Origin of the sequence: Bacillus cereus group sp. BfR-BA-01408 (assembly GCF_022663305.1) — a bacterium.
GTDB classification, from domain to species: Bacteria; Bacillota; Bacilli; order Bacillales; family Bacillaceae_G; genus Bacillus_A; species Bacillus_A pacificus.
This window is the reverse complement of record NZ_JAKUFF010000037.1, coordinates 1-43,190: the sequence shown is the minus strand read 5'-3', so window position 1 is coordinate 43,190 and position 43,190 is coordinate 1. Positions and strand designations below refer to the sequence as shown.

Genomic DNA, 43,190 nt, shown 5'->3' with positions numbered 1-43,190 from the left:
TTTTTCAAAGTTACAAAAAATGGATTGTTTAAAGTTGAAACAGAGAATCCAACTTTAATAGTTTTATTTCGACCTTTATCGCTAGAATCCTTTGCCCATTCTGGCGGTTCCATTGAACAACCAGCAGTAATGACCATAATACATGCAACGAGTATAAGTAACCATTTCTTCATGAACTGTCCCTCCATTATGCTTCTTTTCGGCGATCAATTAATACAGCTAGTAAGATTACAAGTCCTTTTACAACTTGTTGGAAGAAAGAAGATACACCTAATAAATTTAAACCGTTATTTAGTACTCCGATAATAAGTACACCGATGAATGTACCAACGATCCATCCTCTTCCCCCAGAAAGACTTGTTCCACCTAATACAACTGCTGCAATTGCATCTAATTCGTAAGAAGTACCTGCAGTCGGCTGTGCAGAATCTAATCGTGATGTTAAGACAATACCTGCAAGCGCTGCCAAAATTCCGGAAAGACCATAAATCATTACTTTAATTCTCGTAACATTAATACCTGATAGTGCTGCTGCTTCTTCATTTCCACCAATTGCAAATGTACGGCGACCAAATGTCGTTTTCTTCAAAATGAAGTACAGTACTGCAAAAGCGATCATCATTGTAACAGCTGGTACCGGAATACCGAGAAAATAACCGCGACCAAACATTTGGAACATTAAATGATCACCAAGTCCAGTGATCGGACGTCCGTCCATATAAACAAGCGTCAACCCGCGAAAAATAGTCATTGTTGCTAAAGTCGCAATAAATGGAGCTACTTTTCCCTTCGCTATGATGATACCGTTTACAATTCCCATTACAAGACCAGCTAATAATCCAACTGCCATCGCAAGGAACGGGTCCATGCCACTTGCCATCATTCCAGCAACAAGTGCACTTGATAATGCTAAAATAGAACCTACCGATAAGTCAATACCCCCTGTTAAAATTACAAAGGTCATTCCGAATGCAATAAGCGCATTAATCGATACTTGACGCAGTATATTAAATAAATTTGGAATTTCAATAAACGCTGGATTTAAAGCCGTAATTACTACAATAATTAGCGCTAGTCCAATTAAAGACCCAAGTTGTTGTAATACATTCCCCTTCTTAGCCATCCTTACTCTCCCCCTGTAGCTAGTGCCATAATAGACTCTTGTGATGCCTCATCTTTCTCTAAAATGCCGCCGACTTTTCCTTCATGAATAACAAGAACGCGATCACTCATCCCTAAAACTTCTGGAAGCTCAGATGATACCATAATAACTGCATCTCCTTGCTCGGTAAGCTTATTCATAATAGAGTAAATTTCTTTTTTTGCTCCAACATCAACACCCCTTGTTGGCTCATCTAAAATGAGTAACTGTGGGTGGATACCTAACCATTTTGCAATAACAACTTTTTGCTGATTTCCACCAGAAAGAGATTTCACCGCTTGTTCTCCACTAGATGCTTTCACATTAAGAAGTTTCATCATGTCCGCTGTAAACTGTTGTTCTAGTTCGTCGCTTAGAACACTTCCCTTTGAAAGACTTTCTAAATTTGGTAAAGCTAAATTTTCTCGAATTGAGAAATCTAGCACTAACCCTTCAGATTTTCTATCCTCTGTAATGAATGCGATTCTTTGTCTAATCGCATCTATCGGACTATCAATCTTTACTTCTTGCCCATTTATAAAAATTTGGCCAGAATCTAAAGGTTCGTATCCAAATATCGCTTTCATAATATCCGTACGGCAAGCTCCCATCAAGCCAGCTACACCAAGGATTTCACCTTTTCTCACTTGAAACGAAACATTTTCAAACTTCCCTTTTTTCGTTCCATTACGGATTTCAAAAATAACATCGCCAACTTGACTATTCCGTTCTGGGTAACGTTCACCAATGCTGCGCCCCACCATCATACTCACTACTTCATCAAACGATGTTTCCGGAATGGATCTCTTTCCGACGTATTCCCCATCACGTAAAATCGTAATGGTATCACATATTGAAAAAATTTCTTCCATTCGGTGTGAGATATACACGAACGAAACGCCTTCTTTACGTAATTTATTAATGACAGTAAACAACGTTTCAATTTCACGATCTGTTAATGCCGCTGTAGGCTCATCCATAATAATAACGCTCGCGTTTGTCATTAATGCTTTCGCAATTTCGATAATTTGCTGTTGTCCAACCGATAACTCTCCTGCCAACATAGCGCCTTTTACATGTAACCCTAGTTCCGCTAGTTGCTGCTGCGCAATCGCATTCATTTGACGTGTACGCAAAATCCCTGTCTTTCCATACATTAACTCTTTACCGAGAAACATATTTTCAGCTACTGTTAAATTCGATAATATGTTCAATTCTTGATGTATAAATGCAATACCGTACTCTTCAGCTTCTTTCGCATTTTTAAAGGTGTGCTCTTGCCCATCAATCGTGATTGTTCCACCATCTTTTTTGTATACACCTGTTAAAATCTTCATGAGCGTTGATTTACCCGCTCCATTTTCCCCCATCAATGCATGGACTTCTCCTGTTTCAATCATAAATTGTGCATTCTTCAAAACAGGATTGCCATTGAACGCCTTTGAAATATTTTTCATTTCAATACGCATTCCCATCACTTCCCTTTATTAAAAAATCACGCCTGCATGTAAAATTACATTGGCATAAGGCGTAGCCTCGCCTGTACGAATAATAGCTTTCGCTTTTTTCGTATGCTCTTTAAATTGTTCATGAGATACATATTCAAGCGCTGGCTCTACTAATTTCAGCTCAATCTCTTTATTTATTTCCGCATTATTGTTAATAACCTCTTCTGCTAACGTCACTTTTTCAATTGCCATATCATCCGCTACCACTTGCAATACATCTAAAAAGCTAGGTTTTCCAATTTCAACAGCTAAATCAATTCTTTTTACTCCGTCAGGAATTGGTAAACCGCAATCAGCAATTACAATCGTATCCGTATGCCCAAGTGAAGCAAGGATTGATGCAATCTCACTGTTTAATACGCCGTGCTTTTTCATCCGACAATCACCTGCACTTCACGTACTTTATCTCTCGTTGGCATACCGCCTTGCGCCCCAAGTTTCGTTACAGAAAGACCACCAGCAATATTCGCAAAACGAATTGCTTTTTGAAGTGTTTCTCCTTCAGAAAGCGCAACTGCTAATGCACCATTAAATGTATCACCAGCTCCAGTCGTATCTACTACATCAACAGCAATGCTAGGAACATGTACAATCTCCGTACCATTATGGAAACGTACACCGTTAGAACCTTCTGTCATCAATAGTTTGTTTGGATATTTAGCCAGTAACTCTTCAATTGGTGATGTGAAATCATCTAATACAATGCGGCACTCATGTTCATTTGGCGTAATATAAGTTGCCTTTTCTAAAATATCTTCTGATAACACTTGTGCTGGCGCTGGGTTTAACATAACCGGGATTTTGTGTTCCTCACAAATAGCCAATACATATTTTACTGTTTCAAGTGGAATCTCTAGTTGAAGCACAACCATATCTGCTTTTGTAAGAAGATCTTTTGAACGATTTACAACCGACTCATTGACAAGAGCATTCGCTCCTTGCACGACAACAATACTGTTATCCTCTTCTGCTAAAACGATATGAGCAATTCCTGTCGCCGTATCTGTAACCGGTACCACATAGTCGATAAAAACGCGTTCGTTCTCTAAATTTTTTCTAACTACAGTTCCATAATTATCGTCTCCTACCGCTCCAACCATCGCTACATTTGCGCCTAATCTCGCTGCAGCAACCGCCTGGTTAGCTCCTTTCCCTCCTGGAATTGTATGAAATGCTTCACCAATTACTGTTTCCCCTGCTTTCGGACGTTTTTTTGAAACGGCCACTAAGTCCATTGAAATACTACCTACTACTGCAATATTTGGCATCTATTTCATCTCCTTACTTCGTTGTATTTCGTTCTATAATTTCAATCGGTAAACGATAATGTTTCTCTTCTAATACGTTTCCTTCCATCTGATCTAACAGTAGTTCTGTTGCAATTTTCCCCATTTCGTAAATTGGCTGTGCAACAGTTGTAATAGATGGATACATCATCTCTGTTAAAGAAATTCCATCGAATCCGATAATTTGTAAATCATCCGGAATAGAAATCCCCTTTTGAAGCGCAGCCTTGACGATACCTATTGCAATTAAATCATTCCCAGCAACAATACCATCAATATGCGGATATTCTTCTAATAGTTCCACTGCTACACGCTCACTATTAGCTGGATCAAATGTACTCTCTGCAATCATATAAGAAAGATTATTTTGTGTAATAACGTCTACAAAGCCTTCAAAACGTTCATTCGCTGTGCTTACGTCACGCGGTCCACGAATATGCGCAATATGTTTACAGCCTTTATCTATTAATAGCTTTGTCGCTGCCTGACTTCCCGCATAGTTATCTGCATACACAGCAGGTATACGCTCATTAAACATACGGTCAATTGCAACGACTGGTACTGACAAATTCATGTAATTAACACTATTTTGTGGATTTGTTGCTACAATAAATCCGTCCACATTATTTTGCCTAAGTACATCAATATATTGCTTTTCTTTCTCTAAATTTTCATCAGAGTTACAAAGTACAACCGTATATCCCTGCTTATGAGCTACATCTTCTACGGCACGTGCAACTTCTGGAAAGAATGGATTCACGATATTTGGAACAACTAAGCCAATTAAACGAGATTTCTTATTATATAGTGAGCGTGCTACTGTACTAGGTTTATAATCTAGCATCTCAATCGCTCGTTCTACTTTCTTTAATGTATCTTCATGAACATATCCATTTTTATTTAACACTCTGGAAACGGTCGCAACAGATACTCCCGCTAATTTCGCAACGTCTTTAATCGTACTCATTCTTTTCCCTCTCCATTTCATGTAACCGTTTACAGAAAATAATATAACGTATTTCTAGAAATACGTCAATCATTTCTCACGAAAAAGCTTTTAAGGTTATACTCAAAAAAGCACCGCCATAAGGCGATGCTTTTTCATTACGAATATGATACAGTTTGTTCTTTTTCTTCTGTAGCTGGCTCTTTAGCATCTTTTTTACGATCTGACAGTTTAATCTTCTGTAAGAAAATTGTAAAGATAGCGCCTACTACGATAAATACTAATCCTGTTAAGAATACAGTATGAAGTGAGTCTACTAAAGAGTTTTTCAAAATCGGTACAATGCTGTTAGCGAACGCTTCTGGCATTTGTTTTAATGCCTCTGGACTAAATAACATTGAATATAAACCTTGTGGATCTGTATGAATCATATCTTTAAATTTCGTTACCATTTGTCCCGCTTCTTTCGGGAATGTATCTAATACAGGTACTAAATTCTTTGTTAATGTTGTACCTGAAGTGTTATTCATGATTGATCCTAAAATTGTAATACCAAATGTTCCGCCGATTTGACGGAAGAACTGACTTGATGATGTTACGACACCAAGATCTTTTTTCGGGAAGCTTTCTTGTAACGCTAATGTTAATGTCGGCATTACAAGACCCATTCCTAAACCGATAACCATCATATAAGAAGTAGCAGTCAATTTAGTTGTGTGCATATCCATCGTTGTTAATAACCAGAATCCTCCAGCCATTATAAGCATTCCTGTAATAATTTGTGGTTTTACACCAACTTTTAATACAAGTTGCCCGCCAATAATACTCATCACAATCATTGTAATCATCATTGGCGTCATAATTGTTCCTGATTCAGCTGCACTTACTCCTACAATTCCTTGCATGAAGAATGGTACGAACATAATCGCACCGAACATTCCAATACTCATAAAAAATCCAATCGCATTTAGTAATGTAAATGTACGATTTTTAAAGAAATGCATCGGTAAAATTGGTTCTTCTGCTTTCGTTTCAACAATAACAAAGCTAACGATACCAATTAAAGCTAATGCAAATAACCCGATAATTTGCCAAGAATCCCATGCGTAATCTTTTCCACCAAACGTTAATGCCAGTAATAAACTGACAACACCGAGAATCATCGTAAAGATCCCAGCAATATCAATTTTAATTGGTCCTGTTTGTTTATGTGATTTTAATCCCATTGCAATAAAGATTGTTGCTAAAATACCAACTGGCAAGTTAATGTAGAATACCCATCTCCAGTTCACTGCATCTACAATCCAACCACCCACTTGTGGTCCAATTACAGAAGCAAGACCGTATAACGCACCAAAAATACCTTGCCATTTCGCACGTTCTTTCCCCGTGAACATATCTCCGATAATAATCATAGCCATCGGCATCATAATACCGCCGCCAAGACCTTGAATACCACGGAAAATAATTAATTCTGTCATACCATTTGCCATACCACATAATGCTGAGCCAACCATAAAGATAACTAACCCTGTTATATATACGTTACGACGACCAAGCAAATCCGCTAATTTACCTGCAATTGGTACAACTGTTGTTGATGTTAACATATAAGCTGTTGTTAACCACGTCATTAAACTTAATCCGCCTAGTTCACCAACGATACGTGGCATTGCTGTACCAACGATTGTTCCATCTAAGGCAGCAAATAGCATCGCAATTACTAAACCGACTAACAACAACTTTCTATTTATATTGTCTTGTTGCTCCATGTAATCTCCTCAATTCCTCTTATTTTTTCTCTTTTTCCTCTTGTGTCCCGCAAATAATAGTTTCTAACTTCTCAAAAAGGCGTAACAAATCTTCTCTTTCTTGCAACTCTAAATGTGAGAAATATTTTGCAATGTGCTCATTACGAGCAGTCATCGCCTCTTCTACCCTAGCTTTCCCCTTTTTTGTTAACTCAATGACGACAACACGACGGTCATCTTTATCGTGATAACGCTCGACAAGCTCTTGGTCAATTAAGCGATCGATCATCACTGTAATTGCACTAGGCTTTACATACATTTTTTTCGCTAATTTTGTCGCCCTTGAAGCTCCATAATGATCTAAAATCTTTAAAATATAAAACTGCGGTGGTGTAAGTCCTGTTGCTTGCATTTGTTCTAATAACTCTGTCTGCATTTTCTTTCCAATCGAAAAAGCAAGAGCTTGAATTTTATCGATATGCGTCATATCATTTGGCATGTTATCCACCTCTTATTTAAGCACCAAAATATTTAATGTATTTAAATATTAATACCGCGAACAAAATCCGTCAACACTTTTTATTTATAAAAACGTTTACATTTTTGTCACAAAGTTGTATAATTTTCGTCGAAGTTAATATTGACAGTCACGGAGAATCGGAGTACACGGCTATGAATCATAAAAAAGGAAACTTTTTTATATTTCATGGCCTTTTTATATTCTCTCTGACTTACAACACTTCGAATTAAATTGGGGAGGATTTTCATTTTATGTTTTTCACACAATTCTTTAAACCTGCGCCCCACGTGGAACGCTTACCAGCTGATCGCGTTGATAGTGAATACCGTAAATTACGTTTACAAGTATTTTTAGGTATCTTCATCGGCTATGCAGGTTATTACTTTGTTCGAAAAAACTTTTCACTAGCAATGCCATACTTAATTGAACAAGGCTTTAGTAAAGGGGAGCTTGGGGTTATCCTTTCAGCAGTTTCTATCGCTTACGGATTAAGTAAATTTCTTATGGGTATCGTATCCGATCGTTGTAATCCTCGCTACTTTTTAGCAGCTGGGCTATTTTTATCAGGTATCATTAATATTGTTTTCGGCTCATTTTCTTTCATTACAACGAGCATTATACTTATGTTTGTACTTCAGTTTTTAAATGGATGGGTACAAGGGATGGGATGGCCTCCTTGTGGTCGTACAATGGTTCACTGGTTCTCTATTAGTGAACGTGGTACAAAAATGTCTATTTGGAACGTCGCTCATAATGTCGGTGGCGCACTTATGCCTTCCCTTGTAACATTAGGGTTATATTTCTTTGCAAATGATTGGAAAAGTATTTTTTACTTCCCAGGTATTCTTTCAATTTTAGTTGGTATTTATGTATTAATTACGATGAGAGATACACCTCAATCTTGTGGATTACCTTCTATTGAAGAACATACTGGAGAATATCCACCAGATGAAAAAGTACAAGATCGCGAACGCGAACTTTCGGTAAAAGAAATTTTATTTACATACGTACTAAACAATAAATTTTTATGGTACATCGCGATTGCGAACGTTTTCGTATATTTCGTACGTTACGGTGTTGTAGACTGGGCTCCTACTTATTTAGTAGAAGAAAAAAGCTTTACTCATAGTAGTTCACGTACAGCTTACGCTCTATATGAATGGGCTGGTATTCCAGGTACACTTCTTTGCGGCTGGATGAGTGATAAACTATTCAAAGGACGCCGCGCACCTGCTGGTATTTTATTTATGGTTGGTGTATTTATCGCCGTTCTTGTTTACTGGCTAAACCCTCCTGGTAATCCAATGGTTGATAGTATCGCACTTGTCGCAATTGGATTTTTAATTTACGGACCGGTTATGTTAATTGGTCTACACGCTCTTGACTTAGCACCAAAGAAAGCTGCTGGAACTGCAGCGGGCTTAACTGGCTTCTTCGGTTACTTAGGCGGAGCAGCTTTCGCTAGTGCTGCTATGGGCTTTATCGTCGATGCATTTGGATGGGATGGCGGATTCATCTTGTTACTTGCATCTTGTGTACTTGCAATGTTCTTCCTTGCTCTTACTTTAAAGACAGGATCTCCAAAACAAAAGCAAGCTTAAGCACTAATATTATTCTTACCAAAAAAAGAGAGACTGTTCTTTACAGAACATCTCTCTTTTTTCTACATATAATACTTTTTTCTTACAAAAGATTTATTTCCCTTCCTTATACATGTTAGCGTTTTCAAAACACTCCAACTACTTATATACATGCATCCAATCTCTATATAAAAAGATTTTTGAATATTTTCTCAACTTTCTCTTGTCAAACATTGTCAATTTATATTAAAATAACAACAACATACAAAATATTTAGTCTTTTCAGAAAGATGGAGGGATAGCCATGAAGAATCCACTTCTTCGCATTGAAAACTTACAGACTTCCTTTCGCATACAAGATCAATATCATGCCGCAGTTGATGATGTTTCGTTAACAGTCCATGAAAATGAAATTGTCGCGATAGTCGGTGAATCAGGTTGCGGAAAAAGTGCACTTGCCCTTTCCATTATGCGACTGCATAATGAAGCAAATACAAAATTACAAGGGCAGCTTAACTATAGAGATAAGGATTTACTAACGATGTCAGCCGCAGAGATGAATAAAGTACGCGGATCAAACATCGGCATGATTTTCCAAGAACCTCTTACAGCACTCGATCCTCTTATGACAGTTGGAAAACAAATTGAAGAAAACTTAGACTACCACACAAGCCTTTCAAAAGTTGAGAAGAAAGAACGCACCTTAGAACTACTTCATCAAGTTGGTATTCCAAAACCAGAACTTACATATAAACAATACCCACACGAATTATCTGGCGGAATGAGACAAAGAATTGTTATCGCAATTGCAATTGCTTGTAACCCAGCACTTATTATTGCAGATGAGCCAACAACGGCTCTTGATGTAACCATCCAAGCACAAATTTTAGACTTACTAAAATCTATTCAAGAACAAACGAAAATGGGCATCATTTTAATTACTCATGATTTAAGTGTTGTCGCAGAAACAGCCGATCGTATCGTCGTTATGTACGCTGGACAAGTTGTAGAAACAGGAAAAGTTGAAGAGATTTTTAATAACCCTCTTCACCCATATACTCGTTCTCTATTAAACTCCATTCCATCTGCATATGCTGAAAAGGAAAAATTACATGTTATTCAAGGCGTTGTACCGACATTAGCTAAGTTACCTCGCACAGGCTGTCGATTCCAGGCACGAATTCCATGGATTAGACCTGATCAACACGAGGAAAATCCAATTTTACATGAAGTAAAACCAGACCACTGGGTGCGTTGTACTTGCTACAAGCATTTTAACTTCCAAGATAAGAAAGGAGATGACGTAACTCATGGCACTGCTTAAAGTAGAAGATTTAAAAGTACACTTTCCAATTAAAGGTGGTGTTTTCGGTCGTACCTTAGATTACGTTCGTGCTGTTGATGGCGTAAGCTTCGAACTACAATCTGGCGAAACTTACGGAATCGTTGGGGAATCTGGGAGCGGTAAATCAACAACTGGAAAAGCAATTATGCACTTAACGAAAGCGACGGGCGGTAGTATTCATTTTAATAATAGAGATTTAACAAAATTAAGTCGCTCAGAACTAAGAGAACAACGAAAAGATATTCAGATGATTTTTCAAGATCCTTATTCATCCTTAAACCCGAAGAAACGTGTTATGGATATTATCGCTGAACCACTTCGAAATTTTGAGAAACTCTCACCTGATGAAGAGCGTAGAGCTGTTCAAGATTATCTTGATAAAGTTGGTCTAAATCCAGAGTCAATTTATAAATACCCACATGAATTTTCCGGTGGACAAAGACAGCGGATTGGTATTGCACGCGCACTTACACTAAAACCGAAGCTTATTATCGCGGATGAACCTGTATCTGCACTGGATGTTTCTGTACAAGCGCAAGTTTTAAACTTCTTACAAGATTTGCAATCCGAACTCGGACTAACATACTTATTTATCAGTCATGATTTAGGTGTAATTCGCCATATGTGTGACCGTATAGGTGTTATGTATCGTGGACGCATTGTGGAAGAAGCAACTAGTGCTGAAATTTATAACAATCCACAGCACATCTATACGAAGCGCCTAATATCAGCTATTCCTGATATTCGTCCAGAAAACCGCGAACAACAGCGTAAATTGCGTCGTGAAGTAAGCGCTGAGTACGAAAAATCATACGAAAATTATTTCAATGAAAATGGACGTGCTTACGATTTAAAACCAATCTCGCCAACTCACCGGGTGGCATTACCATAAGGGAGTGATAAAACATGTGGAAATTTATATTACGCCGGATTTTAGTTATGATACCGCAATTATTCGTATTAAGTGTACTCGTCTTTACACTTGCTAAAGCAATGCCAGGTGATGCATTAAGTGGCGCTGAACTAGCAAACCCAAAAGCCGATCCAAAAGTAATTGAAGAACAACGTGAGAAACTTGGGTTAAATGATCCTATTCCCACACAATATGTAAGGTGGATCTCAAATGCCGTACAAGGGGATTTCGGTATTTCTTACGCACATAAAATACAAGTAACAGACATTATTGGGGAACGCCTTGGTAATACAGTGCTGTTAGCTCTTCTAATTCTTATTCTTACTTATTTAATCGCCATTCCACTTGGCGTTATAAGTGGGCGTTGGAATGATACGTGGGCTGATCGACTCATTACACTCTATAACTTTTTAGGATTTGGTACACCCCTATTTATTTTCGGATTAGTAATGTTATTCTTATTCGGCTTTTTATACCCGATCTTCCCTACAAGTGGTAGCGTTGATCCACAAGTGGCAGCCGGATCATTTGATTATTATTTAAGTAAATTAAATCATATGATTTTACCAGCTTTATCTGGGGCATTAATTGGCACTGTAGGAACTGTACAATATTTACGAAGTGAAATTATTGATACGAAACATAAAGATTTTGTACGCACAGTAAAAGCAAAAGGTGTACCAGAATCTAAAGTATATTCCAGACATATTTTACGAAATTCATTTTTACCAATTGCGGCATTTTTAGGATATGAAATTACAGGTTTAGTTGGTGGCTCTATTATTCTAGAAAATATTTTCGGCTACCCAGGAATTGGACAACTATTTTTCCAATCTATTACTCAACGTGATTTCAGTGTCGTAACTGCTCTTGTATTATTTACTGGATTCGCAACGCTACTCGGGACTCTTCTTTCCGATATTATTCTAAGCATCGTTGATCCACGTATTCGTATTGATTAATGGAGGTGAAGAAACGTTATGTTAGCAAATCCTGAAAAACAAACTGAGGTCATTCATTACGAAAAGAGCCCTTCTGGTTTCTCCATTATGTGGCGAGAATTTCGTAAAGATAAACTAGCAATGTTTTCCCTATTCTTTTTAGCTTTAATATTAATAGCCGTTTACGCAACTTCATTTATTATGAAACAAGAAGATATCGTTCGAGTTGATCTGTTCGCCATTTATGATCCTCCTTCAGCTGAACATTGGCTAGGAACTGATTATGGTGGCCGTGATATTTTCGGACAATTAATTATTGGTACACGTAATTCCTTTACAGTTGGTTTAGCCATTACTCTTTTATCAACCCTTATCGGTCTTACTATGGGACTAATTGCTGGCTATTTTGGAGGAGTTGTTGATAACATCATCATGCGTTTTATCGACTTTATGATGATTTTACCATTCTTAATGATTGTTATCGTATTTATCTCACTTGTTCCAACTTTCAATATTACTACATTTATTCTCATAATGACCGCTTTCTTATGGGTCGGAAAAGCAAGGCTTATACGCTCTAAAGTATTAACTGAGAAAGAACTTGATTACGTATCTGCATCAAAAACTTTAGGAACACCAAATTGGAAGATTATCTTTCAGCAAATATTACCTAATTTGAGCTCTATTATTATCGTAAATATTACATTAAATCTTGCTGGTAACATCGGGATTGAATCTAGTTTGACTTACTTAGGTTTTGGTCTACCAGAAAGTACACCGAGTCTTGGTACACTTGTAAGTTATGCAACAAACCCAGATGTATTGCAAGAAAAATGGTGGATTTGGTTACCCGCATCAATCATGATTTTAGTGTTGATGCTGTGTATAAATTTTATTGGTCAAGCGTTAAAACGTGCGGCTGATGCGAGACAAAGAAAAGGATAAGGGGTGGAGAAGTTATGAACAAACCAAAACTGTACAAAGTATTAAGTACACTTGCTGCTTCAACATTATTACTATCTGCATGTGGGGGTGCTGATAGCGGTAGCAAAAAAGCAAATACGAAAAAAGTAGAAACAAATAAATTTAGTGCTGCTGTAAAAAATGATGGCAAAGAGATTAAAGACGGATCATTAACTTATGGACTCGTTTCAAATTCACCTTTCGCTGGTGTTTTAAGTAGAGTATTGTATGAAGTTGCTCCAGATTCAGAAATTATGGATTTCTTTGATGAACAATTATTAGCTACAGATAAAAACTGGGAAATTACAAATGATGGTGCTGCAACTTATACAATTTCTGAAGATAAAAAAACAATTACAATTAAGATTAAAGATAATGTAAAATGGCACGATGGTAACCCTTTAACAGCTGAGGATTTAGAATATTCTTACTTAATCATTGGTAATAGTAAATATACAGGTATTCGTTACGATACACAAATGCAAATGATTGAAGGTATGGAAGAATATCACGCTGGAAAAGCTGACAAAATTTCTGGTATTAAAGTAGTCGATCCAAAAACAATTTCCATTACTTATAAAGAAGTAAACCCTTCACTGAAAACTGGTATTTGGACATATCCTACACCTAAAAAATATTTAGGTGATGTACCAATTGAAAAACTGGCTGAATCTGATAAGATTCGTCAAAATCCAATTGGGTTCGGACCATTTAAAGTGAAGAAAATCGTCCCTGGTGAATCAGTTGAGTATGAGCGCTTCGATGATTATTGGGGTGGCAAACCTAAACTAAAAAATGTAACATTAAAAGTTGTAAATCCATCTATTGTTAGTGCATCTCTGAAAAAAGGTGATATTGATATTGCAGCAATTACTGCTGATCAATATCCGAACGTAAGTAAATTAAAAAACACACAACTAATTGGTAAAACTGATCTTGCTTATACTTATATCGGATTTAAGTTCGGACATATGGACAAAGCAAAGAATGAAGCTGTAATGGATAACGATAAGTTCAAAGACGTTCGTTTACGTCAAGCGATGGCTTATGCAATTGATAGAGAAAAATTAGGAGAAAAAGTATATCACGGACTTCGTGTTCCAGCTAACTCTCCAATTCCACCATCTATGCCAAAGTACCATAATAACAATGTTGGCGCATATAACTTAGATGTAGATAAAGCGAAAAAACTATTAGATGAAGCTGGCTATAAAGACAAAAATGGTGATGGATTCCGCGAGGATCCAAAAGGTAATGAATTTAAAATTAACTTCCTAGCTAGTAACGGTAGTGAAACAAGTGAACCACTTGCAAAATTCTATATTCAATCTTGGAAAGATATCGGCTTAAAAGTAGAACTTGTTGATGGACGCTTACATGAATTTAATGCTATGCGTGAAATGATTAAAAAAGATGATCCAAAGGTTGATATTTTCTCTGGTGCTTGGAACACTGGTTCTGATCCTGACCTTTCTGGTCTATGGGGTAAAAATGCTGGATTTAACTATCAACGCTGGGTAAATGATGAAAATACTAAATTATTAGACGCTGGATTATCAGAAAAAGCTACTGATGAAAAATATCGTAAAGAAGTATATGATAAATGGCAAAAATTAATTCATGACGAAGCACCGATGATTCCAATTCATTACACATTCGATTTAACAGGTGTTAATAAGCGCGTAAAAAATTATGATGTCAACACTGAAGTGAATCAAATAACTTCACATTGGAAAGACGTTACTGTAACAAGTGAGAAGCCAGAAGTAGAAAAATAATCATAAAAATAGCTCCCAGCATCTACATACATGCCAGGAGCTATTTTTTATTTACAATCCTTCTCTTACTATTTATAACAACCAATTCCTTCCCTACTCTAAAATTAAAAGATTTGATGAATTATCTTTATTACAACAGCTAACGTAACAGATGCAGCAAATCCCCCTAAACAAATAAGACCGACACCTTGGCTATATGATAAATTTTGAAGTGCTTTCATCTTTTTCATCCTCCCTATCTCCCCTTCGATATGTTTATTTTACCAATAGAATAATTTTCATAACATCGATTTTTCTGACAACAAACTTACAAATTTGTAAGTTAATATTTTCTAAAACTTATGTATCTATTATGTCCACACTCTTACCTTTTATACGTCAAAAAAGACCTCGAATTATATCAAGGTCTTGCTTACACTACAAAATATCTCACTCAATTTATTTGATAATCATCACCGGACATTTCACACGCTTTGCTATTTTATGACTGACACTACCAAGCACCATCTCTTGCAGTGTATTTAATCCTCTACTCCCAGCAATAACAAGATCTATATCTCCTGTATTTACATATTGAACAATCGTATCTCCTGGATCGCCATGTAATATCGTAATTTTATAAGAAATATTCTCTTTCTTTAATAAACCTTCAATCTCTTTTAATTTATCTTTTCGACTAGCCGTTATTGTTTCTAAATCTGTTTGACCTTGTATAATATCTGATTTTGCTGTTCTATTATCTACTACGTACACAACTTCAACATTTGCTTCTTCGCTACATTTCGCAATATATGTTGCATGTTCCGCTGCTCGAAGTGCATGTTCAGAACCGTCACATGCTAATATAATTTGTTTATACATATGCTGAATCCCCTTTTCGTTATCCTACTCGTATTATATAATAAAGCCCCCTAAAAAGGAGGCTTCTAACTAGCAATTCTTTTATTATAAGTAGCTAAATTAGTAACAAGTTTTGCACTACGTTCATTTAATCCCATTATACTTACTTTCACGCCACTTTGTTCATACTTCATAATAACTTTATCAATTGACGCCACTGCTGAATCATCCCATATGTGTGCGTGAGAAAAATTCAACTCAATTTCTTTTACATCTTCCTCAAATGAAAAATTATTGATAAGATCTGCCGTAGATGCGAAGAAAAGTTGGCCATGAATTTCGTATATTTTCTTATTTTCAATATATAAATGTTTCACGTGAATCTTTGCCATATTGAATGCAAATAAAACCGCACTAATTACTGTTCCGATAATTACACCTAATGCTAAATTATGTGTAATTAAGACCACCACAACTGTTACAATCATAACAAATGCATTTCCTTTTGGTACTTTATGAATCGTTGTTACAGAGTTCCAATCAAATGTTCCAATTGAAACCATAATCATAACTGCAACTAAAGCTGCCATCGGAATATAAACGACATAATCACCTAAAACAAATAGTAATATGATTAAAAATCCGCCCGCTACAAACGTCGATAATCGCCCGCGTCCACCTGATTTAATATTAATAACAGATTGTCCAATCATTGCACATCCTGCCATTCCTCCGAAGAAACCAGCAACAATGTTTGCAATCCCTTGTCCACGTGCTTCCTTATGCTTATTACTTTCCGTATGCGTCATATCATCTAAAACTGAAGCTGTTAATAATGACTCTAGTAAACCAATAATTGCAAGCATAACTGCGTACGGTAAAATAATCCCTAATGTCTCAAGTGTAAAAGGCACGTCAGGCATGCTAAAGAACGGTAATTCTTTCGGCAGACTTCCCATATCCCCGACTGTTTTTAACTGTAATCCGCTCATAAGTGCAATACTTGTCACAATGATAATTGAAATAAGTGTAGACGGTACAGCCGTCGTAATACGTGGAAATACATATATAATTGCAAGTCCTAATGCGACAAGTGCATACATTTGCCAAGTTGCATTTTTAAAATGTGGCAATTGCGCTGTAAAAACTAAAATTCCAAGTGAATTTAAAAAACCACTCATAACAGATTTCGGAACAAACTTCATAAATGAGCTCAGTTTGAATACACCGAAAATAATTTGGACAATCCCCGTTAATATTGTTGTAGCAAATAAATATTGCAAACCATGATCTTTAACAAGCGTTACCATTAACAATGCCATTGCACCTGTTGCAGCTGAAATCATTCCAGTTCTTCCGCCAACAAATGAAATGGTAACTGCAATACAAAAGGCTGCGTATAACCCAACGGTCGGATCCACGCCTGCAATAACAGAGAAAGCAATTGCTTCAGGGATTAACGCTAAAGCAACGACAATTCCTGATAGCACATCTCCTTTCACGTTGGAGAACCAGTCATTTTTTATCGTTTGAAACAAAATACCACTCCTCTACTCTTTTCTCATTTGATTTTCTCCATAAGAAAATCTAGCCGACTGCACGAAGGCTATTATATAACGAGTAGAGGATTTTTCGCTATGTAAAAGTTTCCTAAAAAAGACGCTATCTTCATAGCGTCTTCTCTCATTTCATTAATGTCCACCGTGCCCTTGACCACTTTCTTGCACAATCTCTAGCCTCTCATCCAATATACCTTGCGTTTCAAATGAAATATTTTCAGTATTTCCTAATAAGAATCCATGATTGTACGGGCCAAGTGTTGGGTCATCTTTAAACTTCGGTTGAATAGTAGCAAGGAAATCATACACTGGTTGTGAAGCTTTTCCTTCCTCTAATAAGATGACGGGGGCATGTTTACCCATATGTGAAAATGGTGCTCCTGCAACTGCTAAGTCTGGTGTTTTGTTTGAAACAAATGATACACCGTGTCCTGGTTTTGTGAACCCCCACCCAAATTTTGTTTTTTCATCTTTAAACTTTGCAAATGCAATAGAATTTTCTACTGGAGTCTCTCCACTAATACGCGTTACTTTCCCGTATTTGCTTAACTCTTTTTCTACTTCTTTTGAAATGATTTTTTCTGGTCCTAGTAAATATATATTTGCTTTATCTTTTCTCATCTTTAATGCCTCTATCGTCGCTTCTGGCACTTTATTCTTTTCTGTATAAAGTAATGGTTCTGGCATATGAGAAATCCAGTTTACAGCTGGTGTTGTATATAAACGCCCTTCTTCTTCAGACGAACCGATAATAACACTATTCGGATAACTACCTGTTATATCCGCATACTCTTTATCAACATCTTTAGCAAAGATAGCTGGATCCGTTTCCTTTATTTGCTTTACTTTATAATCTTTTAATTGCTCCAGTGCGGCTGCCCCTATATCCCCCATCACCATAATTTGTGTTCCATCTTTCGTTCCGAGCGGATTTAGCCGTTTTATTTCTTTTAACGTCATCTCGGGTACCTTTTCTTTTTCTATAAATAAAATCGGTCCGTTATTCGGATGATGAATAAGGTCTGCACTTGCAATACCTAATTGCCACTCGTTTACTGGTACTAAAATAACAGCGCCTGGCTGATTCTCTTTATGTGTTGCTGGCCATATCGTCTGCGAAGTTAATACTGCCATTTGAAGAGGATCATTTGTGTTTAATCTCGTTACATTTTTTAAACTTGTCGTTAATAAATCATTTGATGCACCTTGATTCATTTCTTTCGGTGCAGTTACCTCCTGATTCATTTTCATTTCCTTTTGCTCTGTTTTCTTCTCTTCTTTCGATTCATGGTTTTTATGATCCGTGTTCGTTTGTCCACATGCAGCAAGACCAACTGCTGTAACTATTGTTATCCCAAAGATTCGGGTCATCTTTTTCACTATACCGCCTCCGTATAAATCGTTTTCGAGCCAATATCATTACCTAAAATGGAATTTCAACTTTACAATAACAAGCAATTCTGAAGAAATTATGCAGACGCATTACAATCTGCACCATTTCTTCATGATTTTGCATTACAATTTAAGTAAAAATTATATATGGAGGGCTCTCTATGATTGATATACTGCTCGTAGACGATGAACCGCGAATGCTTGAATTATTAACGCTTTATCTTACTCCAATTGGATATAACTGCATATGTGCACAATCCGGAGAAGAAGCGATTTCACATATAGAAAATCAAAACTTTAAATTTATTTTACTCGATATTATGATGCCAAAGATGGACGGATGGGAAACGTGCAAAAAAATCCGCTCATTTAGTAACGTTCCTATCATTATGGTAACAGCTCGTGATCAAACTGTAGATCTCGTCCGAGGATTAAAAATCGGAGCGGATGATTACGTAACGAAACCTTTCCATGAGGAGGAACTTTTCGCAAGAATTGAAGCTGTTTTAAGGCGCACAAATGAACATAAACAAATCCAATATCACGGGATTATATGGGATGAAGCGAAGCACTCCGTTTCTGTCCATAATGAAGAACTTTTTCTTACTCCAATCGAATTCTCTTTACTCGGATTATTTTTACGTCATGTGAACTACGTATTAAGCCGAGATCAGCTCATTGAACGAATTTGGGGATTAAATACAAATACAGAAGATAGAACAGTCGATTCACATATTCGTAATTTGCGTGATAAATTACGAAAAGTAAATTTCCCTATTGATAATCATTTAAAAACTGTGTACGGAGTCGGATATCGATGGGTTGATACTTTAGATTAAGGAGCAAAACGATGAAGCGAATTTCTATTCAGCTCGGATTTTATTTTTTAATTGTTACACTTTTAATCGAAAGTGTTCTATTTGTCTTGCTTTATTATAGCCTTGTCAACAATAGAGTAAATGAAGAAATGACAGCTTTATTAAAGCGCGGAAATAGTCACAGAGATGTCCTTGAAAAGTATTTTGATAAGCAAACAATTTCCCATGTTGCGCTAATGGAATCCGAGGCCGAAACGACTGTTGTTATTACAAATGCAAATAAGGATGTACTAGCTAAATCCAACGAAATAAATACTACTATAAAAAGACATATTGAAAAGATGCAAACACGGACAGATCATGAAGGCGCAATTATAGAGAATCATTGGAAAACATCTAATTATATATGTACAGTTAGTCCCATTGTAATAGATGGAAAACATGAAGGCTATGTGTACATGTTTCTTGGGACAGAATCCATTGAAAAGATGGTGAATGGGCTAACAAGACAATTCATTATTGCTGGGATCATTACTTTTCTATTAACAGCCATCACCATCTTTCTATTATCACGTTTGTTAACAAAACCATTGTTACACATGAAACATGCCACTGAAAAAATGAGTAAAGGAGATTTATCCGTTTCATTAACAACTACTCGAAATGATGAAATTGGTGAACTAGCATCATCTATTCAAACACTCGCAAATGATTTACATTATATGAAAACAGAGCGAAGTGAATTTCTGGCAAGTGTTGCTCATGAATTACGAACACCTTTGACATACGTAAGAGGTTACGCTGACATTGCTTTAAAAGAAACCACATCTTCCAAGCAACGTTTGCGGTATTTATCTATTATAAAAGATGAGTCTGATTACATCACAAACTTAGTTCAAGATTTGTTTTCCCTTGCACAAATGGAACAACATAACTTTTCTATTCAAGTAAAGGAAGTGCATTTACACACCTTCCTGACTCGCATAGCTGAAAAAGTAAATGCCATATATAAAGAAAAACACATTAGAGTTTCTTTCTCTTGTCCTCCTACACTGCTAGTGAACTTAGATGAACAACGCTTCGAACAAGTTGTGGTGAACATTTTAAATAACGCTTATAGACATTCAAAAGAGTATTCTCTTATCCACATTTCTGTTACTGAAGAACATAAAAGTATTTCCATTACAATTGAAGATGAAGGTGAAGGTATTCCGCTTGAAGACCTCCCTCACATTTTCGACCGCTTTTATCGAGTTGATAAAGCGAGATCACGAGCTACAGGCGGAACTGGTTTAGGATTATCTATCGTGAAAGAAATTGTAGAGCTACACGGTGGGAATATTACTGTAATGAGTGAAGTCGACCACGGATCTTGCTTTATTATTTCATTGCCATCTATACAAAAACACGACTACCATCAGTAGTCGTGTTTCTTTATCATCTTACTTTATAATATAAATTTACAAATTGCCCAAAACGTTTCGTATCTGTTAAAGTTAAATGAATTTCCGGGTTCTTATCTTGGAATAACGGAACTCCCGAGCCTAATATATGCGGTGTAATCGTAACAACATATTCATCAATTAAATTATTCTTAAAGAATTCTCTTAGTAGACTTCCTCCACCAACCATCCATATTTTAGATCCTTCTTGCTCTTTCAACCTTTTTGTAAACTCCACTACATCTTCACTTACAAACTCCACGTATTCATTTGAACCTTTTTCTGAGTTAGAGAAAACATAACATTTTTTATCTACATACGGGAATGTTTCCATATGCTCTACTACATAATCGTACGTTCTTTTTCCCATGATTATCGTATCAATTGTTTCATACATTTCTGTATAACCGTTATCTCCATCTCCTTCTGTTTCCATTAACCACTGTAAATCATCATCTTCTTTGGCAATATATCCATCTAAGCTCGCCGCAATAAATAAAACAATTTCACGTGACATCTCTTTCCCTCCTTGCATCTCATCTTGATAACATATGATGTAAACAATATACTAACAATAAAACATGACAATTTATGTCATGTTAAAAAGAAAAAGGTGATACATTTGTCAAAAGCTAAACGCTTATTAGATATTCTTATATTTGCTTCTGCAAAAAAGACATTTACAGCGCAAGAAATAGCTGATGAATTTAATATTTCCGTTCGTACGGTTCATAGATACATTTTAGATTTGAGTGATATGGGGTTGCCCATTTACGCAGAACAAGGTCGTAACGGCGGCTATAAAGTATTAACGAATAGAGTCATTCCCCCTATTTTATTTACGGAAGAAGAAGCAGTCTCCATCTTTTTTGCATTTCAATCTTTAAGCTACTACCGAGACTTACCTTTTAATACAGAAATCAATTCCGTTACACACAAACTGTACAGCTCTCTACAACATGATGCGAAAGCGAAAGTTGATAAAATACGCTCTTATATTGCTTTCTGGAATCCGAAGAGAACAATTGATACACCTCTTTTAAATGAAGTGTTAACCGCGGCTATTGAAAATAAAGATTTACACTTTCAATACGAATCTAAATCGGGGATAAAAACAAAACATGTTCATCCTATCGGTGTATATGCTCATGACGGGCTATGGTACTTACCATCCTACGACTTCAGTAGAAAAAAAGTATTACTGTATCGCGTTGATCGTATTCTTTCTATATTATCAACAGAAGAAAGTGAAAGTACGTTCATGAATTTAGAAGAATGGTTTAACTCTAGCTCTAACGTCATAAACATTCCTACCCAGTTACATGTTTTATTAACGACAGAAGGTGTGCGCCAATGTAAAAGCGTGCCTTACCTTGAAGAATTCGTTGTAGTAAATGAGGACGGGACAGGATATATACATTCAACAATTGATAAAGGTGAAATTAATTTTATTACCCCTTTATTTTATAGGCTTGGAAAAGATGCACAAGTGTTAGAACCGATAGAATTGATAGATGGTTTACGTATACGTGCGAAAGAAATTTTACATATGTATGGAGACGAAAAAAGCTGCTAAATATAAGCAGCTTTTTAGTCTCTTTGTTACTATTGACGAATATCAATCCACCAACGATATTCCGCATTCATATTTTCAGTGCCACCATTCCCTCTGTAATGGAAAGCATCTAAAAAGATTGAATTTAGTTTATCCTCATCTACAAAATAACCTAAGTTAACCTTCACCGTTTGTCCAGATCGGATACTGCCAATATTATAAAAGCTTTTTCCGTCTCCGTGAGGTTCCAAGTAATCAACTTCACCCGTCATAATACGCGTTGCGTCCATTCCCTCTTCTTTAGCGTAGTTCCATGCATTCCCTTCAAATTTAAGCTGTTTTATAGATGGATGCATATAGATTTCTTCTGTCGACTTTTTACCAATATTTTTCACTAATGTTTCATGTCGTTTATTTTTCTGGTAACTATCAATCGCCTTGTTTTTCGCGACCCTCAAAATGTAGCGTTTAAGCTCTTCAGTGCTCAAGCTATAGAGCTTTGCCAGGTTCTTATAAAGAGTAATAAACGTCTCTTGAACCGCATCTTCAGCCTGTTGAATATTATTTAAAATAGAATACGCTACATAATAAATCTTTTGTTCATACAACTCATATAGCTCTTCCATCTTTTCATAATCGTTGTTTGTAACCTTCATATAATTCCTCCTCTCACTCTATATAACGAATGAGCCCCATACTTTGTGACACTGCAAAATCTTTTTATAGATAAAATTTAATAATAGAATAAACAAAAGCCCAATTTCTCTATTTTAACTGAGAAATTGGGCTTTTTAATATTAGAATTTTCCTGACCGCTACGCCTTTTCAATAAGCAGCATATGCTCTATCGCTTCTTTTAACAAATGCTTAATCTCTTCAAAATTATGATTGTGCTTTTCTCCCGATTGTACCGTATAAAATTCAGCAAACGAGCGCTCTTTATATCTTGGTACGACATGCATATGGTAATGTGTTAACTCATTAAATACTCCACCATTTTGACAAACTGTAACTCCATCTGGTTTATATAATGCCTTAATCGCTTTTGCAATAAGCTTAGAAGCATCCATAATGGATTTTGCTACAACATCATCTAATTCATCTACTTCTACAACATGCTGTTTTGGCACAATTAAAGTATGTCCTGGATAGAAAGGTGCATGATCTAAAAAGCATGTTACATAGTCATCTTCATATATTTTATATATAATTTCTTCTTCGTTGGCTAATTTACACCCTAAACATTCCATCATATTTCCCCCTTTATTAAAAACATAAAAACGTGAGAGCCGTATTCTCACGTTTTTATGTTTTATTTTATTAGTTCAATTGTTTCCGTAACCTTTATACTATCTTTTACAGATTGAACAATCGTGCAATTTTTCACTGCCAGTTGCAGTGCCTTATCCAACTGCTCTTCTGTAATGTTTTGCGCTTTAATTTTATAGTGCAAATGAACACTTTCAACTGGTTTTGATAAAGCTTCACTTCTACCAATTTCCGTTTCAATTGTAAACGTATCGTATGTAATACGTTTCTTTTCTAAAATTGTTCGAAAGACAATTGCACTGCATCCTGCGATAGAAGAAACGAGTAATTGTAACGGTGAATACCCGTTTTCTTTTCCAATCGCTAATTGACCATACGATAAATCTGCCTCAATATCATCTTGTTTGATGGTTAGTTTCATTTGTTGTCTCCACCTTCATCGGTTTCTGCCGTTTCTTATTTATATAATAATATATGTAGCAGAAAATGATAAATGGAATACCACAATATAACGCCATTCTTTGTTCTGGAATAAACGCTAAACTAATAACAACGATACTATTTGTAATTAAAGCTAAAATAGGAACGATTGGATATAACGGTGTTTTATATTTTAAGTCCTCTAACTTTCCTCCGCCTTTTATATACTGACTTCTAAAGCGAAGTTGCGACAGGGCAATAATAATCCAACTTGATACAGCTGATAAACCAGCTATAGATAATAAGTACATGTATACTGTATCTTCTGCAAGGAAGCTTGTTAATAAAGATAAAGCAGCTACAGCAATTGTTACAACTAGTGCTGTAATTGGAATACCACGCTTATTTACTTTCTGGAAAGACTTTGGTGCCATTCCTTCATTTGCAAGTGACCATAGTATACGCGTCGCTGCATATAATCCAGAGTTCGCTACAGATAATAACGCAGTAATAATAACGAAGTTCATAATATCAGCTGCATATGGAATACCGATTTTATCAAATACAACTACGAACGGACTTTCAATTACGCCAGCTTCTTTCCAAGAAATTAATCCTACTAAAATCGTCATTGTTAAAATGAAGAATAACATAATGCGCCATACTGTATTACGAATTGCACGTGGAATTGTTTTTTCAGGCTCTTCGCTTTCTCCCGCTGCAATCCCGATTAACTCTGTTCCTTGGAACGAGAAGTTCACTGTAATCATTGTAAGTAATACGGCAGCTAGTCCATTCGGGAATAACCCGCCTTCACTTACAAAGTTAGAGAAAAGAGGTGCTGCTTCTTTTCCGTCATATGATATAAACCCTAATAATGCACTACCACCAAGAACAACAAATGCAAGAATTGTAATTACTTTAATACTAGAAAACCAAAACTCTAATTCAGCATAACTTTTCGCCGAAATTGCGTTTGAAGCATATAAAATAACACCGAATACAAGGCACCATACCCAAACATCAACATTCGGAAACCATCTTTTCATCATTAAACCGATTGACGTTAATTCTAGTCCTACTGTTACTGCCCAGCCAAGCCAATATAGCCAACCGATCATAAAGCCCGTTCCTGGTCCAATAAACTTCGTCGCATACTTTTGGAAAGAACCTGAAACTGGCATTGCTACCGTTAACTCTCCAAGGCATAGCATTGTTAAATACATAATAAATCCGCCTACTAAATATGAAAGGATGGCTCCCCCTGGTCCAGCCTGATTAATGGTGTAACCTGAACCTAAGAAAAAACCAGTTCCGATTACACCACCTAGTGCGATCATAAATAAATGTCTACTCTTCATCGTACGATGTAATTTCTCATTCGTTTGTTGCTGCATCTAAATCCTCCCCCTACCAATACCCCTATATCTTGTTAAAATTTTCTGATAATAAAAATATACACGAAAGCGATTACATTTTCTATATAAAATTAAAACTTTTCTGATAAAATAATATAAAAAATCGAATTATTGCAAGATTTAGATTCTATTTAGAGGAAAATAAGGAGAAACAAGGAAAAAACTCTTACATATATTGTAAGAGTCAACGGAGTTCTAACCTTCTCGATAAAATTGATAAACTATAATTTACGATAAAATACATACAAGCTACTACTATAAACGTTGGAATCATATAATTTACATTTTGTCCGCTAATAATTTGAGCATTATGAATAAGCTCTGGCAGTGATATAACGACTGCTAGCGCTGTATCTTTCAGCAATGAAATAAACTGACTGACAAGCGGCGGAACCATTCTTCTTAATGCTTGTGGTAAAATAACATGCCAAAGCGCTTGAACATACGTTAATCCTGAAGATCTTGCGGCCTCAATCTGTCCTTTTTCAATCGATAATAGACCACTTCGAACAATTTCAGATATCATTGCTGCTTCAAATATTGTTAACGCAACAATTGTAGCTGTTATAATTTCTAATTTCAATCCTGCTTCTGGAAGTGCAAAATACGTGAAAAATATAATTAAAAGTAGTGGTAAGTTTCGAACCACTTCAACGAGAATTCCTAATATTTGTGAGACGACAGGGATTTTCATGTAGCGCAATATTCCTATTACACTACCAATAATAAAGCTAAGTACAATCGCTACGAGCGCTACCTCTAATGTGATGAGTAACCCTTTTAATAAAAAGAGAATATGATCACCTGTTATTGCTCCCTTAAAATCCATTTACACCGCCTCCTTTGCTAAGCGTTTTTCTAAATAACGCACTAACATACTGAGCGGAATTGTTAATATTAAATAAAACATCCCGACAAATATATAAACGTCGAACGTAACAAACGTCTTCGTTGAAATTAAATCTCCTTGATACATTAAATCCATACCAGCGATAATTCCGAGTATGGAAGAGTTTTTTACTAAATTGAGAAATTGATTTCCTAGAGGAGGGATTACGATTTTCATCGCTTGGGGTAAAACGACATGGTACATCGCTTGCGTGTAAGTCAATCCTGAAGAACGTGCTGCCTCCATTTGGCCTTTCGCGACTGATAAAATACCAGCGCGAATGACTTCCGCAATAAACGCTGCCGTATATACGGTAAGCGTAACTGTTCCTGCTACAAAACCATTTAAAGTAATTCCTATTACAGGTAAAGCGAAATAGAATATAAATGCAATTAATACGAGCGGAATATTTCTTACAAATTCTACAATAGCAGCTCCCAACCAATTTAAAATGCGAATCGGTGCAATACGCATTACCGCTAATATTATGCCTAAAATAAAACTGCCTATTAATGCGATTACACTAGACATCACTGTATATTTAAATCCTTCTAAATACATATCAATGTTATTCGTTAATATAGAAAAATCAGGCACATATTCTCCCCTCTTTCTTTACAAGAAGAGGATGAGTGCTCTCATCCTCTCGCTTTTACTATTTATCACTTTACTTCTCTGGTTTTTGCCCAATCCATTTCTCATATAATTTGTCATACTCTCCGCTTGCTTTCATGTCTTTAATTAAACTATTAATCTCTTTCGTTAAATCATCTGCACCTTTTTGCACTGCAATTCCGTACGGCTCATCCGTAAAAATTTTCCCGACAACTTCATAATTTGAATCTTGTTTTGCCATGCCGTAAAGAATTGCATTATCTGTTGTTAAAACATCACCTTTTCCTGCTTTTAACGCTGTAAATGCCTCACTATAATTTTCAAATTCTAATACAGTCGCTTCTGGTGATTTTTGGCGAATGTTATTTGTAGACGTTGAACCTTTTACTGCTAACACTTTTACGCCCTTTTTCACATCATCAATACTTTTAATATCGCTCCCTTTTTTCACGAGTAACGATTGCCCTGCTTTAAAATATACATCTGAAAAATCGACTTCTTTTTTACGTTCTTCTGTAATTGTCATTGTTGCAATAATTGCATCAATGTCACCGTTTTTCAGTAGTGGAATACGCGTTTTAGATGTTACCTCTTTCAACTCTAGTTTCTTTTCATCCCCAAGAATCTTTTTCGCAAGCGCCTTTGCAACATCAACATCAAATCCTTCTACCTGCCCTGTCGAAGGATTTTTCAATCCAAATAAGTTCGTATCATTCTTCACCCCAACTACTAACTTCCCTCGCTTCTTAATTTGTTCAACAGCACCGCCTTGCTTCGTGTTCGTTTCTTTCGCCTCATCTTTTTTACTTCCGCATCCAGCAACGACAAGTACGAATAGACATGAAAATACGATTAACGTAAACAACTTTTTCATTTTAAGCATAAAACTCCTCCTTTAATGGTTTAACACTCGGCTTAAAAATAGCCGCGCTCTTTCTTGTTCAGGACTTGCAAAAAATTGCGCCGGTGTTGTATCCTCAATGATTTTGCCATCATCCATAAATAAAATCCGATCGGCTACCTCCCGCGCGAATCCCATCTCATGCGTGACAACAACCATCGTCATCCCTTCTTTAGCTAACGTTTTCATAACATCCAATACTTCCCCGATCATCTCCGGATCAAGAGCAGACGTAGGCTCATCGAATAGCATAATTTCCGGCTGCATCGCAAGCCCTCTAGCAATTGCCACCCGTTGCTGTTGTCCTCCAGATAATTGATGTGGATACACGTTAGCCTTCTCTGGAATTCCTACTTTCTCTAAATAAAACATCGCTGTTTGTTCTGCTTCCTCTTTTGAAATTTTATTTACTTTAATAGGTGCTAATGTAATATTTTGAAGAACTGTTTTATGTGGATATAAATAAAAATGTTGAAAGACCATTCCGATATTTCGGCGTAATTCATTCATATCTGTTTTTGCATTGTGTACCTCCGTATTTTGTACAATTAACTCTCCATCCGTAATGGACTCTAACTGGTTTATACACCGAAGTAATGTACTTTTTCCTGATCCTGAAGGCCCAACAACTACTACCACTTCACCTTTTTTCACTTGCACATTAATATCTTTTAAAACTTGAAAGGTGCCATAATATTTATTTACGTTCCGAAACTCTATCAACATACTCACCCCTTCCCCTAACAAAGCATGTACATTCTTTTTATATTCAAAAATAGGCAAAAAAATAACTTCCAGCCTCATTTTGTCCATAAAAAAAGCAAAGGAATTTCCCCTTTGCTTTTTCATTTCTATTCCATTACGATACTTCTTCTTTCTTATCTTTTCCATATTCATGCTCCCAGAAATCAGCATTTTTAATTCCTAATGGCCCTGGATCGAATACTGGATCTTTTCCTTCTTTTTTCTGCTTTTCATAATCCTTTAATGCAACTAATGCAGGTTTTTGTAATAGTAAAATCGCAATGATATTTACCCATGCCATAATTCCTACACCGATATCGCCTAAAGCCCAAGCCGTTGCTGCTGTTTTTATACAACCGTAGAATACAGCTCCTAAAAATACAAACTTTAGTACCATAGACAGCCAAGGGCGGTCTTTATCACGATTTAAGTACGCGATATTCGTTTCTGCAATGTAGTAATACGCCATAATTGTTGTAAATGCAAAGAATAGTAATGAGATTGCAACGAAACCGTTTCCAAATCCAGGGAAAACAGATTCTACCGCTGCCTGTGTATATCCCGGCCCTGGCTGAGCACCATTTAATTTATTTACGATAAAGTTTTTTCCGCTTGCATCAAATACGTTATACATGCCTGTAATAATCATCATAAACGCTGTTGCTGAACAAACAAATAATGTATCAATGTAAACGGAAAATGCTTGCACTAAACCTTGCTTAGCTGGATGTGATACTTCAGCTGCTGCCGCTGCATGTGGCCCTGTTCCTTGCCCTGCTTCATTAGAATAAATACCACGTTTTACTCCCCAAGAAATTGCTAAACCGATAATACCACCAAATGCTGCTTCTAATGCAAAAGCGCTTCTTATAATTAACATAAATGCTTCTGGCAATTTTTCAATATTCATAGCGACAATAACACAAGCTACTAAAATATACCCAACAGCCATAAACGGTACGACAACTTGCGCTACGTTAACAATTCGTTTTACTCCACCGAAGATGATAAGAGCTAATACAACAACTAATAAAGCCCCTGATAGAGTAGTATTAATTCCAAAAGCTGTCTCTAAACTTACAGCAATACTATTTGCTTGCACACCCGGTAATAAAAGCCCCGTTGCAAGAATTGTCGCTGCAACAAATACTAGAGCATACCATTTCACACCTAAACCTTTTTCAATGTAATAAGCAGGTCCACCGCGAAACTGTCCCTGATGCTTTGTCTTATAGATTTGTGCTAATGTAGATTCTACATAAGCTGATCCTGCTCCTAAAAAGGCTACTGCCCACATCCAAAATACAGCTCCTGGTCCGCCGAAGGCAACCGCCGTTGCTACCCCAGCTATATTCCCTGTTCCAACGCGTCCAGATAACGAAAGTGCTAACGCTTGGAATGAAGAAACACCCGCCTCTGATTTTTCTCCTTTAAATGTCAGCTTCACCATTTCTCCTACATGCCTTACTTGTAAAAACCTCGTTCGAATTGAAAAATATAAACCTGCTCCTAAACATAAATAAACAAGTGCTGGACTCCAAACAATATTATTTAACCAATTTACGAAAGCTTCCAATATTCCCCCTCCTTTTTATCAAGAATATTCAGAATATATAAAAATTATAAATGTATACCGAATCTATGACAATATTATTTTAATAAAATAAACATATTTTTGTATAAAAAAACAAAGTATATATTTGTTTTATATACTTTGTTTTGAACAGAATGTATTATATATTCACAATTGCTTCTTTTTTTATAATTCTTTCGTATAGCTCTTCTGATAATTTCAAGAAGTTATCAGGCATATCTTTCCCTTTAAACTTCTTTTGAATCGTGCCATATAAACCTATATCGCGTAAACGTAAAAATAACGGCAATGATTCATACCAACTATCCGCTAGCTTATGTTCATATTCGTATCCTTTTCTTAACACTTGTAATTGTTTACGAGCAAAATCGGTCTTCTCTTCCGCTGTCCACGGTGTAAATAGAACAGAGTAATAAAGAACCATCGCTAAATCGTGTATAAAGTAATTATAAGCCGCATCATCAAAATCAAAGATTGTTAGCTCTTTACCATCATAATGAAAATTTCCTGGATGAATATCCCCATGCATAAGGCCGAACGTTTCTCTTTCAATTGGAAGAGCCTTTATCTCATCCATTAATACCGCAGCGATCTTTTTCACTTGATCATCTTCTAATTCATTAACAACCCCACTCTCATCTTCTTCCCACGTATCACGATGATCCGTTTTAGGATAGTTCATTGTTAGACGATGCAGTTGTCCAATCGCTTTTCCCCATGATTCAAAGAGAGGCTCGCCCCAATAAAGCGATTCTTCTCCTTTTACTTGCTCCCCTTTTGCATATGTAAATAAGGAAGCGAAAAAGAAAGTCCCATCCTCTGCTCTGATTTCTTCTACAAGATTTTGAGATGCTGAATAAAGGGGTCCTGCTACCTTTGCCCCATTCTCCGCAACATATCGTAAAAAATCTAGTTCAGCTTCGACTTCTTTTTTAGAACGATGAGAAGAGTGGGTTAAACGCAATACGTAATCTTTGCCACGATCACCCTTTGCCTTAAAAATATAATTTTCAAAATCTCCAAGTGGCTTTTCTTCCACTGTTACATGAAATGTCTTTGCTGCTCTTGCTAAAATTTCTTTTGTAAAAACTCGTTCTACTGCTATTTCCATATGTATCCCTCCTATATATCTTCTTAATTCGACACAAATGTGAGAAGTACTGCTATGAAATTGAATAATGCGTGGACAATCATAGCCGATAAAATAGAATTTGTTTTCTCATATAATCCAAGCATAAATTTCTCACAAAAAACAAAAATTAACAGAAGCAACTTTATTCTAAAGAGGTGGAAATTATGACAGAGCAAAAAGAACAACAAGAGAGTACGGATCAAAAGCATATGTTTCCATCACTTCCGGAAAACATTAATTATATCGAAAATAAGCTCTGTCATTCAGACGATATAAAAAAATTGGATCTCCCTTTTCAAAACGGAAAAGGAGCAATCCTATATATCGAATCTTTAGCAGACCCACATCTAATTCATCAATTAGCCCTTGAGCCTTTATTGACGCGGTCAGATTTAGCTTTAGATAAAGCTTTTTCTACATTAAATATGAAAAAGGAAACGAATTTAAATTATGGCGTGCAGCTCTTATTACAAGGCAAATCATTATATTTTCATGAACAAGTCGACAGTTTTTGTATTTTCGAAACAGCTTTATCTTTAAAGAGAGATATAGCAGAGCCTGATAATGAAGGGATTGTACGTGGACCACATACTGGTTTTGTAGAGGATCTAGCAACTAATTTAACCTCTATTCGTAAACTCATTAAGAGTCCAAATCTAGTTGTTAAGTATTTTACAATCGGTGAAGAAATGCACACGAAAGTGGCAATTGCTTATATGCAAAATATAGCGAATGACGATTTAGTTACAGAAGTGAAAAGAAGATTAGAAACGATTAAGACAGATGCACTTATGCCTCCAGGATATATACAAGAATTTATAGAGGATACGTCTTTCTCACCATTTCCGCAGCAATTAAATACAGAGCGTCCAGATAGAGTTGCAGCAAATTTAATGGAAGGACGAGTTGCTATTTTATCTGATGGAGATCCAACAGCGCTTATCGTTCCTGTTACGTTATTTGCCTTCTATCAATCACCAGACGATTATAATAACCGCTGGATTGTCGGTTCTTTCGTCCGAATGATTCGCTTAGTGAGTTTTTTGATTGCTTTTCTCTTACCAGCTATATATATCGCAACCGTAGCCTTTCATCCTGATGTATTGCCGCTTGAACTTGTGTATACAATTAAAGCTTCATTAGAGAAAGTACCGCTCCCTCCTATTTTTGAAGCTCTCTTGATGGAATTGATTTTCGAATTATTACGGGAAGCTGGTATTCGCTTACCAAGCCGAGTTGGCCAAACAATCGGTATTGTAGGTGGTTTAGTAATTGGTGATGCAATTGTAAAAGCTGGACTCGTTTCTTACACAATGATTATCGTTGTAGCTTTAACTGCAATCTCATCTTTTCTCGTTCCATCAAACGATATGAGTTCAGCAGTTCGAATTCTTCGTTTTCCACTAATGATTCTTGCTGCCATATTCGGATATTTAGGAATATCATTCGGTCTCATTATAACTTTCGTTCACCTATGTCAGCTTCATTCTTTTCATACACCATATCTTTCTCCTGTTGCACCAATGCGGATTAAAGATATGAAAGATTCTTTTGTAAGACTACCAATTTGGTCATTTTGGGAACGACCACATGATCCAAAACCGAAAAAAATGCAACGCCAACACGTAACGAGAGAGGATGAGAATGGTGACAAACACGCAAAGTAAAATTTCACTTGTTCAATTTACCTTTTTCGTTATTCAATGCCAAATCGGAGTGGGGATACTTTCTCTACCTAACCGTCTTCACCCGATAGCAAAAGGTGGTGGATGGATTTCTGCACTCATCGCCGGGCTTGCGATTCAACTTATTATTTTACTTATGTGGTTTTTATTAAGAAGATTTCCCGATGCAACTATGTATGACATTTCTTCTATAATGTTTGGTAATAAATTCGGAAAACTATTAGGTTTTTTATATGTTCTTTATTTTACGCTTATCGGTATGACAGTTATGTTAAATGCTTGTAATGTCATTAAAGTATGGGTTTTACAAGCAACTCCATGGTCTGCAATTCTCATACTATGTACAATAGCTTGCTGTTATATAGCTTATAACACGTTTAAAGTCATCGTACGATTTTATGTCATGGCCTCTATTCTCATTATTCCAATGGCTCTTTTAATTGCCCTAGGACTCACGCGAGCTGATTTTTCTTATATTTTTCCTATTACAGAAGCCGGATGGTGGAATATTATTCAAGCATCAAAGGAAACAATTACAGCTATGTATGGTTTTGAAATTATTCTTATCGCTTTCCCAAAAGTAAATGGGAATCCTGTGGCACGACTAAAAGCAATTTCTATCGCGAATGGATTTGTAACTCTTTTTTATACTTTTACTGTTTGGATTTGCTTTATCGTATTTAGTCCGAAACAAGTTGAGCTTATTCCTGAACCAGTTGCTTACTTATTACGCTCTTTACACATCGGAATTATAGACCGGACTGATTTACTCTTCATACCAATTTGGATGATAACTGTTGCTGCTTCTATTGCTAGTTATTATTGTGCTGCTTCTATCGGAATCGGACATATATTCAACCTTACTAATCATAAAAAGGCTGTTCCAATCGTTGGTATTATTGCTTTTAGTGTAGCCTTGTTTATAGATACCCCAGAAGAATTAAAAGTACTTGCGCAATTTACTGATAAATTTACCTATATTTTCATTTTAATCTTACCTTTTCTATTTCTTCTTTATTCCTTATTCAGAAATAAGAAAGGAGAACAATATGTTCAAAAAAAGAGTTAAATTACTTTTTATATTATGTACGAGTTCCCTCCTTTCTGGCTGTTGGGATCAAGAACCATTAAGAGAAGCAAGGTTAGCTTATAGTATTGGATCTGATATTACGGAAGAGAATAAACTCCAGCAAACAATTGAGCTCGTAAAAAGTTCAAGTGGAGAGCAATCTTCATTTGAGAATGAAATACATTCAGCAACGGGGCATAACATAAGGGATACAAGTGATGCTCTAAAAAAAAATGTGACTGGAAATATTCGCTATTTCAAATATGGTGTTCAATTACTAGGAACCAAAATTTTAAAAAAAGGGATACTACCCTATTTAGATGTCAGTTTTCGGGATCCAACAAACCCAACTGCTTTAGTAAAACTTATTGCAGTAGATGGTGAAACATCCAAGATACTGGAAAAAAAGAAGGTCGGAAATTTGTTAATTGGAGATTTTCTAAAGAAAAAAGTGAAAAGCTTAGAAGATATGAGTGTGTTTCCAAAAGAAACTTTGGAGACAGCCGCTACAAAAATGTTAGACCCCGGTAAAGACTTTACCCTCCCTTCTATAAAAATAAAAGGAAAAGAAGTTATTACAGACGGGTTGGCTTTATTTAATAAAGACAAATTAACTGGGCATTTACCTTTGAAACAATCTGTTTTATTCGTTTTATTAACTGGAAAAATGGGAACAAGCGCACGTATAACTCAAAAACTTACTAGTGATGAATCGAAGAAGACATCCGATTATTTAACAATGGAAATTAGCAATAGAAAACTAAAACGAGACTTAAAAATAACAACAGATAAAAAAGGAAATGTGTATGCTCACATTAAGCTTCAATTAAAAGTTATAGCTCTTGAAGCTCCGAGAGATAATCTTTACAAAATGGATGAAAGAAAAAAACTAAATAAGGAACTATCCAAACAGCTCACGAAAGAAGCGAAAAAAATAACGAAAAAGTTACAAAAGGCAAATTGTGATGCTTTCGGAATTGGTAGACATCTTATCGCTTATCATCCTGACCTATGGAAGAAAAAAAATTGGAATAAAGATTATGCAAAAGTAAAATTTAAGCCTGAGGTAGAAGTAAGCATTTTGTATAGTGGTGTCTTAAAATAAAAAGTTGTATGCCACGCAGGCATACAACTTTTTATTTCGTATATCGATATACAATTGATTCATATGGTCTTAAGTCAAGGTTTGTAATATCCTTGCTGGAATCTTTATAATTCGACAGTAATACTTCTTGTTTCATTCCATCCAATTGAACGTGCGCTGGTACAGAGTACGTTATTTCCTCTCCATAGAAGTTATTGATAACAAGTAGCACTTCACTTTCTGTAGTACGAGTATATGCCCAAATTTTAGGATCATTTTCATCCAAAATAGCATATTCTCCTTCTGTAATTACATCATACGTTTTTCGAAGTTCGATTAACTTTTTATAATGATAAAATACAGACTCTTTATCTTCTAGTGCCTTCTCTACATTTATTTCTTTATAGTTTTCAGCCACTGAAATCCAAGGTGTACTTGTTGTAAAGCCACTGTTCATCTCTTCATTCCACTGCATTGGAGTACGGGAGTTGTCACGAGATTTTTGTTTTAAAATCCCGATAATCTCTTCTTTTGATAATCCTTCTTCCAGCTTTATATCGTATATATTTAACGATTCTACATCGCGATATTGCTCAATAGACTCGAATTTAGGATTCGTCATACCGATTTCTTCACCTTGATAAATGTAAGGTGTGCCCTGCAACATATGCATAGCTGTCGCTAACATTTTCGCAGATTCATTTCGGTACTCCTTATCATCACCAAAGCGTGACACAATACGAGGCTGGTCATGATTACACCAGAATAACGCATTCCATCCCCTGCCCTTTTGCATTTCAATTTGCCAATTAGACATAATCTCTTTTAATTTAATAAAATCAAAATCAGCCTTCGTCCACTTATCACCATTCGGATAATCAACTTTTAAATGATGGAAACTAAACGTCATACTTAATTCATTACGCTCAGGGTTTGAATATTTAATACAATTATCAATTGTCGTAGATGACATTTCTCCAACTGTAATTACATCTTTCCCTTCAAAAACATTTCGGTTCATTTCTTGTAAATATTCATGCACACGTGGGCCATCTGTATAATATTTACGGCCATCGCTTGTCGCTGTACTTCCGTCATCATTTAAGAATTGTTGATCTTTTGAAATTAAATTAATAACATCTAATCGGAATCCAGTTACCCCTTTATCAAGCCAAAAGCGCATCATATCATATACTTCTTCACGAAGTTTTTCATTTTCCCAGTTTAAATCCGCTTGTGTCTCATCAAATAGATGTAAATAATATTGCTCTGTCTTCTCATCATATTTCCAAGCAGATCCACCAAACTTAGATTGCCAATTATTTTTTTCATCACGCCAAATGTAATAATTTCGATATGGACTATTTTTATCTTCCTTCGCTTCCTTAAACCACTTATGCTCCGTCGAACTATGATTTACAACGATATCAAGCATAATTTCAATATTACGTGCTTTCGCCTCTTCTAAAAGCTCTTCAAACTCTTCCATCGTTCCGTAAGATGGATCAATACGGTAGTAATCACTTACATCGTATCCATTATCATTTTGTGGTGATTGGTATATCGGTGTTAACCAAATATAATCTACTCCGAGTTCTTTTAAATAATCTAGTTTCTCTGTAACCCCTTTTATATCACCGGTTTCTTTATTGTAATAGCTATTAAAGCTCTTCGGATAAATTTGATAAACTACACTTTTATGCCAATCCTTCATGTTTAACTTCCTCCTACTTCTGTTTTACTCGCTTTGCAAATAACCACGTTAACGTAAATGGGATTACAACTGCGATAATCATTCCGACAATAAACATTGGAATCGATTTCGGAATGATAGAAATAAATGCGGGTAATCCGCCAATTCCGATAGCCGGTGCTAATACACCATTTAACGTAATAAATATTGCTGCCACAGCCGATCCTATAATTGCGGCATAGAATGGGAATTTATTTCGTAAGTTTACACCAAACATAGCTGGCTCTGTAATACCGAAATATGCTGAGATTGCTGATGTAGATGCCATACTTTTATCATTTTGATTTTTAGAAATCCAGAACATCGCAAGTGCCGCACTACCTTGCGCAATGTTAGAAAGAGCAATCATTGGCCAAATGAATGTACCTCCGTGTTGTGCAATTAATTGTAAGTCGATAGCAATAAACATATGATGCATACCTGTAATTACAAGCGGTGCATATAATGCTCCAAACAATACTGCTCCAACTACTGGTACTGTTTCATATACACCTACTAATCCAGCTGTTAATAAATCTCCAATATGACGTGTAACTGGACCAATAATCCCTAATGCTAACACACCTGTTACGACAATCGTTGTAATTGGTACAACTAACAATTGAATTGCATTTGGTACATGTTTCTTTAAGAAGATTTCCACTTTACTTAATACAAATGCTGCTACTAAGACCGGTAGGATTTGACCTTGATACCCTACTTTTTCAATTTGAAATAATCCTAAAATATCGAAGTACTCAATCTTTTGTCCATCTAAACCAGTTGCTGCTTTTCCGTAATCCCACGCGTTTAATAATGCTGGATGCACAAGCATTAATCCCATAACAATTCCTAATATCGGACTACCACCAAAACGCTTCGTTGCTGACCAACCGACAAGTGCTGGTAAGAATACGAAAGCTGTATTCGCCATCATATTAATTAAATCCCAAAGCCCACTTAAGTTTGGATACACATCTAATAAATTTTTACCTTCAAAAAATAAGTCCTTCGCCCCTAATAGGTTGTTAATTCCCATTAGTAAACCAGCTGTTACGATTGCTGGTAATATCGGCATAAATACATCTGAAAATACTTTTACAAACTTTTGAGCTGGATTTAGCTTTTGGTTTCCAGAATCTTTTACATCAGCTACTGTCGCTTCCTTCATACCTGCAAGCGTTATCAATTCAGCATATACTCGATCAACATCTCCTGGACCGATTACAATTTGAAATACCCCAGCGTTATGAAACGCTCCCTTCACTAATGAAACAGACTGCAATTTATCGTTATCTATTTTACTTTCATCCTTTAAAGCGATACGGAGTCTCGTTACACAGTGCGCAGCTTGTTCAATATTGTCTTTCCCGCCAATATACTGCAACACTTCCTCTGCTGTTTTACGATAGTCTTTCCCCATATTCCCGTCCCTCTTTTCTTTTTTTGATACCGTTTACAATTACATATTAACTCGTATATATAAGTTAGTCAATACTCGTATATACGAGTTTGTCATTTTTTTATAAAAAAAGAGATGAAACGTTATTACGTTCCATCTCCTTATTTTCTCCGCGCCACATCCGAAAAATGAAAAATATCTAAGCGGTGGCGGGATTCTGTATATTCGAACTGACTTCCATCATACAAATGCGTAAAGTTTTTCACGACAACAACATAGTCTGTTCCATTTAAATCTAAATACTTTCTATCGTCCTCTGTACATGGTTGCACTTCAATTACTCTCTGTGAATAACTAATATGAAGACCTAGTTCTTTCTCAATATATTTATAAATGGATTGCGCTGCAATTTCACTCGTTAATCCAGGAATATATTCCGATACAAAATGATTAATATCCAAAATTACTTTTTCTCCATCAATATTTCGTACGCGTTTAATATGATCTATGTCTGTTTTCTCTTTCACATTTAATAGCTTTGCAACCTCTTTTGTTGCTTTTACTTTCTCCATTTCTACGACTTCTGTAATACAATGACGTCCTAAACGTTCATTTTCTTCTTGGAAACTTACAATACCACCAAAGTTGAATTCAATGTTTTTTCGCTTTAAAACAAAAACACCTTTTCCGTGTATTTTTTGAACATATCCACGTTCTTGTAATAAATCTACAGCTTTTCTTACAGTACCGCGGCTCGCTTCATATTGCTTCATTAATTCAGTTTCTGATGGGATTTTGCATCCCTCTTTTAATTGCCTATTATCAATAGAATTACTGATTTCTGTATAAATTTGTTCATACTTACTCATCATCTACAATAGCCCCTTGTCACCTTCTAGTTCTATATGTATTATACCATGCTACACTCTTCTGCCAATCTCTCACTTATTTTCCAGCATAGGAAAAATAAAGGTAAATATTTAATCTCTAAAACGTATTTTTATAAAAATTTTTATATTTTTCTTTTCATTCAAAAAAACATGTAGTATACTAACTTCAAAATCAGAGGAGAAAGGGAGCAAAGAACTATGCTTACTTATACAACAATTGTAGTTACATTTGCACAAAAACATCATCATCATACGTAACCCTTGAAACCTAGCGGAAAAATTACGCGTAGGTACAAGGGTTATTCCCGTTGTACCTACGTTAGGCGAAGAGCCATGTAGGTATTTTTTATCTACATGGCTCTTTTTTTATTGCCAAAAAGCTAGTAAAAAATGATGTTTAAGCAAATCTTACTACAAAGGAGTTAACAAAAATGGAAACGAAAAAATGGGGATTATGGGTTTTAACAGCTTTTGTTATCGGGAATATGGTTGGCGGTGGCGTATTTATGCTCCCAGCGAATTTAGCACAAGTATCAGGTCCAATGGGTTCTACACTTGCATGGAGTATTACAGGACTTGGCGTATTTATGATTGCACTCGTATTTGGAAATTTAGCAATCCGAAAACCAGAATTAAAAGCGGGACCACAAAGCTATGCTCAAGCGATGTTCCCTTCAAAAAAAGCGGGTAAAGTTGCAGGCTATAGTATGGCATGGGGATATTGGGCTGCGAACTGGGCTGCAACAGCATCTGTTATTATTTCCTTTGCTGGATATTTATCAACATTCTTTCCAGTTTTACAAAGTAAGCAAATTCTCTTTTCAACGAACGGATTTTCACTAGAACTTGGAAAAGGATTAACGTTCCTCGTATGCAGCCTTATGTTATGGGGAATTCAATATATTCTTTCTCAAAATATTGATCGTGCTGGAAATATGAATCTTCTTGCTACTATTGCAAAAATTATTGGATTTACAATGTTTATTGTAATCACATTATTCATTTTCAATGCCTCTAATTTCGGAGATGGGCAAACATTTATGAATGAAGCAGGACAATCCATTTCTTTAGGTGGACAAATCAATTCAGCTGCTATTGCAACACTTTGGGCGTTCATCGGTATTGAATCGGCTGTCATGCTTTCTAATCGTGCAAAATCTCAGCGCGATGTAAAAAAAGCTACGATTTTCGGATTAATTATCGCTCTTCTTATTTACATGTCAATTACTCTGCTTACAATGGGCGCTCTCCCGCAAGATGCTTTAAAAGAGTCTCAAAAACCATTAGTAGACGCATTAAATTTAGCAATTGGCAATAAAGGTGCCTATATCATGGCTCTACTTGCACTTGTATCTTTATTTGGATCTACAGTGGGCTGGATTGTTGTTAGTTCAGAAGTACCTTACCAGGCTGCAAAGAACGGACTTTTCCCTAAGCTTTTCGCGAAAACGAATAAAAAGGGTAGTCCTTCAAAATCATTATTGATTACAAATGTAATGACGCAGATTTTCTTGTTCTCAACGATTTCTGGTACCGTATCAGAAGCTTATAATTTCGCTATCGTTGTAGCAACATTAGCTTATTTAATTCCATACCTTGTTTCTACGCTGTACCAATTCAAATTAGTTATTACAGGAGAAACGTATGATATAATGCCTGGCTCTCGAATAAAGGACGGCATCATTACTACATTAGCATTCATATATTCTATTTGGGTTATCAAAACGGGAACTGCTGATTTAAAAACGTTCTTCTTAGGAATCGGATTGTTCGTATTAGGTCTGATTCTCTATCCAATACTAATGAAAAACTCACAAAAAATGAATTAAAAAAGAGAAGCTACGCTTCTCTTTTTTATATGAAATCTGTAGTTAACTTTTCTTTTAACTCTCCTACAGATAAAGGTTTCGCATAATAAAATCCTTGCACATAATCACAACCCATAGATTGTAATAAACTTTCTTGCTCTACTGTCTCTACCCCTTCAGCAACTACTGCTAAATGTAAGCTATGGGCAATTTCAATAACGGATTTTACAATCGTTCGCTCTGGCTGTGCATGATCATAATGAAATTCACGAATAAAATTACGATCAATTTTTACTATATCCAGCGGTAGTTGTTTTAAATAATATAAGGAAGAATAACCCGTTCCGAAATCATCTAAAGCAATTAAAATCCCCATATTTCTTAATTCTTGTAATGTAGCAATAATATAATCAAAATGACGAACAGCAGTACTTTCCGTTATTTCTAAAATTAAACGATTCGGAGGAAATCCAGTTCTCTTTAAAATGCTACGTACAGACAAAATAAAACGTTTCTGCATTAATTGTTGTATAGATAAATTCACAGATAACTTTAATCCTTCTTGATAATTTGGTAATGTTTTAAATAAGCGACATGACTTTTCTAATACCCAATCTCCTAATTTTATAATAAGTCCTGATTCTTCAGCTATAGGGATAAATTCACTTGGGGAAATAGGCCCTTCTTCTGTCGTACAACGTACTAAAGCCTCGATACCAGTATATTTCTTCGTTTTCAAATCAATAATAGGCTGCAACGCCACCTCTAACTCTTCATCACGAATTGCCTTTTGCAAAGCAAATTCAATTTTCATTCTACGATTTATTTTCGCACGTAACTCATCGGTAAAGAAACAAGCGGCATTTCTACCTTGTTCTTTCGCACTGTACATAGCTAGATCCGAATTTTTCAATAGTGTTTCCACATCTTGTCCATCTTGCGGATATGAGCACAGTCCTAGACTTGCTGAAATGTATACTTCATGACCTTCAAGCATAAATGGTGCCTGAAAGCATGACAACACAGATGTCGCTAGTTGCCTCATCTCATCTTGTGTATGATTTTTTGTTAACAACACAAATTCGTCGCCACCCAGCCTAGCCAGAACATCTTTCTCTCCTAGCACATAATGCAACCGTGAAGCAACTTCGCTTAAAAGTAAATCTCCTATCATATGACCTAGCGTATCGTTTACTAATTTAAAACGATCCAAATCAAAATAAATCATACCAAACTCTTTTTTATCTGCAATTAATTCGTTAACAGTCGTTATTAATTGTAAACGGTTCGGTAAACTCGTTAAAGCATCATGATACGCAAGTTCTCTATAACGACTTTCGCTTAACCGTAACCTCTGTTCTGCTTCTTTCCTACTACTAATATCATTTCGGATCGCAATAAATTGATATGGCTCTCCTTTTTCATTTAAAAATGGAACAATTGTTGTTTTAACCCAATAATATGTACCATCTTTTGCTTGATTCCGAATCTCACCTCTCCATACTTTTCCGCTCAAAATACGCTTCCATAGCATTTGAAAAAATGTTTTTGGGTGATATCCTGAATTTAAAATACGATGATCTTTCCCTATTAACTCTTCTCGTGTATATTTGGAGATTTCACAAAACTTATCATTTACATATGTAATAAGACCCTTTCGGTCTGTAATCGCAACAATTGAAGACTCATCTAATGCTAACTTTAAATCTCGCAATGAAGATTCATATAATGCATGACCTCTTTGTTCTAGCATGCGCATCTCTCCTTGCTTCCTATCTGACTAAAACACAACTTGTTTCTTTTCATAGAAATAGAGATATTTCATTTCCTAATAATCGCCCTTTACATACATCATGTTTTGAAATATGCCGATTAAAATAACATAATATTATTTGTAATAAAAAGCAATATAATACCTTTTCAATTATACGTAGTAGTTTCTTATAGCTAACTCTATACAACTCTTCAAGAACATATATATAAAGTGAAACTTTAATCAGTGGGGGGGTGATCTCCGCCTAACTTCCTTGTTTCCGCTGAATTTTGAGGTGGGGGTCTTACTGCCCTTTAATGCGGGATAAATTAAAATTATTATATATGTTTTTTGAATTATAATAACAAAATATTAACATATTTTCACCTTAATTTTGGAAGTATTTTATAAATAAATACCGTATTAAACCAAAAAAGAGGATAGCCTCTTTTTTGGTTTAATACGGATATGGTGTTTGTTGATACCCCGGATATGGTGTTGGATATG

39 protein-coding genes and 2 pseudogenes are annotated in these 43,190 nt (G+C 35.9%); 13 read left to right on the top strand and 28 right to left on the bottom strand.

Features of this window, described 5'->3' with window-relative positions:
• The 8 genes and pseudogenes from MR083_RS16045 to MR083_RS16010 all read right to left on the bottom strand — a co-directional run.
• Window positions 1–173: pseudogene (locus MR083_RS16045) on the bottom strand (D-ribose ABC transporter substrate-binding protein); the annotation flags it as partial.
• Window positions 174–187: 14 nt separating this feature from the next.
• Window positions 188–1,123: an ABC transporter permease subunit gene (locus tag MR083_RS16040; protein ID WP_001074633.1), complete on the bottom strand. Its 936-nt coding sequence runs from the start codon at window positions 1,121–1,123 to the stop codon at window positions 188–190.
• A 2-nt stretch (window positions 1,124–1,125) separates the two neighbouring features.
• The gene (gene rbsA, locus MR083_RS16035) at window positions 1,126–2,610 is read right to left on the bottom strand and encodes a ribose ABC transporter ATP-binding protein RbsA (protein WP_011040003.1); all 1,485 of its coding nucleotides are present in this window, start codon (window positions 2,608–2,610) and stop codon (window positions 1,126–1,128) included.
• An 18-nt stretch (window positions 2,611–2,628) separates the two neighbouring features.
• Window positions 2,629–3,024, bottom strand: a complete 396-nt coding sequence (gene rbsD, locus MR083_RS16030; protein ID WP_000716156.1) for a D-ribose pyranase — start codon at window positions 3,022–3,024, stop codon at window positions 2,629–2,631.
• The gene (gene rbsK / locus MR083_RS16025; RefSeq protein ID WP_001132856.1) at window positions 3,021–3,917 is read right to left on the bottom strand and encodes a ribokinase; all 897 of its coding nucleotides are present in this window, start codon (window positions 3,915–3,917) and stop codon (window positions 3,021–3,023) included. The genes rbsD and rbsK overlap by 4 nt, the downstream gene beginning before the upstream one ends.
• 13 nt (window positions 3,918–3,930) lie before the next feature.
• Window positions 3,931–4,902: a ribose operon transcriptional repressor RbsR gene (gene rbsR, locus MR083_RS16020; protein ID WP_000104021.1), complete on the bottom strand. Its 972-nt coding sequence runs from the start codon at window positions 4,900–4,902 to the stop codon at window positions 3,931–3,933.
• Between the two features lie 137 nt (window positions 4,903–5,039).
• On the bottom strand, window positions 5,040–6,653 hold the full coding sequence (locus MR083_RS16015) for an MDR family MFS transporter (RefSeq protein ID WP_000437626.1): 1,614 nt from the start codon (window positions 6,651–6,653) through the stop codon (window positions 5,040–5,042).
• A gap of 19 nt (window positions 6,654–6,672) precedes the next feature.
• Window positions 6,673–7,131, bottom strand: a complete 459-nt coding sequence (locus MR083_RS16010) for a MarR family winged helix-turn-helix transcriptional regulator (protein WP_001132363.1) — start codon at window positions 7,129–7,131, stop codon at window positions 6,673–6,675.
• A 272-nt stretch (window positions 7,132–7,403) separates the two neighbouring features.
• Between MR083_RS16010 and glpT the strand changes: the two genes are divergently transcribed.
• The 6 genes from glpT to opp4A all read left to right on the top strand — a co-directional run bounded on the left by glpT (window position 7,404) and on the right by opp4A (window position 14,672).
• Window positions 7,404–8,753 carry a glycerol-3-phosphate transporter gene (glpT, locus tag MR083_RS16005; protein ID WP_000466377.1) on the top strand — a complete coding sequence of 450 codons (1,350 nt, stop codon included), beginning with the start codon at window positions 7,404–7,406 and terminating at the stop codon, window positions 8,751–8,753.
• A gap of 283 nt (window positions 8,754–9,036) precedes the next feature.
• Complete coding sequence (locus tag MR083_RS16000; RefSeq protein ID WP_000795376.1) at window positions 9,037–10,056, top strand: ABC transporter ATP-binding protein; 1,020 nt, start codon at window positions 9,037–9,039, stop codon at window positions 10,054–10,056.
• Window positions 10,043–10,969, top strand: a complete 927-nt coding sequence (locus tag MR083_RS15995) for an ABC transporter ATP-binding protein (protein WP_001196382.1) — start codon at window positions 10,043–10,045, stop codon at window positions 10,967–10,969. The genes MR083_RS16000 and MR083_RS15995 overlap by 14 nt, the downstream gene beginning before the upstream one ends.
• A gap of 14 nt (window positions 10,970–10,983) precedes the next feature.
• Window positions 10,984–11,952 (top strand): oligopeptide ABC transporter permease, encoded by a 969-nt coding sequence (gene opp4B, locus MR083_RS15990; RefSeq protein WP_000265445.1) that lies wholly within the window; start codon window positions 10,984–10,986, stop codon window positions 11,950–11,952.
• Window positions 11,953–11,970: 18 nt separating this feature from the next.
• Window positions 11,971–12,876, top strand: coding sequence for an ABC transporter permease (locus tag MR083_RS15985; protein ID WP_000880731.1), 906 nt, complete (start codon window positions 11,971–11,973; stop codon window positions 12,874–12,876).
• A 14-nt stretch (window positions 12,877–12,890) separates the two neighbouring features.
• Window positions 12,891–14,672 (top strand): oligopeptide ABC transporter substrate-binding protein, encoded by a 1,782-nt coding sequence (gene opp4A / locus MR083_RS15980; protein WP_242269574.1) that lies wholly within the window; start codon window positions 12,891–12,893, stop codon window positions 14,670–14,672.
• A gap of 104 nt (window positions 14,673–14,776) precedes the next feature.
• Here the strand turns inward: opp4A and MR083_RS15975 are convergent, their stop codons facing one another.
• The 4 genes from MR083_RS15975 to MR083_RS15960 all read right to left on the bottom strand — a co-directional run bounded on the left by MR083_RS15975 (window position 14,777) and on the right by MR083_RS15960 (window position 18,451).
• A complete protein-coding gene (locus tag MR083_RS15975) occupies window positions 14,777–14,902 on the bottom strand; it encodes a DUF4027 family protein (protein ID WP_000738298.1) in 126 nt (41 codons plus the stop codon).
• A gap of 208 nt (window positions 14,903–15,110) precedes the next feature.
• Window positions 15,111–15,533, bottom strand: coding sequence for a universal stress protein (locus MR083_RS15970; protein WP_000277994.1), 423 nt, complete (start codon window positions 15,531–15,533; stop codon window positions 15,111–15,113).
• A 65-nt stretch (window positions 15,534–15,598) separates the two neighbouring features.
• Entirely contained in the window at window positions 15,599–17,050 is a 1,452-nt protein-coding gene (locus MR083_RS15965; protein ID WP_242269573.1) for a SulP family inorganic anion transporter, read from the bottom strand.
• A gap of 153 nt (window positions 17,051–17,203) precedes the next feature.
• A complete protein-coding gene (locus MR083_RS15960) occupies window positions 17,204–18,451 on the bottom strand; it encodes a cell wall-binding repeat-containing protein (RefSeq protein ID WP_242269572.1) in 1,248 nt (415 codons plus the stop codon).
• 173 nt (window positions 18,452–18,624) lie between these two features.
• On the opposite strand from MR083_RS15960, the gene MR083_RS15955 reads away from it, so the two are divergent.
• Window positions 18,625–19,302: a response regulator transcription factor gene (locus tag MR083_RS15955; RefSeq protein ID WP_000565452.1), complete on the top strand. Its 678-nt coding sequence runs from the start codon at window positions 18,625–18,627 to the stop codon at window positions 19,300–19,302.
• Window positions 19,303–19,313: 11 nt separating this feature from the next.
• Window positions 19,314–20,705 carry a sensor histidine kinase gene (locus MR083_RS15950; protein ID WP_242269571.1) on the top strand — a complete coding sequence of 464 codons (1,392 nt, stop codon included), beginning with the start codon at window positions 19,314–19,316 and terminating at the stop codon, window positions 20,703–20,705.
• Window positions 20,706–20,718: 13 nt separating this feature from the next.
• Here MR083_RS15950 and MR083_RS15945 read toward each other — a convergent pair whose 3' ends face one another.
• Window positions 20,719–21,240: a dihydrofolate reductase family protein gene (locus MR083_RS15945; protein ID WP_242269570.1), complete on the bottom strand. Its 522-nt coding sequence runs from the start codon at window positions 21,238–21,240 to the stop codon at window positions 20,719–20,721.
• Window positions 21,241–21,345: 105 nt separating this feature from the next.
• Between MR083_RS15945 and MR083_RS15940 the strand changes: the two genes are divergently transcribed.
• Complete coding sequence (locus tag MR083_RS15940) at window positions 21,346–22,299, top strand: helix-turn-helix transcriptional regulator (protein WP_016716459.1); 954 nt, start codon at window positions 21,346–21,348, stop codon at window positions 22,297–22,299.
• 29 nt (window positions 22,300–22,328) lie between these two features.
• Here the strand turns inward: MR083_RS15940 and MR083_RS27835 are convergent, their stop codons facing one another.
• The 11 genes and pseudogenes from MR083_RS27835 to MR083_RS15885 form a co-directional block, all read right to left on the bottom strand.
• Window positions 22,329–22,904 (bottom strand): sigma-70 family RNA polymerase sigma factor, encoded by a 576-nt coding sequence (locus tag MR083_RS27835; RefSeq protein WP_277931456.1) that lies wholly within the window; start codon window positions 22,902–22,904, stop codon window positions 22,329–22,331.
• A 189-nt stretch (window positions 22,905–23,093) separates the two neighbouring features.
• A complete protein-coding gene (locus MR083_RS15930) occupies window positions 23,094–23,528 on the bottom strand; it encodes an HIT family protein (protein WP_000388964.1) in 435 nt (144 codons plus the stop codon).
• 62 nt (window positions 23,529–23,590) lie between these two features.
• On the bottom strand, window positions 23,591–23,968 hold the full coding sequence (locus tag MR083_RS15925) for an OsmC family protein (protein WP_000778865.1): 378 nt from the start codon (window positions 23,966–23,968) through the stop codon (window positions 23,591–23,593).
• On the bottom strand, window positions 23,943–25,364 hold the full coding sequence (locus tag MR083_RS15920) for an amino acid permease (RefSeq protein WP_242269569.1): 1,422 nt from the start codon (window positions 25,362–25,364) through the stop codon (window positions 23,943–23,945). Before MR083_RS15920 ends, MR083_RS15925 begins: the two co-directional genes overlap by 26 nt.
• Before the next feature lie 205 nt (window positions 25,365–25,569).
• Window positions 25,570–26,214, bottom strand: a complete 645-nt coding sequence (locus MR083_RS15915; RefSeq protein WP_242269568.1) for an amino acid ABC transporter permease — start codon at window positions 26,212–26,214, stop codon at window positions 25,570–25,572.
• Window positions 26,215–26,871 (bottom strand): amino acid ABC transporter permease, encoded by a 657-nt coding sequence (locus MR083_RS15910; RefSeq protein ID WP_001112660.1) that lies wholly within the window; start codon window positions 26,869–26,871, stop codon window positions 26,215–26,217.
• Window positions 26,872–26,941: 70 nt separating this feature from the next.
• Window positions 26,942–27,772, bottom strand: a complete 831-nt coding sequence (gene glnH / locus MR083_RS15905; RefSeq protein WP_000916481.1) for a glutamine ABC transporter substrate-binding protein GlnH — start codon at window positions 27,770–27,772, stop codon at window positions 26,942–26,944.
• 12 nt (window positions 27,773–27,784) lie between these two features.
• On the bottom strand, window positions 27,785–28,513 hold the full coding sequence (locus MR083_RS15900; protein WP_014893317.1) for an amino acid ABC transporter ATP-binding protein: 729 nt from the start codon (window positions 28,511–28,513) through the stop codon (window positions 27,785–27,787).
• A 136-nt stretch (window positions 28,514–28,649) separates the two neighbouring features.
• Window positions 28,650–30,110: an alanine/glycine:cation symporter family protein gene (locus tag MR083_RS15895; protein ID WP_000387151.1), complete on the bottom strand. Its 1,461-nt coding sequence runs from the start codon at window positions 30,108–30,110 to the stop codon at window positions 28,650–28,652.
• A gap of 157 nt (window positions 30,111–30,267) precedes the next feature.
• Window positions 30,268–31,239 carry a phosphotransferase enzyme family protein gene (locus MR083_RS15890; RefSeq protein ID WP_242269567.1) on the bottom strand — a complete coding sequence of 324 codons (972 nt, stop codon included), beginning with the start codon at window positions 31,237–31,239 and terminating at the stop codon, window positions 30,268–30,270.
• Between the two features lie 23 nt (window positions 31,240–31,262).
• Window positions 31,263–31,355, bottom strand: a pseudogene (locus MR083_RS15885) (CPBP family intramembrane glutamate endopeptidase); the annotation flags it as partial.
• A 69-nt stretch (window positions 31,356–31,424) separates the two neighbouring features.
• Here MR083_RS15885 and gerKA point away from each other — a divergent pair.
• Genes gerKA through gerKC form a run of 3 tightly spaced genes read left to right on the top strand, consistent with a single transcriptional unit; the run spans window position 31,425 to window position 35,119 of the window.
• A complete protein-coding gene (gene gerKA / locus MR083_RS15880; RefSeq protein ID WP_242269566.1) occupies window positions 31,425–32,927 on the top strand; it encodes a spore germination protein GerKA in 1,503 nt (500 codons plus the stop codon).
• The gene (locus tag MR083_RS15875) at window positions 32,908–34,014 is read left to right on the top strand and encodes a GerAB/ArcD/ProY family transporter (RefSeq protein WP_041184728.1); all 1,107 of its coding nucleotides are present in this window, start codon (window positions 32,908–32,910) and stop codon (window positions 34,012–34,014) included. Before gerKA ends, MR083_RS15875 begins: the two co-directional genes overlap by 20 nt.
• Window positions 33,995–35,119, top strand: a complete 1,125-nt coding sequence (gerKC, locus tag MR083_RS15870; protein WP_000474034.1) for a spore germination protein GerKC — start codon at window positions 33,995–33,997, stop codon at window positions 35,117–35,119. The genes MR083_RS15875 and gerKC overlap by 20 nt, the downstream gene beginning before the upstream one ends.
• A gap of 31 nt (window positions 35,120–35,150) precedes the next feature.
• On the opposite strand, the gene treC is transcribed toward gerKC, so the two are convergent.
• The 3 genes from treC to treR form a co-directional block, all read right to left on the bottom strand.
• Window positions 35,151–36,812, bottom strand: coding sequence for an alpha,alpha-phosphotrehalase (gene treC / locus MR083_RS15865; RefSeq protein ID WP_000656102.1), 1,662 nt, complete (start codon window positions 36,810–36,812; stop codon window positions 35,151–35,153).
• 13 nt (window positions 36,813–36,825) lie between these two features.
• Window positions 36,826–38,253, bottom strand: a complete 1,428-nt coding sequence (gene treP / locus MR083_RS15860; protein ID WP_000513952.1) for a PTS system trehalose-specific EIIBC component — start codon at window positions 38,251–38,253, stop codon at window positions 36,826–36,828.
• Window positions 38,254–38,393: 140 nt separating this feature from the next.
• Entirely contained in the window at window positions 38,394–39,104 is a 711-nt protein-coding gene (treR, locus tag MR083_RS15855) for a trehalose operon repressor (RefSeq protein WP_000987251.1), read from the bottom strand.
• Between the two features lie 449 nt (window positions 39,105–39,553).
• Here treR and MR083_RS15850 point away from each other — a divergent pair, with 449 nt between their 5' ends.
• Window positions 39,554–40,951, top strand: a complete 1,398-nt coding sequence (locus MR083_RS15850; RefSeq protein WP_000448457.1) for an amino acid permease — start codon at window positions 39,554–39,556, stop codon at window positions 40,949–40,951.
• A gap of 25 nt (window positions 40,952–40,976) precedes the next feature.
• Here the strand turns inward: MR083_RS15850 and MR083_RS15845 are convergent, their stop codons facing one another.
• Window positions 40,977–42,683 (bottom strand): putative bifunctional diguanylate cyclase/phosphodiesterase, encoded by a 1,707-nt coding sequence (locus MR083_RS15845; RefSeq protein ID WP_000893373.1) that lies wholly within the window; start codon window positions 42,681–42,683, stop codon window positions 40,977–40,979.
• Window positions 42,684–43,190: the final 507 nt, after the last annotated feature.

Excerpts from the sequence above, each read along its gene's own strand:
- MR083_RS16010 (WP_001132363.1), bottom strand. The coding sequence starts at position 7,131 with ATGCCAAATGATATGACGCATATCGATAAAATTCAAGCTCTTGCTTTT.
- treR (WP_000987251.1), bottom strand. The coding sequence starts at position 39,104 with ATGATGAGTAAGTATGAACAAATTTATACAGAAATCAGTAATTCTATT.
- MR083_RS15975 (WP_000738298.1), bottom strand. The coding sequence starts at position 14,902 with ATGAAAAAGATGAAAGCACTTCAAAATTTATCATATAGCCAAGGTGTC.
- MR083_RS15950 (WP_242269571.1), top strand. The coding sequence starts at position 19,314 with ATGAAGCGAATTTCTATTCAGCTCGGATTTTATTTTTTAATTGTTACA.
- opp4A (WP_242269574.1), top strand. The coding sequence starts at position 12,891 with ATGAACAAACCAAAACTGTACAAAGTATTAAGTACACTTGCTGCTTCA.
- rbsK (WP_001132856.1), bottom strand. The coding sequence starts at position 3,917 with ATGCCAAATATTGCAGTAGTAGGTAGTATTTCAATGGACTTAGTGGCC.
- MR083_RS15845 (WP_000893373.1), bottom strand. The coding sequence starts at position 42,683 with ATGCTAGAACAAAGAGGTCATGCATTATATGAATCTTCATTGCGAGAT.
- MR083_RS15985 (WP_000880731.1), top strand. The coding sequence starts at position 11,971 with ATGTTAGCAAATCCTGAAAAACAAACTGAGGTCATTCATTACGAAAAG.
- MR083_RS15945 (WP_242269570.1), bottom strand. The coding sequence starts at position 21,240 with ATGTCACGTGAAATTGTTTTATTTATTGCGGCGAGCTTAGATGGATAT.
- MR083_RS15925 (WP_000778865.1), bottom strand. The coding sequence starts at position 23,968 with ATGAAACTAACCATCAAACAAGATGATATTGAGGCAGATTTATCGTAT.
- opp4B (WP_000265445.1), top strand. The coding sequence starts at position 10,984 with ATGTGGAAATTTATATTACGCCGGATTTTAGTTATGATACCGCAATTA.
- rbsD (WP_000716156.1), bottom strand. The coding sequence starts at position 3,024 with ATGAAAAAGCACGGCGTATTAAACAGTGAGATTGCATCAATCCTTGCT.
- treC (WP_000656102.1), bottom strand. The coding sequence starts at position 36,812 with ATGAAGGATTGGCATAAAAGTGTAGTTTATCAAATTTATCCGAAGAGC.
- glnH (WP_000916481.1), bottom strand. The coding sequence starts at position 27,772 with ATGCTTAAAATGAAAAAGTTGTTTACGTTAATCGTATTTTCATGTCTA.
- MR083_RS16000 (WP_000795376.1), top strand. The coding sequence starts at position 9,037 with ATGAAGAATCCACTTCTTCGCATTGAAAACTTACAGACTTCCTTTCGC.
- MR083_RS15930 (WP_000388964.1), bottom strand. The coding sequence starts at position 23,528 with ATGGAATGTTTAGGGTGTAAATTAGCCAACGAAGAAGAAATTATATAT.
- MR083_RS15955 (WP_000565452.1), top strand. The coding sequence starts at position 18,625 with ATGATTGATATACTGCTCGTAGACGATGAACCGCGAATGCTTGAATTA.
- gerKA (WP_242269566.1), top strand. The coding sequence starts at position 31,425 with ATGACAGAGCAAAAAGAACAACAAGAGAGTACGGATCAAAAGCATATG.
- rbsA (WP_011040003.1), bottom strand. The coding sequence starts at position 2,610 with ATGCGTATTGAAATGAAAAATATTTCAAAGGCGTTCAATGGCAATCCT.
- MR083_RS15890 (WP_242269567.1), bottom strand. The coding sequence starts at position 31,239 with ATGGAAATAGCAGTAGAACGAGTTTTTACAAAAGAAATTTTAGCAAGA.
- MR083_RS15995 (WP_001196382.1), top strand. The coding sequence starts at position 10,043 with ATGGCACTGCTTAAAGTAGAAGATTTAAAAGTACACTTTCCAATTAAA.
- MR083_RS16015 (WP_000437626.1), bottom strand. The coding sequence starts at position 6,653 with ATGGAGCAACAAGACAATATAAATAGAAAGTTGTTGTTAGTCGGTTTA.
- MR083_RS15920 (WP_242269569.1), bottom strand. The coding sequence starts at position 25,364 with ATGCAGCAACAAACGAATGAGAAATTACATCGTACGATGAAGAGTAGA.
- MR083_RS15915 (WP_242269568.1), bottom strand. The coding sequence starts at position 26,214 with ATGGATTTTAAGGGAGCAATAACAGGTGATCATATTCTCTTTTTATTA.
- MR083_RS27835 (WP_277931456.1), bottom strand. The coding sequence starts at position 22,904 with ATGGAAGAGCTATATGAGTTGTATGAACAAAAGATTTATTATGTAGCG.
- MR083_RS15850 (WP_000448457.1), top strand. The coding sequence starts at position 39,554 with ATGGAAACGAAAAAATGGGGATTATGGGTTTTAACAGCTTTTGTTATC.
- MR083_RS15970 (WP_000277994.1), bottom strand. The coding sequence starts at position 15,533 with ATGTATAAACAAATTATATTAGCATGTGACGGTTCTGAACATGCACTT.
- MR083_RS16040 (WP_001074633.1), bottom strand. The coding sequence starts at position 1,123 with ATGGCTAAGAAGGGGAATGTATTACAACAACTTGGGTCTTTAATTGGA.
- gerKC (WP_000474034.1), top strand. The coding sequence starts at position 33,995 with ATGTTCAAAAAAAGAGTTAAATTACTTTTTATATTATGTACGAGTTCC.
- treP (WP_000513952.1), bottom strand. The coding sequence starts at position 38,253 with ATGGGGAAAGACTATCGTAAAACAGCAGAGGAAGTGTTGCAGTATATT.
- glpT (WP_000466377.1), top strand. The coding sequence starts at position 7,404 with ATGTTTTTCACACAATTCTTTAAACCTGCGCCCCACGTGGAACGCTTA.
- rbsR (WP_000104021.1), bottom strand. The coding sequence starts at position 4,902 with ATGAGTACGATTAAAGACGTTGCGAAATTAGCGGGAGTATCTGTTGCG.